This is a genomic window from Limnohabitans sp. (assembly GCF_030158565.1).
In the GTDB taxonomy this organism is placed as follows: domain Bacteria; phylum Pseudomonadota; class Gammaproteobacteria; order Burkholderiales; family Burkholderiaceae_C; genus Limnohabitans_A.
Genome location: NZ_JAOASQ010000070.1, coordinates 55,186 through 110,909, shown reverse-complemented (window position 1 = coordinate 110,909; position 55,724 = coordinate 55,186). Strand labels below are relative to the sequence as shown.

The 55,724-nt window shown below is 58.7% G+C and carries 51 protein-coding genes and 2 tRNA genes (1 of these 53 running past the window's edge); 18 read left to right on the top strand and 35 right to left on the bottom strand.

The features are described 5' to 3' along the window. Positions 1-632: PhoH family protein (locus Q1W40_RS14600; protein ID WP_300713297.1), on the top strand; the 632-nt coding region annotated here is incomplete at its 5' end. Between the two features lie 17 nt (positions 633-649). Here the strand turns inward: Q1W40_RS14600 and dnaB are convergent. The 7 genes from dnaB to ppsA all read right to left on the bottom strand — a co-directional run bounded on the left by dnaB (position 650) and on the right by ppsA (position 8,320). After that, a complete protein-coding gene (gene dnaB, locus Q1W40_RS14595; RefSeq protein ID WP_108322562.1) occupies positions 650-2,074 on the bottom strand; it encodes a replicative DNA helicase in 1,425 nt (474 codons plus the stop codon). Between the two features lie 186 nt (positions 2,075-2,260). Next, on the bottom strand, positions 2,261-2,713 hold the full coding sequence (gene rplI, locus Q1W40_RS14590) for a 50S ribosomal protein L9 (RefSeq protein ID WP_108322561.1): 453 nt from the start codon (positions 2,711-2,713) through the stop codon (positions 2,261-2,263). A gap of 11 nt (positions 2,714-2,724) precedes the next feature. Beyond that, entirely contained in the window at positions 2,725-3,006 is a 282-nt protein-coding gene (rpsR, locus tag Q1W40_RS14585) for a 30S ribosomal protein S18 (RefSeq protein WP_019427495.1), read from the bottom strand. 14 nt (positions 3,007-3,020) lie between these two features. After that, positions 3,021-3,308: a primosomal replication protein N gene (priB, locus tag Q1W40_RS14580; RefSeq protein WP_300713292.1), complete on the bottom strand. Its 288-nt coding sequence runs from the start codon at positions 3,306-3,308 to the stop codon at positions 3,021-3,023. A 17-nt stretch (positions 3,309-3,325) separates the two neighbouring features. After that, complete coding sequence (gene rpsF, locus Q1W40_RS14575) at positions 3,326-3,691, bottom strand: 30S ribosomal protein S6 (RefSeq protein ID WP_108322559.1); 366 nt, start codon at positions 3,689-3,691, stop codon at positions 3,326-3,328. A gap of 95 nt (positions 3,692-3,786) precedes the next feature. Then, positions 3,787-5,910, bottom strand: coding sequence for a VC_2705 family sodium/solute symporter (locus Q1W40_RS14570; protein WP_300713289.1), 2,124 nt, complete (start codon positions 5,908-5,910; stop codon positions 3,787-3,789). Between the two features lie 19 nt (positions 5,911-5,929). Beyond that, the gene (gene ppsA, locus Q1W40_RS14565; RefSeq protein WP_300713287.1) at positions 5,930-8,320 is read right to left on the bottom strand and encodes a phosphoenolpyruvate synthase; all 2,391 of its coding nucleotides are present in this window, start codon (positions 8,318-8,320) and stop codon (positions 5,930-5,932) included. 148 nt (positions 8,321-8,468) lie between these two features. On the opposite strand from ppsA, the gene Q1W40_RS14560 reads away from it, so the two are divergent. Then, complete coding sequence (locus Q1W40_RS14560; RefSeq protein WP_300713285.1) at positions 8,469-9,290, top strand: pyruvate, water dikinase regulatory protein; 822 nt, start codon at positions 8,469-8,471, stop codon at positions 9,288-9,290. A gap of 39 nt (positions 9,291-9,329) precedes the next feature. Here Q1W40_RS14560 and glmM read toward each other — a convergent pair whose 3' ends face one another. The 4 genes from glmM to Q1W40_RS14540 all read right to left on the bottom strand — a co-directional run bounded on the left by glmM (position 9,330) and on the right by Q1W40_RS14540 (position 14,357). Further along, the gene (gene glmM / locus Q1W40_RS14555) at positions 9,330-10,661 is read right to left on the bottom strand and encodes a phosphoglucosamine mutase (RefSeq protein ID WP_300713283.1); all 1,332 of its coding nucleotides are present in this window, start codon (positions 10,659-10,661) and stop codon (positions 9,330-9,332) included. 86 nt (positions 10,662-10,747) lie between these two features. Next, positions 10,748-11,593 carry a dihydropteroate synthase gene (gene folP, locus Q1W40_RS14550; RefSeq protein ID WP_300713317.1) on the bottom strand — a complete coding sequence of 282 codons (846 nt, stop codon included), beginning with the start codon at positions 11,591-11,593 and terminating at the stop codon, positions 10,748-10,750. A gap of 80 nt (positions 11,594-11,673) precedes the next feature. Beyond that, positions 11,674-13,590: an ATP-dependent zinc metalloprotease FtsH gene (gene ftsH / locus Q1W40_RS14545; RefSeq protein ID WP_300713281.1), complete on the bottom strand. Its 1,917-nt coding sequence runs from the start codon at positions 13,588-13,590 to the stop codon at positions 11,674-11,676. A 98-nt stretch (positions 13,591-13,688) separates the two neighbouring features. After that, positions 13,689-14,357, bottom strand: coding sequence for an RlmE family RNA methyltransferase (locus Q1W40_RS14540; RefSeq protein ID WP_300713279.1), 669 nt, complete (start codon positions 14,355-14,357; stop codon positions 13,689-13,691). A 31-nt stretch (positions 14,358-14,388) separates the two neighbouring features. Between Q1W40_RS14540 and Q1W40_RS14535 the strand changes: the two genes are divergently transcribed. Further along, positions 14,389-14,862 (top strand): YhbY family RNA-binding protein, encoded by a 474-nt coding sequence (locus Q1W40_RS14535; RefSeq protein ID WP_300713277.1) that lies wholly within the window; start codon positions 14,389-14,391, stop codon positions 14,860-14,862. Between the two features lie 84 nt (positions 14,863-14,946). On the opposite strand, the gene greA is transcribed toward Q1W40_RS14535, so the two are convergent. From greA to rpsB, 17 genes are all read right to left on the bottom strand, one after another. After that, on the bottom strand, positions 14,947-15,423 hold the full coding sequence (greA, locus tag Q1W40_RS14530) for a transcription elongation factor GreA (RefSeq protein ID WP_108322552.1): 477 nt from the start codon (positions 15,421-15,423) through the stop codon (positions 14,947-14,949). A gap of 90 nt (positions 15,424-15,513) precedes the next feature. Then, entirely contained in the window at positions 15,514-18,774 is a 3,261-nt protein-coding gene (gene carB / locus Q1W40_RS14525; protein ID WP_300713275.1) for a carbamoyl-phosphate synthase large subunit, read from the bottom strand. 1 nt (position 18,775) lies between these two features. Beyond that, positions 18,776-19,939, bottom strand: coding sequence for a glutamine-hydrolyzing carbamoyl-phosphate synthase small subunit (gene carA / locus Q1W40_RS14520; RefSeq protein WP_300713273.1), 1,164 nt, complete (start codon positions 19,937-19,939; stop codon positions 18,776-18,778). Between the two features lie 206 nt (positions 19,940-20,145). Next, positions 20,146-20,913, bottom strand: a complete 768-nt coding sequence (locus Q1W40_RS14515) for an RNA methyltransferase (protein WP_300713271.1) — start codon at positions 20,911-20,913, stop codon at positions 20,146-20,148. Continuing rightward, the gene (rnhB, locus tag Q1W40_RS14510; RefSeq protein WP_300713269.1) at positions 20,910-21,527 is read right to left on the bottom strand and encodes a ribonuclease HII; all 618 of its coding nucleotides are present in this window, start codon (positions 21,525-21,527) and stop codon (positions 20,910-20,912) included. The genes Q1W40_RS14515 and rnhB overlap by 4 nt, the downstream gene beginning before the upstream one ends. Continuing rightward, positions 21,499-22,674, bottom strand: a complete 1,176-nt coding sequence (gene lpxB, locus Q1W40_RS14505) for a lipid-A-disaccharide synthase (RefSeq protein WP_300713267.1) — start codon at positions 22,672-22,674, stop codon at positions 21,499-21,501. Before lpxB ends, rnhB begins: the two co-directional genes overlap by 29 nt. A 6-nt stretch (positions 22,675-22,680) precedes the next feature. Then, the gene (gene lpxA, locus Q1W40_RS14500; protein ID WP_108322548.1) at positions 22,681-23,475 is read right to left on the bottom strand and encodes an acyl-ACP--UDP-N-acetylglucosamine O-acyltransferase; all 795 of its coding nucleotides are present in this window, start codon (positions 23,473-23,475) and stop codon (positions 22,681-22,683) included. Positions 23,476-23,480: 5 nt separating this feature from the next. Further along, a complete protein-coding gene (gene fabZ / locus Q1W40_RS14495) occupies positions 23,481-23,927 on the bottom strand; it encodes a 3-hydroxyacyl-ACP dehydratase FabZ (protein WP_108322547.1) in 447 nt (148 codons plus the stop codon). Positions 23,928-23,929: 2 nt separating this feature from the next. Then, entirely contained in the window at positions 23,930-24,916 is a 987-nt protein-coding gene (gene lpxD, locus Q1W40_RS14490; RefSeq protein ID WP_300713315.1) for a UDP-3-O-(3-hydroxymyristoyl)glucosamine N-acyltransferase, read from the bottom strand. A gap of 23 nt (positions 24,917-24,939) precedes the next feature. Continuing rightward, positions 24,940-25,458: an OmpH family outer membrane protein gene (locus Q1W40_RS14485; RefSeq protein ID WP_300713262.1), complete on the bottom strand. Its 519-nt coding sequence runs from the start codon at positions 25,456-25,458 to the stop codon at positions 24,940-24,942. Further along, the gene (bamA, locus tag Q1W40_RS14480; RefSeq protein ID WP_300713313.1) at positions 25,458-27,728 is read right to left on the bottom strand and encodes an outer membrane protein assembly factor BamA; all 2,271 of its coding nucleotides are present in this window, start codon (positions 27,726-27,728) and stop codon (positions 25,458-25,460) included. The genes Q1W40_RS14485 and bamA overlap by 1 nt, the downstream gene beginning before the upstream one ends. Before the next feature lie 157 nt (positions 27,729-27,885). Then, positions 27,886-29,082: a 1-deoxy-D-xylulose-5-phosphate reductoisomerase gene (gene ispC, locus Q1W40_RS14475; RefSeq protein WP_300713260.1), complete on the bottom strand. Its 1,197-nt coding sequence runs from the start codon at positions 29,080-29,082 to the stop codon at positions 27,886-27,888. A 10-nt stretch (positions 29,083-29,092) separates the two neighbouring features. Next, positions 29,093-29,941 (bottom strand): phosphatidate cytidylyltransferase, encoded by an 849-nt coding sequence (locus tag Q1W40_RS14470; protein WP_300713258.1) that lies wholly within the window; start codon positions 29,939-29,941, stop codon positions 29,093-29,095. Positions 29,942-30,014: 73 nt separating this feature from the next. Next, positions 30,015-30,575 (bottom strand): ribosome recycling factor, encoded by a 561-nt coding sequence (gene frr, locus Q1W40_RS14465; protein ID WP_300713256.1) that lies wholly within the window; start codon positions 30,573-30,575, stop codon positions 30,015-30,017. Positions 30,576-30,599: 24 nt separating this feature from the next. Next, positions 30,600-31,322, bottom strand: coding sequence for a UMP kinase (pyrH, locus tag Q1W40_RS14460; protein WP_300713254.1), 723 nt, complete (start codon positions 31,320-31,322; stop codon positions 30,600-30,602). A 53-nt stretch (positions 31,323-31,375) separates the two neighbouring features. Beyond that, positions 31,376-32,269 (bottom strand): translation elongation factor Ts, encoded by an 894-nt coding sequence (tsf, locus tag Q1W40_RS14455; RefSeq protein ID WP_300713252.1) that lies wholly within the window; start codon positions 32,267-32,269, stop codon positions 31,376-31,378. A gap of 78 nt (positions 32,270-32,347) precedes the next feature. Beyond that, entirely contained in the window at positions 32,348-33,097 is a 750-nt protein-coding gene (gene rpsB, locus Q1W40_RS14450; RefSeq protein ID WP_300713250.1) for a 30S ribosomal protein S2, read from the bottom strand. A 206-nt stretch (positions 33,098-33,303) separates the two neighbouring features. Here rpsB and Q1W40_RS14445 point away from each other — a divergent pair, with 206 nt between their 5' ends. Together Q1W40_RS14445 and Q1W40_RS14440 are read left to right on the top strand one after the other, a co-directional pair. Continuing rightward, positions 33,304-34,659: an amidase gene (locus Q1W40_RS14445; protein ID WP_300713248.1), complete on the top strand. Its 1,356-nt coding sequence runs from the start codon at positions 33,304-33,306 to the stop codon at positions 34,657-34,659. A 5-nt stretch (positions 34,660-34,664) separates the two neighbouring features. Then, a complete protein-coding gene (locus Q1W40_RS14440) occupies positions 34,665-36,158 on the top strand; it encodes an NAD(P)H-hydrate dehydratase (RefSeq protein WP_300713246.1) in 1,494 nt (497 codons plus the stop codon). Between the two features lie 60 nt (positions 36,159-36,218). Here Q1W40_RS14440 and rnr read toward each other — a convergent pair whose 3' ends face one another. Next, positions 36,219-38,501 carry a ribonuclease R gene (rnr, locus tag Q1W40_RS14435; protein ID WP_300713245.1) on the bottom strand — a complete coding sequence of 761 codons (2,283 nt, stop codon included), beginning with the start codon at positions 38,499-38,501 and terminating at the stop codon, positions 36,219-36,221. A gap of 51 nt (positions 38,502-38,552) precedes the next feature. Between rnr and Q1W40_RS14430 the strand changes: the two genes are divergently transcribed. After that, positions 38,553-38,637 (top strand) — tRNA-Leu (locus Q1W40_RS14430). Positions 38,638-38,792: 155 nt separating this feature from the next. Continuing rightward, positions 38,793-38,877 (top strand) — tRNA-Leu (locus Q1W40_RS14425). 156 nt (positions 38,878-39,033) lie between these two features. Here the strand turns inward: Q1W40_RS14425 and rimO are convergent. Both rimO and phaR read right to left on the bottom strand, forming a co-directional pair. Next, complete coding sequence (gene rimO / locus Q1W40_RS14420; protein ID WP_300713243.1) at positions 39,034-40,431, bottom strand: 30S ribosomal protein S12 methylthiotransferase RimO; 1,398 nt, start codon at positions 40,429-40,431, stop codon at positions 39,034-39,036. Positions 40,432-40,485: 54 nt separating this feature from the next. Further along, positions 40,486-41,040: a polyhydroxyalkanoate synthesis repressor PhaR gene (gene phaR, locus Q1W40_RS14415; RefSeq protein ID WP_300713311.1), complete on the bottom strand. Its 555-nt coding sequence runs from the start codon at positions 41,038-41,040 to the stop codon at positions 40,486-40,488. A 211-nt stretch (positions 41,041-41,251) separates the two neighbouring features. Here phaR and Q1W40_RS14410 point away from each other — a divergent pair, with 211 nt between their 5' ends. From Q1W40_RS14410 to tolA, 9 genes are read left to right on the top strand one after another with little or no spacing between them, the layout of a single operon-like run. Beyond that, positions 41,252-41,890, top strand: coding sequence for a riboflavin synthase (locus tag Q1W40_RS14410; RefSeq protein ID WP_300713241.1), 639 nt, complete (start codon positions 41,252-41,254; stop codon positions 41,888-41,890). After that, positions 41,887-43,014 (top strand): bifunctional 3,4-dihydroxy-2-butanone-4-phosphate synthase/GTP cyclohydrolase II, encoded by a 1,128-nt coding sequence (gene ribBA / locus Q1W40_RS14405; protein WP_300713239.1) that lies wholly within the window; start codon positions 41,887-41,889, stop codon positions 43,012-43,014. Before Q1W40_RS14410 ends, ribBA begins: the two co-directional genes overlap by 4 nt. Positions 43,015-43,016: 2 nt before the next feature. Continuing rightward, a complete protein-coding gene (ribH, locus tag Q1W40_RS14400; protein ID WP_300713237.1) occupies positions 43,017-43,523 on the top strand; it encodes a 6,7-dimethyl-8-ribityllumazine synthase in 507 nt (168 codons plus the stop codon). Continuing rightward, positions 43,523-44,044, top strand: coding sequence for a transcription antitermination factor NusB (gene nusB, locus Q1W40_RS14395; protein ID WP_300713235.1), 522 nt, complete (start codon positions 43,523-43,525; stop codon positions 44,042-44,044). The genes ribH and nusB overlap by 1 nt, the downstream gene beginning before the upstream one ends. A gap of 40 nt (positions 44,045-44,084) precedes the next feature. Continuing rightward, positions 44,085-45,272 (top strand): pyridoxal phosphate-dependent aminotransferase, encoded by a 1,188-nt coding sequence (locus Q1W40_RS14390; protein ID WP_300713233.1) that lies wholly within the window; start codon positions 44,085-44,087, stop codon positions 45,270-45,272. A 5-nt stretch (positions 45,273-45,277) separates the two neighbouring features. Then, positions 45,278-45,697 carry a YbgC/FadM family acyl-CoA thioesterase gene (locus Q1W40_RS14385; protein WP_300713309.1) on the top strand — a complete coding sequence of 140 codons (420 nt, stop codon included), beginning with the start codon at positions 45,278-45,280 and terminating at the stop codon, positions 45,695-45,697. After that, on the top strand, positions 45,694-46,398 hold the full coding sequence (gene tolQ, locus Q1W40_RS14380; protein ID WP_300713231.1) for a protein TolQ: 705 nt from the start codon (positions 45,694-45,696) through the stop codon (positions 46,396-46,398). The genes Q1W40_RS14385 and tolQ overlap by 4 nt, the downstream gene beginning before the upstream one ends. Before the next feature lie 12 nt (positions 46,399-46,410). Further along, on the top strand, positions 46,411-46,830 hold the full coding sequence (locus tag Q1W40_RS14375) for an ExbD/TolR family protein (protein WP_300713230.1): 420 nt from the start codon (positions 46,411-46,413) through the stop codon (positions 46,828-46,830). Between the two features lie 22 nt (positions 46,831-46,852). Then, positions 46,853-47,839: a cell envelope integrity protein TolA gene (tolA, locus tag Q1W40_RS14370; RefSeq protein WP_300713228.1), complete on the top strand. Its 987-nt coding sequence runs from the start codon at positions 46,853-46,855 to the stop codon at positions 47,837-47,839. 81 nt (positions 47,840-47,920) lie between these two features. Here the strand turns inward: tolA and dnaE are convergent, their stop codons facing one another. The 4 genes from dnaE to Q1W40_RS14350 form a co-directional block, all read right to left on the bottom strand. Then, complete coding sequence (dnaE, locus tag Q1W40_RS14365; RefSeq protein WP_300713227.1) at positions 47,921-51,487, bottom strand: DNA polymerase III subunit alpha; 3,567 nt, start codon at positions 51,485-51,487, stop codon at positions 47,921-47,923. A 53-nt stretch (positions 51,488-51,540) separates the two neighbouring features. Beyond that, positions 51,541-52,236, bottom strand: a complete 696-nt coding sequence (locus Q1W40_RS14360) for a DUF599 domain-containing protein (RefSeq protein WP_300713225.1) — start codon at positions 52,234-52,236, stop codon at positions 51,541-51,543. Positions 52,237-52,357: 121 nt separating this feature from the next. Continuing rightward, positions 52,358-52,891, bottom strand: coding sequence for a flavodoxin family protein (locus tag Q1W40_RS14355; protein WP_300713224.1), 534 nt, complete (start codon positions 52,889-52,891; stop codon positions 52,358-52,360). Positions 52,892-52,937: 46 nt separating this feature from the next. Beyond that, positions 52,938-53,639, bottom strand: a complete 702-nt coding sequence (locus Q1W40_RS14350) for a pirin family protein (protein ID WP_300713222.1) — start codon at positions 53,637-53,639, stop codon at positions 52,938-52,940. 137 nt (positions 53,640-53,776) lie between these two features. On the opposite strand from Q1W40_RS14350, the gene Q1W40_RS14345 reads away from it, so the two are divergent. Together Q1W40_RS14345 and Q1W40_RS14340 are read left to right on the top strand one after the other, a co-directional pair. Beyond that, the gene (locus Q1W40_RS14345; RefSeq protein WP_300713221.1) at positions 53,777-54,715 is read left to right on the top strand and encodes a LysR substrate-binding domain-containing protein; all 939 of its coding nucleotides are present in this window, start codon (positions 53,777-53,779) and stop codon (positions 54,713-54,715) included. Between the two features lie 10 nt (positions 54,716-54,725). Further along, positions 54,726-55,724 carry the 5' portion of an FAD-dependent oxidoreductase gene (locus tag Q1W40_RS14340; RefSeq protein WP_300713220.1) on the top strand. It continues 48 nt past the right edge of the window, so 999 of the gene's 1,047 nt are visible here — the first part of the coding sequence; the start codon lies at positions 54,726-54,728; its stop codon lies beyond the right edge, outside the window.

Genomic DNA, 55,724 nt, shown 5'->3' with positions numbered 1-55,724 from the left:
GCGAGCAGAACTTCGCCATGAACCTGCTGACCGATCCCGATGTGGACTTTGTGACGCTGGCGGGCACAGCCGGTACCGGCAAAACCTTGATGGCTTTGGCCGCAGGTTTGACACAGGTGTTGGACGATCGCCGCTACACCGAGATCATCATGACCCGCGCCACCGTGAGCGTGGGCGAAGACATCGGCTTCTTGCCAGGCACCGAAGAAGAAAAAATGGGCCCCTGGATGGGCGCACTCGACGACAACCTGGAGTTTCTGGCCAAGGGCGATGGCGGAAATGCGGGCGAATGGGGGCGCGCAGCCACGAACGAACTGATCAAGAGCCGAATCAAGATCAAAAGCATGAACTTCATGCGCGGTCGCACCTTCATGAACAAGTACGTGATCATCGATGAGGCGCAAAACCTGACGCCCAAGCAGATGAAAACCTTGATCACGCGTGCCGGCCCGGGCACCAAGATCATCTGCATGGGCAATTTGGCCCAAATCGACACACCCTACCTGACCGAAGGCTCTTCAGGTCTGACTTATGCCGTGGACCGCTTCAAAGGCTGGGCCCATGGCGGGCACATCACGCTGGCGCGCGGTGAGCGTTCTCGCTTGGCTGACTTCGCCAGCGAAACGCTCTGAGGCCCCTGCAGCGACGATCAGTAATCGTCGCTGCCCAAGCCGCCTGAAGCGAGGCTTTCAAAGCGCGTCAGATTCTTCAGGAATGCCAAACGAACGGTCCCGGTGGGACCGTTTCGTTGTTTGCCGATGATGATTTCAGCCACGCCCGGATCCTTGGAATCCTTGTTGTAGTAATCGTCACGGTAGATGAACATGATGATGTCGGCATCCTGCTCGATCGCTCCCGACTCCCGCAAGTCACTCATCATGGGACGCTTGTCGGTGCGCTGTTCCACGCTTCGGTTGAGCTGAGACAGCGCAATGACCGGACACTGCAGTTCTTTGGCCAGCATCTTCAAGCCACGTGAAATTTCGCCCAGTTCGGTGGCGCGGTTATCGCCGCCAGAGCTTCCCGAGCCACTCATGAGCTGCAAATAGTCCACCACGATGAGCCCCAACTTGCCGCACTGGCGCGCCAAGCGGCGGGCGTTGGCGCGCAACTCAGAAGGGGTCAGGCCCGGCGTTTCATCGATGTGCAAGGACACCGTGCGCAGTTTCTCAATGGCTTCCGTCAGACGAGGCCATTCTTCGTCGGTCAATTTGCCGGTTCGCAAATGCCCCTGGTCGACACGACCGATCGAGCCAACCACACGAACGGCCAACTGGGAGGCGCCCATCTCCATGGAGAACACGGCCACGGGCAGACCTTCGTTGAGTGCCACATGCTCGGCAATGTTGATCGCAAAAGCGGTTTTACCCATGGAGGGACGCGCCGCCAGCACCACCATGTCACCGGGCTGCAGGCCCGAAGTCATGCGGTCGAGGTCATAAAAACCTGTGGGCACACCCGTGATGTCATTGGGGTTGTCGGCCATCTCCTGCACACGGTCCAGCAACTCCACCACCAGGGTATCCATCGACTGGAAACCCTGCTTCATGCGCGAGCCTTCCTCGCCGATGTTGAAAATCTTCTGTTCGGCTTCGTCCAGGATGCGGTCAATGGCCTTGCCCTGCGGGTTGAAGGCATTGGTGGAAATTTCATCACTGGCCGTCACCAGCTTGCGCAAGATCGATCGTTCGCGAACGATCTCGGCATAGCGGCGGATGTTGCTGGCACTGGGCACGTATTGCGCCAAAGAGTTCAGGTAGGTCAAGCCCCCCATTTCTTCGGATTTGCCCTGGTTTTGCAAATACTCGCTGACTGTGATCACATCGGCGGGCTTTGAAGCATTGATCAAGCCGCCAATGGCGCTGTAAATCAGCTTGTGTTCGTGCCGATAGAAGTCGTTGTCGACCAGCAAATCACCGACACGGTCCCAAGCCCCGTTGTCGAGCAAAAGTCCGCCCAAGACACTCGACTCGGCCTCGATCGAGTGCGGTGGCACGCGCAATTTGGCCACCTGGCTGTCGGCTGACAGATCGGCAGGGAATTCGTTCAGGTGGTTTGAAAATACAGCAGACATCAGGACACAACTTAAAAGATCATGGTACTCGGCCCCAGCCAGCCCGTCACGGGATAAGTCTGTGGATAAGCATGGGGAATCCGGTGATCAATGCGGGACAACCTGCACATGAATACCAAAGCGCACAGTGCAATAAAAAAGCCGCCAAGCTTTCGCTGGCGGCTCTTGCCGGGATGAACCGGACGATCAGGCTGTTTCGCCGTAGACCGTCACAGTGACATCCACCACCACATCGGTGTGCAAAGCCACGGACACGGTGGAATCGCTCACCACCTTGATGGGGCCGTGGGGCATGCGGATCTGGGACTTGACCAAGGCGTAACCTTGTTTGTTCAATTCCTCAGCGATGTCGTGGTTGGTCACGGAACCAAACAAACGGCCATCCACACCGGCTTTTTGAGTCAACTTGACCACCAGGCCAGCGAGCTTTTCGCCTTGGGCTTGGGCTTCGGCCAACTTGGCGGCAGCAGCTTTTTCGAGCTCAGCACGGCGCGCTTCGAACTCGGCCTTGTTGGCTTCGGTGGCACGGCGTGCGCGGCCTTGGGGGATCAGGAAGTTACGTGCGTAACCGTCCTTGACTTTGACGATCTCACCCAGATTACCCAGGTTCACAACCTTTTCGAGCAGAATGATTTGCATGGTTGTTCTCCTTAGACTTTGTGCTGGTCGGTGTAGGGCAACATGGCCAAAAAGCGTGCGCGCTTGATGGCTGTGTTGAGCTGACGCTGGAAAATGGCACGGGTGCCAGTCAAGCGTGCAGGAATGATCTTGCCGTTTTCGGCGATGAAGTCACGCAAGGTGTCCACATCTTTGTAGTCGATTTCTTCGACGCCAGTGACGGTGAAGCGGCAGAAACGCTTGCGCTTGAACAGCAGTGACTGGGTGTTGCGCTTGGGGCGCTTGTCTTTGTTGAATTTTTTGAACGTGGCCATGGGGCCTCCTGAAATTAATCTTGCTGAAACTCTTGAATGTGCAACACGACACTTTTGCCTTGTCGAGGGGTGGCCAAAAAGCCTTTGAACGTCCAGACGCTGCCTACCGCTTGCTTGACCAGTCTTTCGGCCATTGACCCAATGGCCAAAGCGCGAAGTTTTAACTGGACTTTTCGCATTTGTCCTGCCTCTTCAACATCAGAGGCATGCTCGAGAATCAAATCCAAAGCGGGCAAACCTGCGGGTGTGTATCGCAAAGCAGCTTGCTCGGCAATACAGGCGGTCAGTTCGGTACGGTTCACTCCTCAACAGGTCAGTATCAAGCGGCGAATTCGGCTTGTTGTGACTTGCGGGCTTCTTCGCGCTCAACAGTCTTCATCATGGACGAAGGAGCGGTGTCGGCCTTTTTCTTTTGCACAGTCAGGTGACGCAAAACGGCATCGTTGAACTTGAACGCGTGTTCCAGTTCAGCCATCACGGCCTGGTCGGCTTCGATGTTCACGCACAGGTAGTGGGCTTTGCCCAGCTTGTTGATCTGGTATGCCAACTGACGGCGACCCCAGTCTTCAACACGGTGGATATTGCCACCGCCGGCAGTGATCATGCCCTTATAACGCTCCAGCATGGCTGGAACTTGTTCGGACTGATCGGGATGGATCAGCAAAATGATTTCGTAATGACGCATTGAGACTCCTTGCGGTTAACCCAAAAGGTTGGAAAAGCTGCCCCCAGCGTCTGTCGGGGTGCAGCAAGGCGAAGCCTCAGATTATAGCGTCAAATTCACAGTCCCGGATAGCGTCCAAGCGAAGGGGGAGCATCCTGCGCTGATGGGACATGGGACTCCGTTGGAGGAGACAAGAGCCAGGTGGCCAAAATCATGGCCGCAAATCCGACGGGAACACCAAAAACCCCCGCAGACAAAGGCTGAATGCCGAACCACAAACCTCCAAGAGGGTCCAAGCCGAGCGCATGTCGCAAGCCTTGGGCGTTCGAAACGAGGTAGTAAACGGTCACGGCCAAACCCGACAACATGCCAGCCACAACGGCTTTGCGGTGTACCCGTTGCCAGACCATGCCCAGCACCATGCCTGGAAAGAACGCTGCTGCGGCCAAAGAAAACGAGGCAGAAACCAACGCAAGAATTTGGGCTGGCTTGAAAGCGGCCACCACCGCTGCCAGCATGGCCACCGCCAGCAAGGCGAATTTGGACAGGATCACACGCCCTTCCGCCGATTTGGGCTTGCGCGCCCTGCCCGGCCCAATGTCGTGCACCAATGCATTGCTGATGGTCAGCAACAGACCATCTGCCGTGGACAAGGCTGCGGCCAAGCCACCGGCCGCCACCAAACCCGAAACAACAAACGGCATCCCGCCCAATTCTGGGGTCGCCAGCATGATCATGTCCGCACCGAGCTTGAGCTCACCCAATTGCAAAACCCGATCGCCATTAACGTCCGAGATTTCCAGCAAGCCTGAATCCACGCGAGCCCATTGCGCTATCCAGCTGGGCAAATCCTCAAAGCTGCTGCCCACCAAGTTGTTCAGCACTTCGAACTTCACCAGCACGGCCAATGCCGGCACGCTCAGGTACAGCAAACCAATGAAAAACAAAGACCACGCCACCGAAGAACGGGTTTCAGCCACCGATGGCAAGGTGTAAAAGCGGGTCAGCAAATGCGGCAAACCCGCTGTCCCCACCATCAAGCAGAAAATCAAGGCCATGAAATTCAACCTGGACTCGTTGAATTGCTTGACCTGCTGGGGATTGCCGTCTGGATGCCCCTGAAAAGCCTGGGCATGCGGCGGCATGCCCCCGAGCGGCAATGACCGCTCCTGGTTGTCCAGCATGGCCTTGGTCCACTGCTCTTTGGCTGCAGCGGGATCTTTGGGCACCGCCAACAATTCACGGCGCGCTTTGGCGATCGACGCAAAGTCGGCCCCCTGTGATTTCAATTCACGGATCTCATCTTCCAGTGATTGGCGAAGGTCGACCATGGCACGGTCTACGTCGACCAATCGGGCCTCAAACACGCGGGCTCGGCGTGCATACTCCTCACGAACTTCGATTTCAGCCGGATCATGGATCAGCCTTTTCTCAATGGCTTCAATGCGAGAAAGCTGCGCTCCATAGGCCAGCGGCGCCACAGGTGAACCCAATTGTTGGTAAGACAGCCAGGACACGGGGATCAAAAAGGCCAAAAGGAGCATGATGTATTGCGCCACCTGAGTCCAAGTGATGGCACGCATGCCACCCAAAAATGAACACAGCAACACGCCACCCAGGCCAAGCAAAATGCCGATCTCGAACTGAACACCCGTCAAGCGCGATGCAATCAGGCCAATGCCATAAATTTGCGCAACCACATAGGTAAACGAACAAAGCACCGAGGCCAGAGCCGCAATGACGCGGGGCCAGCGCCCACCAAAACGGCGGTCAAAATAGTCAGGCAATGTATACAGCTGCATGGCACGCAATTGCGGCGCGATCAAAAAGGCCACCAGGCAAAAGCCTCCCGTCCAGCCCATCACATAGGCCAAACCACCGGGCTGCTGACCACTGCCCGAAAACCCTTGCAAGTAAAGCGCACCGGCCAAGCTGATGAAAGAGGCGGCGCTCATCCAATCAGCGGCGGTGGCCATGCCGTTGTACATGGCCGGTATGCGTCGCCCGGCCACATAGTATTCATCCTGATCGGAGGTGCGCCCCGATATGCCGATCAGGGCGTAAATCATTACCGTGCTGAACAAAAAAATGGGGCCGATCAGGTTGCGTGACAGGCCCCATTGCTCAGCCCAAGCCATCGCCCCCATCAAACTGAGCAAGATGACGATGTAAATGAGGACATTGCGATGAATTCGCCAACGGTAAGCTGAGGTGATATCTGCTTGCGCCAACTTGCTCATCGCATGCCCTGAGAAGAGTTTAAGAACCCAATGACGTCCAAGTCTCGATGACCGTATCAGAGTTCAGCGAAATCGAACTGATGCCACGGTCCATCAACCAGTGCGCAAAGTCAGGATGGTCGCTGGGGCCTTGGCCGCAAATGCCAATGTATTTGCCCTGCGCCAGACACGCCTTGATGGCCTGCTCGATCAAAGCCGTCACGGCAGGATCACGCTCATCGAAGTCCGCCGCCAGCAACTCCATGCCGGAGTCCCGATCCAAGCCCAGCGTGAGCTGGGTCAAATCGTTGGAGCCGATCGAGAAACCATCAAAGAATTCAAGGAAGCGCTCGGCCAGAATGGCGTTGCTGGGCACCTCGCACATCATGATGACCTTCAGACCATTCTCGCCACGGCGCAAACCCTGGCTGGCCAACAGCTTGGTGACCTTCTCTGCCTGACCCAAAGTACGCACAAAAGGCACCATGACCTGCACATTGGTCAAACCCATTTCACCGCGCACCCGCTTGAGGGCTTCGCACTCCATGGCAAAGGCCTCGCCAAAATCTTCGCTGATGTAACGCGCAGCGCCCCGGAAACCCAACATCGGGTTTTCTTCTTCGGGCTCGTAACGGCTGCCGCCGATCAGCTTGCGGTACTCGTTGCTCTTGAAATCCGACAAGCGCACGATCACCGGCTTGGGCCAGAAAGCCGCAGCAATGCTGGCCACACCCTCGGCCACTTTGTCGACATAGAAAGCACGCGGCGAAGCATGACCACGGGCCACAGACTCCACGGCCTTTTTCAAGTCCGCATCGATGGCGGGATAGTCCAGGATCGCCTTGGGGTGCACGCCGATGTTGTTGTTGATGATGAACTCCAGGCGGGCCAGGCCCACGCCCGCGTTGGGCAACTGGGCAAAATCAAATGCCAGCTGGGGGTTGCCCACGTTCATCATGATCTTGGTCTTGATCTCGGGCAGCACGCCGCGCTGGATCTCGCTGATTTCGGTTTCCAGCAGGCCATCGTAAATGTGACCGGTATCGCCCTCAGCACAACTGACGGTGACCAAGGTGCCTTCGGTCAATTGCTCAGTGGCGTTGCCGCAACCCACCACAGCGGGAATGCCCAACTCGCGCGCGATGATGGCGGCGTGGCAGGTGCGCCCGCCTCGGTTGGTGACGATGGCGCTGGCGCGCTTCATCACGGGTTCCCAGTTAGGGTCGGTCATGTCGGTCACCAGCACATCACCGGGCTGAACCTTGTCCATCTCGCTGATGTTGTGCACCAAGCGCACGGGGCCCGTACCGATCTTCTGACCAATGGCACGGCCTTCGGCCAGCACAGCGCTCTTGCCCTTGAGCTTGTAACGCAGTTCTGGCGTGCCCTTGGCTTGGCTCTTCACGGTCTCGGGACGTGCCTGCAAGATGTACAGCTGGCCATCCGTTCCGTCCTTGCCCCATTCGATGTCCATCGGACGGCCATAGTGCTGCTCAATGACAAGCGCATATTTGGCCAATTGCTCGATTTCGGCATCGGTCAGGCTGTAACGGTTGCGCAATTCAGCAGGCACATCAACGGTTTTGACCAACTTGCCCGAAGCGGCTTTTTCTTCGGGACTGGCAAAAACCATCTCGATCAATTTGGAGCCCAGATTGCGGCGAATGACGGCGCGGTTGCCGGCAGCCAGCATGGGCTTGTGCACATAAAACTCGTCAGGGTTCACTGCCCCTTGCACCACGGTTTCACCCAAGCCATAGCTGGACGTGATGAAGACCACATCTTCAAAACCGGACTCGGTGTCAATGGTGAAAATCACACCGGCGGCGCCCAAATCGGAACGCACCATGCGCTGCACACCCGCCGACAAGGCCACATCGGCATGGGCAAAACCTTTGTGCACGCGGTAGCTGATGGCTCGGTCGTTGTACAAGGAGGCAAACACCTCTTTCATCTTGTGCAGCACATCTTCGATGCCCACCACATTGAGGAACGTTTCTTGTTGTCCTGCAAAAGAAGCATCGGGCAAGTCTTCGGCAGTGGCAGAAGAGCGCACGGCGAAAGAAGCTTCCGCATTGCCGCTTTGCAAACGAATGAATTCTTCGCGGATGGCTTTTTCCAGGTCAGCGGGGAAGGGCTGCGCCTCCACCATGGCACGGATCTCGGCACCGACTGCGGCCAAGGCGCGGACATCTTCGGTGTCCAGCGCATCCAGACGCGCATTGATGCGGTCGGTCAGGCCATCGAACTTCAGGAATTCACGGAAAGCATGGGCGGTGGTTGCAAAACCGGTGGGCACGCGGACACCTGAAGGCAGCTGGGAAATCATCTCCCCCAGACTGGCATTTTTGCCCCCAACCGACTCCACATCGGTCATGCGTAACTTTTCAAACGGGACGACCAAAGCGGCCGCATCAAACAAAACAGACATGAGAAGCTCCAAAGTTAAAAACTGGGCTCCATGTGTCAGGCAGGGTCATGTTGTTCTTTGGATGGAACCGCAAACCTGAGGGCCATGGATAATCGCTTCATTTTAGGGGCTTGTCCGCCCCTGCCCTTTGAAATATTTTCTGATCAACATGTCCAAACGCACCGTTTTTTTTGTCTCCGATGGCACCGGCATCACTGCTGAAACTTTTGGAAATGCCATCCTGGCCCAGTTCGACATGAAAACTAGGCATGTTCGTCTGCCCTTCACCGATACCATCGACAAAGCGCATCAGGCGGTACGCCAGATCAACCACACGGCAGAAACCGAAGGCAATAAACCCATTGTGTTCACGACCTTGGTCAACATGGATGTGCTCAAAGTACTCCAAGAACATTGCCAAGGCATGCTCTTGGATATGTTTGGCACTTTTGTGAACCCTTTGGAAAACGAACTGGGCATCAAATCCCACCACCGTGTTGGACGGTTTTCAGATGTGAGCAAAAGCAAGGAATACCACGACCGGATCGAAGCGATCAACTTCTCGCTGGCCCATGACGACGGGCAATCGAACCGGGATTTGGAGTCGGCTGAAGTGATCCTGGTCGGTGTCAGCCGCAGCGGAAAAACCCCCACCAGCCTTTATCTGGCCATGCAGCATGGCCTGAAGGCGGCCAACTACCCCTTGATTCCCGAAGACTTTGAGCGCCGGCAACTGCCACCAGCCCTGGTGCCGCACCGCAAAAAGATTTTTGGCCTGAGCATTCAACCAGAACGCCTGGCCGAAATTCGCTCAGAACGCCGCCCCAACTCACGCTATGCGAGCCTTGAAAACTGCCGCATGGAAGTCTCCGAAGCCGAGGCCATGATGCGCCGCTCGGGCATTCGCTGGCTGTCCACCACGACCAAGTCGATCGAGGAAATCGCCACCACCATCTTGCAGGAAATCCGCCCCGAACGGCTCATTTATTAAGCCACCGATGCCACAAGTGGGCATGACTGGCTGGGCCAATCACTGGGCCAGTGTGGCCGCGATGCGCTCCGCACACTGACGCGCCTGAACAGGATCACGCGCTTCCACCATCACGCGCACCAAAGGCTCTGTACCACTGGCACGGATCAAGACCCGCCCGGCGTCACCCAACTCGGTTTCCGCTGACTTGGTGGCATCCCATAAAGGCCGATGGCCTTGCCAGTCAAAACCCGGCTGCAGGCGCACATTGATCAAGGTTTGCGGAAACAGATCAATACCGTGCAGCAGCTGCGCCATGGTCTGCCCACTGCCCACACAGGCCTGCAAGACCTGCAAGGCGCTGACCAAGCCATCGCCCGTGGTGTGCTTGTCCAGGGCGAGCAAATGGCCCGAACCTTCACCGCCGAGCAACCAGCCTTTGTCATGCAAGACCTCGAGCACGTAGCGATCACCCACCTTGGCCCGCACGAACTGAACGCCCTTCTTTTTGAGAGCCACTTCGACCGCCATATTGGTCATCAAGGTGCCCACGGCCCCCGGCACGGCTTCATCGCGTGCCAAGCGATCGGCCACCATCAAATACAACAACTCATCACCATTGAACAAGCGGCCCGAGGCATCCACCAGTTGCAATCGATCGGCATCACCGTCCAAGGCCACACCGTAATCGGCCTGATGGTCCTTGACCAGTTGAACCAAGGCTTCAGGATGGGTGGCTCCCACGCCCTTGTTGATGTTCAGACCGTCTGGAGAACATCCCATTGAAATGACCTCAGCGCCCAGTTCGTGAAACACCTTGGGGGCGATTTGGTAGGCGGCGCCGTGTGCGGCATCGACCACGATCTTCAAACCCTTGAGGGTCAGATCGTTGGAGAAAGTGCTCTTGCAAAACTCGATGTATCGGCCAGCCGCGTCGTCCAAACGACGTGTTTTGCCCAATGCGGCCGAATCCACCCACACCGGCTCATCCAACAACGCGGCTTCAACAGCCTCTTCCCAAGCGTCGGACAACTTGGTGCCCTGGGCGCTGAAAAACTTGATGCCGTTGTCAGCAAACGGGTTGTGGCTGGCGCTGATGACCACACCCAAGGATGCCCTTTGGGCACGGGTCAAATAGGCGACGGCAGGCGTAGGAACGGGGCCCAGCAAAACCACATCCACACCCGCAGAATTGAAGCCGGACTCCAACGCACTCTCGAGCATGTAGCCCGAAATGCGTGTGTCCTTGCCAATCAACACGATCGGGTGGGCTTCTTGAGCCTTGAGCACCCGCCCCACCGCATGCGCCAGACGCAAAATGAAGTCTGGGGTGATGGGCTTTTGCCCTACCGTGCCGCGAATGCCATCTGTGCCGAAATATTGCCGAGCCATGTCAACAGTCCTGAAATTTGTAATCAATCGCAGATTTTATGTCCGACAAGCATACTCAAAACGTCAATGTTCGCCACTGCACACCATCAAGCATTTTCTTGCATGGCACGCCAGACTTTGAGTGCATCCACAGTGTCTTTCACGTCGTGAACACGCACCACAGCAGCACCCCGCTCTACCGCCAGCAAAGCGGCTGCAACGCTGGCTGTTTGCCGTTGTGAAGGTTCTGGCGGCTGGCCCTCTTGCGCGAGTACCGCACCCAAGGAGGACTTGCGCGACCACCCCGCCAAAACCGGCCGCCCCAGGCGCTGCAGATCAGTCTGCCGCGCAAGCAAACGGAAATTTTGCGCCACCGTTTTGCCAAAACCGATGCCAGGATCCAGAACCACCCGCTGCGCATGCACGCCCAATGCCTGAAGGCTCTGGAGTCGCTGCGCAAGGAACTTTGTGACCACTTCAAGAACATCCCCTTCCATCGTGTGCAATTGCATGCTTTGGGGTTCGCGGTGCATGTGCATCAAGCACACGCCACAGCGGGGATGCGCGGCCACAACAGCCTCGGCGCCGGGTTGACGCAATGCCCAGATGTCGTTGACGATGTCCACGCCCAAATCCAGCACGGCTTGCATCACCTCTGGCTTGTAGGTGTCTACAGAAATTGGCACCTGCCAACGAACCAGCTCTTTCAAAACAGGCGTCAAACGTGCCAACTCTTCCTCGGCCGGTACCACGTCGGCACCGGGACGTGTGGACTCACCGCCCACGTCCAGAATGGCGGCGCCGTCTTTCAGCAATTGCTCGGCATGTTCCAGTGCAGCCCGCGTGTCCTTGTAACGGCCACCATCAGAAAAAGAATCTGGCGTCGCATTCACAATGCCCATCACCCATGGACGGGACAAATCCAGATCAAAACGTGTGGTTTGCCAGCACATGTCCATGAAAAATTCCTTGATTCATTGCTCACCATGCAAAACGGGGCACAAGGCCCCGTTCGCATGCTGTATGTTTTGCGTCAAACAGCTGTGGTCGCAGGTTCAGCTTGAACCGCTGGTGTACCGCCTGCAGAGCCACCGCCCGAAGGCGGGTTGCGAGGCGTCCAGTCCTTGGGCGGCATCGGATCACGACCGGCCATGATGTCGTCAAGCTGCTCTTTGTCGATGGTTTCCCATTCGAGCAAGGCCTTGGCCATGGCATGCATCTGCGCGCTGTGCTCTTCAATCAAGCGGCGAGCCAGTTTGTACTGCGCATCGATGATGCTGCGCACTTCGGCATCCACCTTTTGCATGGTGGATTCGCTCATGTTGGTGGTCTTGGTCACCGAGCGGCCCAAAAACACTTCGCCTTCGTTTTCAGCATAGACCATGGGACCCAGCGCATCGGTCATGCCGTAGCGCATCACCATGTCACGGGCAATCGACGTGGCACGCTCAAAGTCATTGCTGGCGCCAGTCGTCATCTGGTTCATGAAAACTTCTTCGGCAATGCGGCCACCGAACAACATGCTGATCTGGTTCAGCATGAATTCCTTGTCGTAGCTGTAACGGTCTTGCTCGGGCAAGCTCATGGTCACGCCCAAGGCACGGCCACGGGGGATGATGGTGACCTTGTGCACAGGATCACACTTTGGCAACAACTTGCCAATCAAGGCGTGACCGGCTTCGTGGTAGGCCGTGTTGCGGCGCTCGTGTTCGGGCATCACCATGCTCTTGCGCTCTGGGCCCATCAGGATTTTGTCCTTGGCCTTTTCAAAGTCCTGCATTTCAACGACACGTGCGTTACGCCGTGCTGCCATCAAGGCCGCTTCGTTGCACAGGTTGGCCAGATCAGCGCCGCTCATGCCGGGCGTGCCGCGGGCGATCACACCGGCATTCACATCCTGGCCGATGGGCACCTTGCGCATGTGCACATTCAGAATCTGCTCACGACCGCGGATATCGGGCAGCGTCACGTACACCTGACGGTCAAAACGACCTGGACGCAGCAAAGCGGCATCCAGGATGTCGGGGCGGTTGGTGGCAGCCACCACGATCACACCCAGATTGGTTTCAAAACCGTCCATCTCGACCAGCATCTGGTTGAGGGTTTGCTCACGCTCATCGTTGCCACCGCCCAAACCGGCGCCACGCTGGCGACCGACCGCATCGATTTCATCAATGAAGATGATGCAAGGCGCATTCTTTTTGGCGTTTTCGAACATGTCTCTGACGCGGGCTGCGCCTACGCCCACAAACATTTCAACGAAATCAGAACCGGAAATGCTGAAGAATGGCACTTTAGCTTCACCAGCAATGCCCTTGGCCAGCAAAGTCTTGCCCGTGCCGGGCGGACCGACCAGCAACAATCCACGAGGAATGCGGCCACCGAGCTTTTGAAACTTTTGGGGGTCTTTCAGAAAGTCCACGACCTCCTTGACTTCTTCCTTGGCCTCGTCGCAACCGGCCACATCCGCGAAAGTGACCTGGTTGTTGTTTTCATCGAGCATGCGGGCTTTGGACTTGCCAAAGCTGAAAGCTCCACCTTTACCGCCGCCTTGCATCTGGCGCATGAAATACACCCAGACACCGATCAGCAACAACATGGGACCCCAGCTGACGAGCAAGCTCATGAGCAAAGAGCCTTCTTCACGAGGCTTGACATCAAATTTGACGCCGCTGTTGATGAGGTCACCCACAAGACCGCGGTCCAAGTAGGTGGCAGTCGTCTTGATGCGTCGATCGTCGTTGGTGGTCGCAAGGATTTCTGTCCCGCCAGGACCTTCTTGAATGGTCGCGGTCTTGATGCGGTTACCGCGCACTTCTTCCAGAAAGTCCGAATACCCGACGGCATTCGCGCCCGCAACGCCACGGCCGTCAAACTGTTTGAACACAGTAAACAGCACCATGGCAATCACCATCCAAACGGCAATCTTGGAAAACCAGGGGTTATTCAAGCGAGGCTCCAATTAAAAAAAGTACTGTTGTCATTTTAGGCCTGTGCACTGACGTTTCCTTGCGCCAGACGGTGTTTTGCCCCTGTAAAACACGGGAATTACTCTGCACGAGGTGCGATCAGGCCGATACCAACCAAAAAAGTCTCAGATGACTTGTCACGCGATGACTTGGGTTTGATCGGCTTGACCACTTTGAAGGTGGCTTTGAACAGCTTGACCAACTGGCTGTAGCCACTGCCATGGAAGAGTTTGACCACCAGCGCCCCTTGAGGCTTGAGGTGATTTTGTGAAAAGTCCAAAGCCAATTCAATCAAATGGGCGATGCGGGCTGCATCGGTGGAATCGATACCCGACAAATTAGGGGCCATATCGGATACAACCACATCGGCATGACGACCAGCCATGGCCGTCTCCAGCTGCGCCAGAACCTCTTCCTCTCGAAAATCTCCTTGAATGAACTGCACGCCTTCAATCGGGTCCATCGGCAATAAATCCAGCGCCACAATCGTGCCATTGAGCTCGCCAACTGCAGCGCCATCGGGCGACATGCGACGTCGAAGGTACTGACTCCAAGCCCCCGGGGCAGAACCGAGATCCACAACCAGATGCCCCGGACGGATCAAGCCCATGGTCTCATCGATCTCTTTGAGTTTGTAAGCCGCACGCGCCCGATAGCCCTCTTTATGGGCCAACTTCACATACGGATCGTTGACATGGTCATTTAACCAAGCTTTATTGACCTTTTTACTTTGTGTTTTTACTTTCATTCCTGTCCGTCCTTGCGAGGATAATAGCGCTATGCCTCAAATTCAACTCACTCCAGCAGAGCGTAAGGTTTACCGCGCAGATGCACACCACCTTGATCCCGTCGTCATGATCGGCGGCGATGGCCTGTCGGCCGCCGTGATCAAGGAAACCGAAGCGGCGCTCAATGCCCATGGCCTGATCAAGATCCGGGTTCTGGGCGACGATCGCGCTGCCCGCGAAGCCATGTTCATACAGTTGGCAGATCAACTCAATGCGGCCCCCATCCAACACATCGGCAAACTGCTGATCCTGTGGAGACCTCAACCCGAGAAAGCCAAGGAATTTGATGAAGATCGCAAAGCGGGTCCGCGTGACTTCAAAATCCTGAAATACAGCAAGCGCGGTGGCCAACGTCCGGAAGTCAAAACCCTGCGCGTTTTGGGCAACCAGCGCCTGACCGCTGGCGGACAGATCAAACGCGCCAAGCCCAAGCAAAAGTCGGTCAAAAAAGGCCGCCTGGACTGATTGAACTGCAGACAAGCCACCAGGCTTGCCTGAAACCCTCAAGCCTGATTCTGCCTCTGCAGACCCAGGCTTTTTTCATGGCCATCAGATGTAGGAAACACCTACGATCTCGTAACGGCGCACCCCGCCTGGGGCCTGCACTTCGGCCACATCGCCCTCTTCTTTGCCGATCAAGGCACGCGCAATTGGGCTGCTGATGTTGATCAGACCGAGCTTCAAATCGGCCTCATCCTCACCAACAATCTGGTAAGTCACGGCATCGCCCGTACTTTCGTCTTCCAGCTCTACGGTTGTGCCAAAAACCACACGGCCACCAGCATCCACTGTCGCAGGATCAATGATCTGTGCAGCCGACAACTTCCCTTCGATTTCTTGAATTCGACCTTCAATGAAACCTTGCCGGTCTTTAGCAGCATCGTATTCGGCGTTTTCGCTCAAGTCGCCTTGCGCACGTGCCTCAGCAATCGCCTGAATCACGGCAGGACGGTCCGAGGTTTTCAAGCGGTGCAGCTCCTCTTTGAGCTTCTCGGCGCCGCGTTTGGTGATTGGGATGGTCGACATAAGGGGTTCTCCAAAAGCAAACCGCCGAGAGTTGTCTCTCGGCGGTGGTATTTGCCATTATGCCCTGCGATGATTTGCAGGGCTTGGGCATCAAGCCGTCAATCGGGCATGCATTTCCTGAACAGATATCACGTCCAGCTGGTCCATGTACTTCATGCCTTCCACAGCCGCTTCCGCACCTGCGATGGTTGTGAAGGTGGTGACGCGGTTAAGCAAAGCAGAGGTGCGGATGTGGCGTGAATCGGCGATCGCATTGCGGCGTTCTTCGACCGTGTTGATGACCAGCACCACTTCATTGTTCTTGATCATGTCCACGATGTGGGGGCGACCTTCGGTCACCTTGTTCACCGTGGCACAGGCCACGCCAGCGGCATTGATCGCCACCGCCGTGCCTTTGGTCGCGATCAATTCAAAGCCTTGGGCCACCAATTGGCGAGCTACTTCAATGGCGCGGGGCTTGTCGTTGTTTTTGACCGAAATGAACACCTTGCCCGAAGGCGTGCCGTCGGCTTTGGAAGGACGCGGCAACTTGGTACCTGCACCCATTTGGCTTTTCACAAACGCTTCACCAAAGGTCTTGCCCACGCCCATGACTTCGCCGGTCGACTTCATCTCTGGGCCGAGAATGGTGTCCACGCCCGGGAACTTCACGAACGGGAACACCGCCTCTTTCACGCTGAAATAAGGGGGCGTGACTTCTTTCGTGATGCCTTGCGATGCCAAGGTCTGGCCCGCCATGCAACGCGCAGCGACCTTGGCCAGCTGGATGCCTGTAGCTTTGGACACATAAGGCACCGTGCGTGAAGCGCGGGGGTTCACTTCGAGCACATAGATGACGTCTTTGCCGTCCACATGTTGAATCGCGAACTGCACGTTCATCAAACCCACCACATTCAATGCACCGGCCATGGCGGCCGATTGGCGCTTAAGCTCGGTCACTGTTTCGGCCGACAGCGAGTAAGGCGGCAAGGAGCAAGCGGAGTCTCCGCTGTGCACGCCGGCTTGCTCGATGTGTTCCATCACGCCACCGATGAAGGTTTTGCCTTCGGGGTCGCGCAGGCAGTCCACATCGCATTCGATCGCGTCGTTCAGGAAGCGGTCCAGCAACACAGGTGAGTCGTGCGACACCTTGACCGCTTCGCGCATGTAGCGCTCCAGATCGCGTTGCTCGTGCACAATTTCCATGGCGCGGCCACCCAGCACATAGCTGGGGCGCACCACCAAGGGGTAGCCCAGGGCAGCGGCTTTTTCTAGCGCTTCTGGCTCGGTGCGAGCCGTGGCGTTGGGGGGTTGGCGCAGACCGAGGTCTTGCAGCAATTTCTGGAAACGCTCGCGGTCTTCGGCTGCGTCGATCATGTCAGGGCTGGTGCCGATGATGGGCACACCAGCGGCCTCGAGGTCCAGGGCCAACTTCAAAGGCGTTTGACCGCCGTATTGAACGATGACGCCTGTCGGCTTTTCCTTGTCGACAATTTCCAGCACATCTTCCAAAGTGACCGGCTCAAAATACAAGCGGTCCGAGGTGTCGTAATCGGTCGACACGGTCTCAGGGTTGCAGTTGACCATGATGGTTTCGTAACCGTCTTCGCGCATGGCCAAGGCAGCATGCACGCAGCAGTAATCGAACTCAATACCTTGACCAATGCGGTTCGGACCACCACCCAAGACCATGATTTTTTTGTTGGTCGTGGGTTCGGCTTCACATTCACCGTCTCCGTTGCCTTCATAGCAGGAGTACATGTAGGCGGTGTCGGTGGAGAACTCGGCCGCACAGGTGTCCACGCGTTTGTACACGGGACGAATATTCAGGGCATGGCGGCGCGCGCGCACCACGTGCTCGGTCGTTTTGAGCAACTTGGCCAAGCGACGATCCGAGAAGCCTTTTTTCTTGAGCGCACGCAGTTCGTCGGCGGTGATCGCCTCCAGCGTTGTGGTTTCCAGTTCCAGCTCGATCTTCACGATCTCTTCGATCTGCACCAAAAACCAGGGGTCGATCTTGGTCAAGGCAAACACCTCGTCCACGCTCAAGCCCATGGCGAAAGCATCGCCCACATACCAAATGCGCTCGGGGCCGGGCTCGCCCAGTTCCTTCTCGAGCACTTCGCGGTCTTGGGTTTTCTCGTTCATGCCATCCACGCCGACTTCCAGGCCGCGCAGGGCTTTCTGGAACGACTCCTGGAAGGTGCGACCCATGGCCATCACTTCGCCCACCGACTTCATCTGGGTGGTCAGGCGGCTGTCGGCTGTCGGGAATTTTTCAAACGCAAAACGCGGGATCTTGGTGACCACATAGTCGATCGAGGGCTCGAACGATGCTGGCGTGGCACCACCGGTGATTTCGTTGCGCAGCTCATCGAGCGTGTAACCCACAGCCAGCTTGGCCGCGACTTTGGCAATCGGAAAACCCGTGGCTTTGGAGGCCAATGCCGACGAACGCGACACACGTGGGTTCATCTCGATGACCACCATGCGGCCGTCTTTGGGGTTGATGGAGAACTGAACGTTCGAGCCACCCGTGTCCACGCCGATCTCGCGTAGCACCGCCAATGAGGCGTTGCGCAAGACTTGGTACTCCTTGTCCGTCAGGGTTTGCGCAGGAGCCACGGTGATCGAGTCGCCGGTGTGCACACCCATGGGGTCCAGGTTTTCGATCGAGCAGATGATGATGCAGTTGTCCGCCTTGTCGCGCACCACTTCCATCTCGTACTCTTTCCAGCCGAGCAGCGACTCTTCGATCAGCAGCTCGTTGGTGGGCGAGGCTTCCAGGCCGCGCTTGCAGATGGTCTCGAACTCTTCCGGGTTGTAGGCGATGCCGCCACCGGTGCCGCCCAGCGTGAAACTGGGGCGGATGACGCTGGGGAAACCCAGCGTCTTTTGCACACTCCACGCCTCTTCCATGCTGTGGGCAATGCCCGAGCGCGCAGAGCCCAGACCGATCTTGGTCATGGCATCTTTGAACTTCAGGCGGTCTTCGGCTTTGTCGATGGCCTCGGGCGTCGCGCCAATCAGCTCAACCTTGTACTTTTCCAGCACGCCGTTGTGCCACAGGTCCAAAGCGCAATTGAGCGCAGTTTGGCCACCCATGGTGGGCAAGATGGCATCGGGACGCTCTTTGGCAATGATCTTCTCGACCGTCTGCCATGTGATGGGCTCGATGTAAGTGACGTCTGCCGTAGCCGGGTCGGTCATGATCGTCGCAGGATTGCTGTTGATCAGGATGACTTTGTAGCCCTCTTCGCGCAAAGCTTTGCAAGCCTGCACGCCAGAGTAATCGAACTCGCAAGCCTGACCAATGATGATCGGGCCCGCGCCAATGATGAGGATGCTTTTGAGGTCGGTGCGCTTTGGCATGTTATTTCGCCTCCATCAGTTTGATGAAGCGGTCAAAAAGGTAAGCAATGTCGTGTGGGCCGGGCGAGGCCTCCGGGTGTCCCTGGAAGCAGAACGCGGGCTTGTCGGTGCGGGCCAAGCCCTGCAAGGTGCCGTCAAACAAAGACACGTGGGTGGCACGCAAGTTGGCAGGCAATGTTTTTTCATCCACCGCAAAACCGTGGTTCTGGCTGGTGATGGACACGCGACCTGAGTCGAGGTCTTTCACGGGGTGGTTGGCCCCGTGGTGGCCAAACTTCATCTTGAAGGTTTTTGCACCACTGGCCAAAGCCATGATTTGGTGACCCAGGCAAATACCGAAAGTAGGAATGCCGGTTTCGATCAACTCTGCAGCGGCGGCGATCGCGTAGTCGCAAGGCTGTGGATCGCCAGGGCCGTTGGACAAGAAAATGCCGTCAGGGTTGTGCTTGAGCACCTCAGCAGCCGGTGTCTTGGCAGGCACCACGGTGACTTTGCAGCCGCGCTCGGCCAACATGCGCAAGATGTTTTTCTTCACGCCGAAGTCATAGGCGACCACATGGAACTTAGGTGCGGTCAAGTTGCCGTAGCCTTCGCCCAAAGTCCACTCGGTTTGTGTCCACTCATACGACTTGGACACGGTGACTTTTTGCGCCAAATCGAGGCCGGCCATGTTAGGTGCGCCTTTGGCAGCAGCCACCGCTTGGTCGATCACCGCTTGTGTGACTTCCTGGCCTTTGGCCAAGCCCACGATCGCGCCGTTTTGCGCGCCCTTGGTACGCAAGATGCGGGTCAGTTGACGGGTGTCGATGTTGGCAATGGCGACCGTACCGGCATCGGCCAAATAAGCCGAGAGGGTTTGATTGGAGCGGAAATTGCTCGCGATCAAGGGCAGATCTTTGATGATCAAGCCAGCAGCATGGACTTGGTCGGCTTCGATGTCTTCCGTGTTGACGCCATAGTTACCGATGTGCGGGTACGTCAAGGTGACGATCTGCTGGCAGTAGCTGGGGTCGGTGAGGATTTCCTGGTAGCCGGTGAGCGAGGTGTTGAACACCACTTCGCCGACTGTGGAGCCGGTGGCTCCAATCGAGTTGCCGATAAAGACCGTGCCGTCTGCGAGCGCCAAGATGGCGGGCGGGAAGGTTCCCTGAAGAGACAAAAGCACTGGGTTCTCCGGAATAGTTCGGGTACGCCTCAGCGCTCATCAGAGATGCGATCTCTTTTTGGCTGCTTGTTCGAGGAATGGGCCTGGGATGGACTGTGGCGTACAGGTTGATGCGGGAAAGCCTCTCATTATAGCCGAGGACCACCGCAAAAACCCTGACAAGCAGCCACAAGGCAAGCCTGACGGGCAGCACAAAGATTTCAATTTCAGGACGTGGCGCTGGCGTGCAAGCAAATCGCAGCAGCCGTGGCCACGTTGAGCGATTCTTCACCGCCAGGCTGCGCAATGCGCACCTTCTGCCGGGCTTTGGCCAGCAAGGCTTCGGAAACGCCCTGCCCTTCATGCCCCATGAGCCAGGCACACTGCGGCTGCAGACGGCCATTTTTCAAGAGCTCGTGCAAATAATCGCCCTCATGCGAGCTGGTCGTCAGGATCGGCACTGTCAAAGCCGCCACATCCTCGTGCGTGGCGGATTCCACCAGATGCAGTCCGAAATGCGCCCCCATGCCTGCACGCAGCACTTTGGGCGACCACAATGCAGCGGTGCCTTTGATGGCCAGGACCTGCCGGTAACCAAATGCCGAGGCGCACCGCAGGATGGCCCCCACATTCCCGGCATCTTGCAAGCGGTCCAGGATCACTGTGGAAGCGTCCGGCAACACTTGGGCCTGGTCTGACCAAGGCACCACAAAGCCCATGCGGGCGGGTGACTCCAGGCCGCTCAAACTGGCAAACAAAGCATCCGGCATGACGATCAACTGGTCGCTGTGCGGCGCCCATTCGGTGCCTTGCTCTTCCCAGAAAGACTCCGTCAACACCATCTGCAAAGGCCGCACACCACGCTGCACGGCAGCGCGGCACAAGTGATCACCCTCCAGCCAGAATTGCCCGGCCTTGCGGTAAGCCGAGCTGTCTTGCGACAAACGGCGTATGGACTTGACCAAGGGGTTGTCACGCGAGGTGATCAGATTCATCGAACACTCCTGGCCACCGGGGCAAAAGTCAGTCTGTGGCATTCGGCGGGGCCATGGGCTTGCAACGCCGCCAGATGGACGGCCGTGCCATAGCCCTTGTGTTGGTCAAAGCCGTATTGCGGGTAATCGGCATGCATTTGCTCGCAAAGCCGATCACGGTGCACTTTGGCCAAAATGGATGCCGCCGAGATGGCGGGCACCAAGGCATCGCCTTGAACAATCGCTTCTGCGCGGATGTCGATGGGGGGCAGCCGGTTGCCGTCCACCAGAACTTTCACGGGCTTGAGGCGCAGACCTTCCACCGCCCGCTTCATGGCCAGCATGGTGGCTTGCAGGATGTTGATCTCGTCAATCTCCTGGACTGTGGCTTCGGCGATCGAAAAGCACAAGGCCTTGGCTTTGATTTCATCGAACAATTTTTCTCTGCGCTTGGCACTGAGCTTTTTCGAGTCATTGAGACCGGCGATCGGATGCAAGTCATCCAGAATCACGGCAGCAGCCACGACGGGCCCCGCCAAAGGACCACGGCCAGCCTCGTCCACACCAGCCATCAGACCAGGAACGTCAAAATTCAATGGCGCTTGCTCAAGCACCCAGGAATTTTTCGAGCGCATGGGTCGCCAAATATGAGGTATCGCGCTGCAAGGTCTGGTGCAGCAGCTTGAAACGGGTTTGCAACGCTTCCACACGGTCAGCTTGCGCAAGCCATTCGAGTGTGGCCTTTGCCAGGGATTCAGGCGTGCATTGATCTTGGATGAACTCAGGCACCACAAAATCCTGACACAAGATATTGGGCAAGCCTACCCAGGGCTGCAACTGCTTGCGCTTCATGATCTGCCAGCTGAGCCAATTCATGTGGTAACCAATGACCATGGGGCGCTTGAACAAAGCAGCCTCCAGCGTGGCGGTGCCACTGGCGATCAAGGTCACATCACAGGCCGCCAAAGCCTGATGCGATTGACCCTTGAGAACATGCAGTCCGCTCAAACCGCCTTGCGCATTGACCAGGCTTTGAACCGCCGCTTGCAAGCTCGGGATCGCAGGCAACACGAACTGCAGACGGGGCTGCGTCTTTTGCATGATTTGTGCAGCCTGAATGAAACGCGGCACCAAGTGCTCGATCTCGGATTGGCGACTGCCGGGCAACAAGGCGACCACCGGACGATCCTGATCCAGACCCAAGCTTTGGCGTGCGGCAGCACGGTCTGGCGTCATGGGAATGGTTTGCGCCAGAGGATGCCCCACATAAGTGGCATCAATGCCAGCGCGTGCCAGCAACTCGGGTTCAAATGGAAAAATGCACAACATGTGGTCCACACTGCGCCGGATCTTTTCAATGCGCTCGGGTCGCCACGCCCAGATGGAGGGGCACACAAAGTGCACCGTGGGAATGCCTGCAGCTTTGAGATGGGCTTCCAGATCCAGATTGAAATCAGGGGCATCCACCCCGATGAACACGTCGGGCGGGGATGCCAACAGGCGCTGCTTGAGTTGTTCACGAATGGCCACAATCCCACGGTAGTGGCGCAGCACTTCGACATAGCCCCGGACCGCCAGGCGTTCGTGAGGCCACCAGGCATCAAAGCCCAAGGCAGCCATATGTGGGCCACCAATCCCAAAGCCCTGCGCCTGAGGCCACCGTTGTCGCAAACCTTGAATCAGCAGACCCGCCAGCAAATCGCCCGAAGCTTCACCGGCGACCATGCCAAAGGACAAGGCCCCCGAAGGGGCCTGCTGTGCATGAGCGACCAGATCAACCATAAAGGATCAACGCACGATGCCACGTTGAGGTGATGCGGTCGACAGGAAATCCATCATCATCTTCACGTCGTCTGCCGCCTCAGGGGTCTTCTCGGTCAAACCGGCAATGCGTGCCATGGCATCGGCCAAAGACAAGCCATCGCGGTAAAGCGCCTTGTGCATGGCTTTGACCGCACTGATGCGCTCAGGTGTGAACCCACGGCGGCGCAAGCCTTCAAAGTTCATCGAACGCGCTTGGGCAGGTTGCCCTTGCGCCATGACAAAAGGCGGTAGATCCGCGAACAGCAAGGAGTTCATGGCCGTGAAGCTGTGCGCACCGATGCGGCAAAACTGGTGGACCACCGTGAAGCCGCCCAGAATGACCCAATCATCGACCACCACATGGCCTGCCAATTGCGTGTTGTTGGCAAAGATGGTGTGGTTGCCGACCATGCAGTCATGTGCCAGATGCACATACGCCATGATCCAATTGTCATTGCCCACCGACGTCACGGCGCGGTCACCAGGCGAGCCGATGTTGAAGGTGCAAAACTCGCGGATCGTGTTGCGGTCTCCAATGACCAGCTCACATGGCTCGTTGTTGTATTTCTTGTCCTGTGGCACGGCGCCCAATGAGCTGAACTGGAAAATCCGGTTGTCACGGCCGATCGTGGTGTGGCCTTCGATCACACAGTGGCTGGCCACCGTCGTGCCCGCGCCCATGCGCACATGTGGACCGATCACGGTGTAAGGTCCGACAGTCACCGAGCTGTCAAGCTCAGCGCCAGGGCTGATGATGGCCGTTGGATGGATCTTGCTCATGGTGTTCAGGCCTGAGGGATTTTCCGCATGGTGCACATCAACTCGGCTTCTGTGGCGATCTCGTCACCCACCTTGGCGCGCGCCTTGAATTTGAAGATACCGGCCTTCATGCGGTCCAACTCCACTTCCAAAATCAGTTGATCACCGGGTTCCACAGGACGCTTGAAGCGGGCGCCATCGATGCCGGCGAAGTAGTACACCGTCTGGTCATCAGGCGTCTCTCCCAAAGTATCAAAAGCCAGCAAGGCTGCAGCTTGTGCCAAGGCTTCGAGCATCAGCACGCCCGGCATCACGGGACGATGCGGAAAGTGCCCCTGGAAGTGCGGCTCGTTGATGGAGACATTCTTGAGGGCCTTGATGCGCACACCTTTTTCGAGTTCCAGTACACGATCGACCAGCAAGATGGGATAGCGGTGTGGCAACTGTTTGAGAATTTGGTGAATGTCCATCATGATCAATTTTCCTTGTTATCTTGAATACGGGTCTCGATCGCTTTGATGCGATCACGCAATCGGGACAATTGTTTGAGGCTGGCGGCGTTTCTTTCCCAATTGGCATTGGTATCCAGCGGAAACATGCCCGTGTATTGCCCTGGCTGAGCAATCGAGCGCGTGACCACAGAGGCGGCAGAAATGTGCACATGGTCGGCCACCGTCAAATGACCCAACACAATCGCACCACCGCCCACGGTGCAGTGCGCACCAATGTGGGCGCTGCCAGCCACCCCGACACAACCGGCCATGGCCGTGTGTTTGCCAATGTGAACGTTGTGGCCAATCTGAATCAGGTTGTCGAGCTTGACGCCATCTTCGATGACCGTGTCGTCCAATGCCCCGCGATCAATGCAGGTGTTGGCGCCAATTTCCACATCATCGCCAATGCGCACTGCGCCCAGTTGCTCAATTTTTTCCCACTGCCCTTTGTGCAGTGCGAAGCCAAAACCATCCGCACCGATGACCACGCCAGCATGAACAATGCAGCGATCGCCGATGCGGCAGTCCTCACCCAGCGTGACACGTGACTTGAGCACAGACCCCGAGCCAACCCGAGCACCACGCTCGACCACACACAAAGGCCCAATCACAGCATCAGCCGCGACCGAGGCATCAGGATCGATGACGGCACTGGGGTGAATGCGCGGTCCACGGGAAGGGTGCTGTGCGCTCTTCCACAAACGGGTCAAGCGTGCGAAATAAAGGTAGGGATCATCGGTGACGATGGCGGCTTGGCGATCTGCCACCATCGCCTCGAACGCGGGGGCCACAATGACGCAGCCAGCCAAACTGTTGGCCAGCTGGTTTTGATAACGGGGATGGCTCAGAAAGCTGATGTGATCGGCACGCGCCGTTTGCAAAGGTGCTAGGCCGGCGATCTGCAATTCGGCTGACCCCAACAAGCGGCCACCGAGTGCTTCAACGATTGATCCAAGCTTCAATGCCACCATTTCCGACAGGTCAGAACCTGTTATTTGCCAGCAGAGGCGTTGAGTGCCTTGATCACTTTTTCAGTGATGTCGTGCTTGGGGTTGATGTACACGGCTTCCTGGAAGACCACATCGTATTTTTCGGATTCAGCCACTTGCTTGACCGCACGGTTGGCGCGCTCGACCACGACTTGCTGCTCTTCATTTTTGCGAGCATTCAGATCTTCCTGGAACTCACGGCGTTTGCGCTGAAATTCGCGGTCTTGTTCAATCAGCTGTTTTTGACGAGCGGTGCGCTGCGATTCGGCCAAAGTGGGCGCTTCGCGCTCAAACTTCTCCGAAGCTTGTTTCAAGGCGTTGCCCGCATCCACCAACTCTTTCTCGCGGCGCGAGAACTCTTGCTCAAGCTTGGCTTGTGCCTGTTTGGCTGTTGCAGCCTCGCGGAAGATCCGCTCGGTATTCACAAAGCCCAGCTTGAACTCCTGAGCTTGAGCCATGGTAGAAAAAGCGGCGACACCAGCAATCATTGCAAGTGTGAAATGTTGACGAAGCGTTTTCATTAGAAAGAAGTTCCGATTTGGAATTGAAGTTTTTGAATTCTATCGTCAGTCTGTTGACGGACAGGCACAGCATATGAAAAGCGCAATGGGCCCATGGGCGAGATCCAGCTCAAACCGATACCTGCAGATGCCCTGAGCGCACTGAATGAAACATTTTCTGCGTCCTTGAAAGCGTAACCAGCGTCCATGAAGCCGAACATGCGCAATGTTTTATCGTTACCGGCCCCAGGAAATGGCGTGATGAACTCAGCATTGAAGACCATCTTTTTAGCACCGCCAAGATAGACGCCATCAGACTTTGGGCCAAGGGTTGATTGTTCAAAACCACGCACACTGCCCAAGCCACCCACATAGAAGTTTTTGAACAACGGGTACTCCTGACCCTTCAGACCTTGACCCCAACCCAAGTCGGTATTGAAAGCAAAGGTGTATTTTTTACTCAAAGGGATGTATTGCTGGAATTTATAGTTGGATCTGGCGTAGCGCACATCACCGGCAACACTCACATCCGCAGTGAAGCTTTGAAGAGATCCTCTCGTCGGCACCAAAGCACTGTCACGGCCGTCTCGCGCCCAGCCCAACGTCAAAGGTAAGGCTGTGCTGGTTGAACCGAATTTAGCCGCATAGTCTTTATAGGCTGTGGGCAAACCTGTGCCAGCAACAATTTGCGTCTGCTCGAAATTAGCGCCGACGAAAACGCGATCAGTCTCGGTTACAGGTACGCCAAAGCGCAAGCCAATGCCAGAGTTCACCAGGCTGTAGGCATTCAAATCACCCAAATAAGGCCGTGTGGTCCGATGAAACAAATCAATCGAGCGTGAAATACCGTTCTGAGTGAAATACGGGTCGGTTGTGCTCACCACGTAATTGCGGTTGTATTTGCTGGTATTGACCTGCACAGCGAGGTAATTGCCCGACCCAAATGCGTTCTCTTGCTGGATACCGAAAGTCAGGGCCACTTTTTCTGTGGAGGAAAAACCAGCGCCCAAAGACACGCTGCCGGTGGGCTTTTCAGCGACGGTGAACAGCAAATCCACCTGATCTGGAGATCCTGCAATTTCCTGGGTATCCACGTTCACATCGGTGAAATACCCCAAACGGTTCACCCGATCGCGCGACAGATTGATCTTGTCGCCGTCATACCAAGCTGCCTCCAACTGACGGAACTCTCGGCGGATGACTTCATCACGGGTTCGGTTATTGCCAGCCAACAAGATGCGTCGGACATAAGCTCGGCGCGATGGCTCCGCCACCAACACGAACTGCACCCTGTTGTTCTGACGGTCGATGATGGGCTTGGCCTCTACGCGGGCAAAAGCAAAGCCGAATTTGCCGAAATACTCCGTGAATGCCTTGGTGGTTTCAGCCACTGTTTCAGCGTTGTAGGGCTCACCCGAGGCGATCTTCACGAGTGGCTTGAATTCAGACTCCTTGTCCAAATAGTTGCCCTCCAGCTTGACCCCCGAGACCACGAAGCGCTCACCTTCATGGATGTTGATGGTGATGGTCATTTTTTGTTTGTCTGGTGACATGGCCACTTGGGTGGAGTCGATGCGGAACTCCAAGAATCCTCGTGCCAAATAGTAGGAGCGCAAAGCCTCCAGATCACCGTTGAGCTTGGTGCGGGAATACCGATCCGACTTGGTGTACCAGCTCATCCAACCGCCGGTATCCAAATTGAATTGATCGCGCAAGGTGTCTGTTGAAAAAGTCTTGTTCCCGACGATCTCAATGTTGGCAATCTTGGCTGGACCGCCCTCGGTGATGGTGAAAGACAAGTTGACGCGGTTTCGGTCAATCGGCGTGGCGGTGGTGACCACTTCAGCACCATAGAGACTGCGGCTGATGTACTGGCGCTTGAGCTCTTGCTCAGCCTTGTCTGCCAAGGCTTTATCGTAAGGCCGCCCTTCTGCCAGGCCCACCTCCTTGAGTGCCTTGTGCAGAACATCCTTGTCAAACTCTTTCAAGCCAATGAATTCCACCGCAGCCACAGAAGGACGCTCTTCCACGACGACGACCAATACATCGCCCTGCGTCTCAAGGCGAACGTCTTTGAAAAGGCCCAAGGCAAACAAGGCACGAATGCCTGACGCGCCTTTGTCATCGGTGTATTGGTCACCAACACGAAATGGCAAAGACGCAAAGACCGTTCCAGGCTCAATCCGCTGCAGTCCTTCTACGCGAATATCCCGAACTGTAAAAGGGTCGACGGCCCAGGCAGGCGAACAAACGACAGCAGACACCAGCAAACCCAATGCAGTCGGGTTCATGCGCGATGGAAGAAAAGAAAAATTCATGGATGATCCATTGAAAATGGGAATGCAGAACTCAGGGCGGGCAAGCTTGCAACAAGGCTACAAAGATCATATCTCAGACATCTGCACACCCAAGACAAGAAGAGGCGCTATCGGGGTAAAAGACTGTTTGTTAAGCAGCCAATCTCAATACGATGGATCGGGCCATTTCACGACCTTGACGATCAAGCGTCATCAAATCTTGCAAATCCTTCGGCGCAGGACAACTCAGCTCATCCAGCGTCGCCCGGTTCACCACGTGGATCTGATCAAAGCGAATTTGCCGACTCAAAAAAGCATCGACCGCGATTTCATTGGCCGCATTGAGCAAGGCACAGGTGCCAGGTGCGCCATTGAGCGTCTCCCACGCCAGCTGGATGCCTGGAAAACGCCGCGGATGGCCATGCCCGTCCATGGCTTCAAAAGTCATGGCCGCCAAAGCGTGAAAATCCAAAGCTGAGGCGCCTGAGGTCATGCGCTCAGGCCAGCTCAAACCGTAAGCAATGGGCACACGCATGTCTGGCGTGCCCAACTGAGCGACCACCGAATTGTCCTTGTACTGAACCATCGAGTGGATCACGCTCTGGGGATGGATGACCACTTCGAGTTGATCCGGGGACATGCCGAACAAATAACGCGCCTCGATCACCTCCAGCGCCTTGTTCATCATGGTCGCGGAATCCACCGAAATTTTGCGCCCCATGACCCAATTGGGGTGCGCACAAGCCTGTTCGGGCGTCACCTCCCTGAGGGTGGCAGGATCACGTCCACGAAACGGCCCCCCTGAAGCCGTCAGGATGATCTTGTGCACACGACGCTGCCAGGTTGTGGGGTCTTCGGGCAGGGACTGAAAAATGGCCGAATGCTCACTGTCGATGGGCAGCAGCGTTGCCCCACCCTCGCGCACAGCCGACAAGAAGACCTCGCCCCCCACCACCAGGGCTTCTTTGTTGGCCAGCAACAATCGCTTGCCCGCACGTGCTGCAGCCAAACAAGGTGACAAACCTGCTGCGCCCACAATGGCCGCCATCACCGCATCGACTTCAGGCGCACACGACACCTCATCGAGGGCCTGAGCGCCCCACCGCACCTCCACGGGCAAGCCTTCGGCCTTGACCCGATCTGCCAGCAAACGCCCAGCGTCCTCACGGACCATCACGGCGATTTGAGGTTTGAACTGCGCGCACTGAGCCAGCATGAGGTCCACTTGGCTGGAAGCCGTGAGGGCATAGACCGAAAACTGTTCGGGATGACGTGCCAAAACGTCCAGGGTGCTGGTCCCGATGGAACCGGTAGAACCCAAAATGGTGATGCTTTGCTTATTGTTCATCGATCGCCCTTCAAATCCAGGTCACCAACATCATGGCCAATGGCAAGGTGGGCAGCAAAGCATCGACACGGTCCAGCACGCCGCCATGTCCAGGCAACAAACCCGAGCTGTCCTTCATGCCCGCGCTGCGTTTGACCAGCGACTCCACCAGATCACCCACCACACTCATGGCGCACATGAACAGCAGAGCGGGCCAAGCCACCCAGGCGCCTTTGGCAAACAGCAAGGAATAAAAGCTCTGACTGGGAAGCGCCCAACGGCGATCGACTTCGGCCCAAACCAGTGCCACCAGCATCACCCCCAGCATGCCGCCAAACACACCTTCCCAGCTTTTGCCAGGACTGATGCTGGGCGCCAATTTCACGCCCACCAGACGCCCCCCAAAAGCACGCCCAAAGAAATAGGCGAACACATCAGCCGCCCACACCAGGACCAACACCGACAACAAGAAATTCACACCGCGCTGATGGGCTTGCGCCATGGCCAACCAAGCGATGACCAAGAGGCACAAACCAACCACCCAACGCAAGGTCTTCGGCCACAAGGCCCATGCCGCAACACCACGGCCAATCACCCAAGCGCCCAACAAGACCCAACCCGCGCCTGCCAGCAACCAAACCCGCGGAGGACTCGCCTGTACCCAGCCCCAGCGCTGCGCCAGACCACACAAGGCCAGCGCAATGAGCGCCCCCACCCATGACCACAGCGGTCCCATGGCATTCAAGCGGCCCCACTCCCATGCCCCAGCAGCGATCAACACCACCGTCAAAGCCAAGAAGGGCCAGGGATTGACCGCAAACAAGGCGGGCAGCAACAAGGCCAGCAAGACCAGTGCAGTGATGACTCTTTGCTTGAGCATGCGTTCTCCAGAAAAAAAGGCCGCCAAAGGGCGGCCATTCAGACCGTGGATGGCCACGGCATTGTTCGCAAACTCAGACCGCCATGATCTCTTGTTCTTTGGCGGCCACCAACTGATCGATCTCGGTCATGCGCTTGTCGGTCAATTTTTGCACATCGGCTTCGGCACGCTTTTGATCGTCTTCCGAAGCCAGTTTGTCCTTGACCAGCTTCTTGACCGATTCGTTGGCATCGCGGCGCAAATTGCGGATGGCGATCTTGCCGTTCTCGCCTTCGGTGCGGGCCAGTTTGGTCATTTCCTTGCGGCGCTCTTCGCTCATGGGCGGCATTGGCACACGGATCAGATCGCCCATGGAGGCGGGGTTCAAGCCCAATTCGCTTTCGCGGATGGCTTTTTCGATCTTGGCACCCATGCCTTTTTCCCAAGGCTGCACACTGATCGTGCGCGCATCCATCAAGGACACGTTGGCCACTTGTGACAAGGGCACAGGCGATCCGTAGTAATCCACGTGGATCGTGTCCAGCAAAGCCGGATTGGCACGGCCCGTGCGGATTTTGGTCAGGTTGTTCTTGAACGCCGCGATGGACTGCTCCATCTTGGTTTCGGTTGTTTTCTTGATGTCAGCAATCGTCATGGGGTTCTCCTCGTCAGAACAGGATCAAGCATAAACCAGTGTGCCTTCGTCTTCGCCCATCACCACGCGCTTCAAAGCGCCGTTCTTGATGATTGAAAACACCTTGATGGGCAGCTTCTGGTCGCGGCACAAGGCAAACGCGGTGGCATCCATGATGCCCAGGTTGCGCGAAATGGCTTCGTCAAAACTGATTTTGCTGTAACGGGTGGCCGAAGCATCCTTCTTGGGATCGGCGGTGTACACGCCATCGACCTTGGTGGCTTTGAGCACCATTTCGGCCCCGATTTCCGCGCCACGCAAAGCAGCGGCTGTATCGGTCGTGAAGAAAGGGTTGCCGGTACCGGCCGCAAACACCACCACTTTGCCCTCTTCCAGGTACTGCAAAGCTTTGGGTCGCACATAAGGCTCGACCACTTGGTCAATGCCGATGGCCGACATGACACGCGCGGTCAAACCGGCCTTGTCCATGGCATCGGCCAGGGCCAAGGAGTTCATCACCGTGGCCAGCATGCCCATGTAATCGGCTGTGGCACGGTCCATGCCGACAGCACCACCGGCAACGCCGCGAAAAATGTTGCCGCCACCGATCACCACCGCCACCTGAACGCCAAGTCGGGTGACTTCGGCAATTTCTTCGGACATGCGGACGATGGTGGCGCGGTTGATACCGAACGCATCATCCCCCATCAGGGCCTCGCCGGACAGCTTGAGCAAGATGCGCTTAAAGGCTGGCTTGGCTTCGGACATGATGGACTCCTTCAATATGGAAACAAACGATGGGATGACGAGGTGAAAGCAACTTAAGCAGCCGCTTGAGCTGCAGCCACTTGGGCAGCCACTTCAGCAGCGAAGTCGTCGACCTTCTTCTCGATGCCTTCGCCCACAACGTACAAAGTGAAAGCGCTCACTGTGGTGCCGGCCGCTTTGAGCATTTGCTCAACGGTTTGCTTGTCGTTCTTGACGAAAGACTGGTTGAACAAAGACACTTCTTTGAGGTACTTTTGCACCGAGCCTTCGACCATCTTGGTTGCGATGTCGGCAGGCTTGCCCGACTCGACAGCCTTGGCAGCAGCAACTGAGCGCTCTTTTTCGATCAATTCGGCAGGCACTTCGGCGCTGGTCAAAGACACAGGCTTCATGGCGGCCACGTGCATGGCGACGTCTTTGGCAGCGGTTTCGTCACCTTCGTACTCGACCAACACGCCGATGCGGGTGCCGTGCAAATAGTTGGCGATCTTGGCTGCGCCAGCGGCACGCTTGAAGCGGCGGAAGCTCATGTTCTCGCCGATCTTGCCGATCAGGCCCTTGCGCACTTCTTCCAGGGTGGGGCCAAAACCGTCCTGGCTGTAAGGCAGAGCGCCCAAAGCAGCGATGTCGGCAGGGTTGTGCTCAGCCACCAGCTTGGCAGCGGCGTTGGCCAAAGCCAGGAAGCTGTCGTTCTTGGTCACGAAGTCGGTTTCGCAGTTGACTTCGATCATGGCGCCTGTGGTGCCACTCACGAAGCTGGTCACCACGCCTTCGGCGGTCACACGCGAAGCGGCCTTGCCAGCCTTGGTGCCCAGCTTGACGCGCAGCAACTCTTCCGCTTTGGCCATGTCGCCTTCGGCTTCGGTCAGGGCTTTTTTGCACTCCATCATGGGGGCGTCGGTTTTTGCGCGCAGTTCAGCGACCATGCTTGCGGTAATTGCAGCCATTTGATTTCTCCGTATTCAGTCTAAAAGTCAGATTAAAAAAAAGGGGCCACAAAGCCCCTTTCATCGAGTCTTGGGAACTCAGGCAGAAGCGTTGGCTTCTTCGACGAATTCGTCAGCGCCTTCGGTCACGGCCTTGACCACGTCGTTGACCGCATTGGCACGGCCTTCGATGATCGCGTCAGCGATACCACGGGCGTACAAAGCCACGGCCTTGGCCGAGTCGTCGTTGCCGGGGATGATGTAGTCGATGCCTTCGGGCGAGTGGTTGGAGTCCACCACACCGATCAATGGGATGCCCAATTTCTTGGCTTCGGCGATGGCAATCTTGTGGTAGCCCACGTCGATCACGAAGATCGCATCAGGCAAAGTGGCCATGTCCTGGATACCACCGATGTCTTTTTCGAGCTTTTCGATCTCGCGCTTGAACATCAGTTGTTCTTTTTTGCTCAGGCTGTCGAGGCCGACTTCTTGCTGAGCCTTCATGTCCTTCAGACGCTTGATCGAGGTCTTGACGGTTTTGAAGTTGGTCAGCATGCCGCCCAACCAGCGCTGGTCGACGAAAGGCACGCCAGCGCGCTGGGCTTCTGCAGCCACCAGCTCACGGGCTTGGCGCTTGGTGCCCACCATCAAAATGGTGCCGCGGTTGGCAGACAGCTGCTTGGCGAATTTGATCGCGTCCTGGAACATCGGCAGCGATTTTTCCAGGTTGATGATGTGGATTTTGTTGCGGTGGCCGAAGATGAAGGGGGCCATCTTGGGGTTCCAGAAGCGGGTTTGGTGACCGAAGTGGACACCGGCTTCCAGCATTTCGCGCATGGTAACGGACATAAAGTACTCCAAAGGTTGTGTCTTAAATCCAGCCCACTGATCACGCCAACGAGTCGGCGCAACACCTTGATGGGGCGGGTTTGCGGATGTGCTCTGACAACTCGGCCGATCTGCCCTTTGGATAAGCTACCCAAGAGACAGCCATCGCGCTGTACAAAGCCTTAGGATTATAGCATCCTGACACCTCCTGGACACAGCCGCCTTCTATGAAAAAAGACCTGATCGCCACCCGTCAAGCCATTTTGAGTGGCGAAATCCATCCGCAAAGCGTGGCCGAAGCCTGTTTGGACATCGCGCAAGGGGCGCAATGCCGCGACGCCTTCTTGCTGCTGACCCCTGAAACGCTGGAGCAAACGGCCAGTCAGGTCGTCATCCAGACCCGTCCTTTGGCCGGTCTTGCGGTCTCGGTCAAGGACTTGTTTGATGTGCAAGGGCAACTCACCGCCGCCGGATCGGTGGTTTTGCGCGATCAGCCGCTGGCACAAAAGGATGCGCAAGCCGTGGCGCGCTTGCGCGCTGCTGGGGCTGGCTTGATCGGACGCACCAACATGGTCGAATTCGCCTTCTCTGGCGTGGGTATCAACCCGCACCACGGCACCCCTGCTGCCTGGGATGCCTTGACCGACACAGCTGCTGGCGATGCCCAAGACCCGAGGGTGCCAGGCGGCTCCAGCTCTGGCGCAGCCGTTTCCGTGGCCACTGGCGCGGCCTTCATCGGCCTGGGGTCGGATACCGGCGGCTCCATCCGCATTCCGGCGGCACTCAACGGCATCGTGGGTTTCAAGAACACGGCCCGATGGGTCCCCACACAAGGCGCCCTGCCCTTGTCCACCACACTGGACACCGTCTGCGCCATGACACGCACGGTGCGCGACACCATCCTGGCACACGAAATCCTGTCGGGCCGCCGGGTACCCCAAACCGACAAGCCTTTGTCGAGCTACAGGCTTGCGGTGGTTCGAGACTTCATGCAAGACAGCATGGACGCCCCGGTGAGCCGAGCCTTTGAGCGCAGCTTGCAAACACTGCGTGCGGCAGGCGCTCAAATTGAAGAAATCGCTTTACCCGAGCTGCTTGAAATCGGCCCCATGATGCGCACCGGCGGTTTCAGCCCAGCGGAAAGCTACGCTTGGCACCGGCAACACCTGGCCCAAAACGCTGAACTTTACGACCCACGGGTGGCACAACGCATCCGCATTGGCGCAGGCATGATGGCCCACGAATACATCGACCTGCTGCATGCCCGCGCCGATTGGATACAGCGGGTCGAAGCCGCCTTGCGCCAGCACGATGCCGTGCTCTCCCCCACCACCCCCATCGTGGCGCCACTTTTGCGCGATGTAGCACCGGGGCCAGAACGCGATGCCGAATTCTTCCGGGTCAACAGCCTGTTGTTGCGCAACACCGCCGCCGTCAATACGCTGGATGGCTGCGGCATCAGTCTGCCCTGCCACGCCCCGGGTGAACTGCCCGTGGGCCTGATGGCCTGGCACGGTGCCATGCACGACGACACCATCCTTCAACTGGCCTTGCTGCTCGAGCCCCTGCTTCAAAAAACCTGAACACCATGCAACGCTTGGCCCCCACCTCCAACTGGCCTGTTTTTCAGCGCGACCCGCTGAAAACTCTGGAGCGGCAACTTCAGGCCCGCAGTCCTGCGCCCTTGATGCAAGCTGCAGGGCTGTCCGCTGCACAACTGGCCCTTGCCGTGGCCCCGCATGCCCAGCGCATTTGGGTCGCAGCTGGTCCCGGCAACAACGGAGGCGATGGACTGGAGGCGGCCCTGCAATTGCACTTGGCAGGCAAAACGGTGCGGGTCAGCCTGCTGATCGACCGGGACCAACAAGCCGCCGATGCACAAGCGGCACTGGCCAGAGCCCTGCAAGCAGGGCTCACGGTACAAACCGAGATACCCCACGACTGGATCGCAGGCATGTGTCCGCAAGACCTGTGCATCGACGCCTTGTTGGGTTTGGGCGCGTCCCGGCCACTGAGCCCTCAAATCCAGGCCTGGGTCGACGCCATCAACCAGTCCCGGGCACAAGTTCTGGCGCTGGATTTACCGACAGGGTTGGATGCGCAGTCTGGCCAACTTCTGGGCGCTGATGCACAGACACCTTCGCGGGCCGTACGAGCCCATCACACACTGACTTTTGTTGCGGCCAAACCGGGACTGTTCATGGGTCATGGCCGGGATCTGTGCGGAGAGATCTGGCTGGAAAGTCTCGACTCAGCTGCCAAAGAGCCCGTCCGCCTTCGGCCGCAGGCTTGGCTCAACACGCCTGGCGAACAAGGCCACAAGACCCACGCCAGCCACAAGGGCAGTCACGGCGATGTTGCCGTCATCGGCGGCGAACCGATGACCCTGCATGGCATGGGCATGAGCGGCGCGGCTGTATTGGCCGCTACGGCCGCGCTTCACGCAGGCGCTGGCCGCGTGATGCTCAGTCTGCTGGGTGAGTCCACCGTGTCGGTGCCACCGGATCTGATGCAACGCCCCTGGACGCAACTGGACCTGGAAAAACTGCATGTCGTGTGTGGCTGCGGTGGCGGACAAGCCATCCAGCCCCTCCTGGCCGAAGTTCTGGCACGCAGCGCCCAACTGGTGCTGGACGCCGATGGGCTGAACGCTGTGGCACAAGACGAATCACTGGCCAAGGCCTTGCGCGGCCGAGGCCTGCGACAGACCACCGTGATCACGCCGCACCCCCTGGAAGCGGCAAGGCTTTTGAAAACCGATACCGCGAGCATCCAAAACAATCGCCTACAAGCGGCTCGAGATCTAGCGGCATTGTTCGATTGTGTTGTGGTGCTCAAAGGCTCAGGCAGCGTGATCGCAGCACCCGGGCAGACCCCGCGCATCAACACCACCGGCAACGGCAAATTGGCCATCGGTGGCACGGGCGATGTGCTGGCCGGTCTCATTGGCACTCGCATGGCACAAAGCCTGAGCGCCTTTGATGCCGCTTGCGCCGCTGTGCACCAACACGGCCAAGCGGCGGATGACTGGCCTGCAGGCCAGTCGCTCACGGCCAGCCAACTGGCGCAGGCCTTGTACTGAAGCACGCCATGCAAAACGGCCATGCACCCCAGTGCATGGCCGCTTCAGGTCATCATCGGCTCAACGGCGCGATTTGCTGGTCCGAGGGCCCTTCTTCTTGGCGCTGGTTTTCTTGGCAGAAGCTTTTTGGACCGAAGCTTTGAGCGCCTGAATCGGCGAGCGGTTGCGCTCCGCATCGGCCATGCGGCGGTCTGCGGCGCGATCGCCTCGGGCAGGCCCACCCTGCTTTTTGCCATGCACGCCTTCAGGAGAGCTTGGTGCCGACAACCCTTTGTCGCGCATGGCGCGCGGCAGCAAATCATCACCGGGGTGCACCAAACGGAAGTCGATCTTGCGACCATCCAGATCCACCCGACTGACCTGCACCTGCACCCGCGTGCCAATGGCATAGCGGATACCCGTGCGCTCTCCGCGCAGCTCCTGACGCAGCTCGTCAAAGCGGAAATACTCACCGCCCAGCTCAGTGATGTGCACCAGACCCTCCACATACAGGGCGTCCAAGGTCACAAAAATACCGAAGCTGGTCGCAGCAGACACGACACCGCCGTATTCCTCACCCAAATGCTCGCGCATGTATTTGCACTTGAGCCAGGCTTCCACGTCGCGGCTGGCTTCGTCGGCTCGGCGCTCGTTGGCGCTGCAATGCAGACCGGCGGCCTCCCAGGCTTGCTGGTCGGCGGCCGACATGCGCACGCGAGGGGCATTCGCGTCAGAAGCGCCTTTAGCGGCCTTGTTTTTTTCCAGCCGCTTGGTCAGCTTGGCATGCGCCTCGCCTGGCACCGGCAATTGGGGCAACTGGTATTTGCGACCCAACAAGATGGACTTGATGACCCTGTGCACCAGCAAATCCGGATAACGCCGGATCGGGCTGGTGAAGTGGGTGTAGGCCTCGTAGGCCAAGCCAAAGTGACCACTGTTCACCGGCGTATAGATGGCCTGCTGCATGGAGCGCAGCAGCATGGTGTGGATCTGCTGCGCATCCGGGCGGTCCTTGGTCGCTTGCGCGATTTTCTGGAACTCAGCGGTGTGCGGGTCGTCGCTGATGCTCATACCCAACCCCAAGGCCTTGAGGTAATTGCGCAGGATGTCTTTTTTCTCGGCCGTGGGGCCTTCGTGCACGCGGAACAAACCGGGGTGCTTGCCCTGCTGGATGAAGTCGGCGCTGCAGACGTTGGCCGCCAACATGGCTTCCTCAATCAAACGGTGCGCTTCGTTGCGCACGCGCGGCACGATCTTCTCAATGCGGCCACTTTCATCACACACGATTTGCGTTTCGGTGGTTTCAAAGTCTACTGCACCGCGCACTGCACGCGAGGCCAGCAAGGCACGGTACACGTCCTGCAGGTTCATCAGGTCGGTCACGCGCTCCTTGCGTTTGGCCGCTTCCGGTCCGCGGGTGTTGGCCAAAATGGCCGCGACTTCGGTGTAGGTGAAGCGCGCATGGCTGTGCATCACCGCCGGGTAAAACTGGTAGGCATGCACATCGCCCTTGGCGTTGACCAGCATGTCGCAGACCATGCACAAGCGGTCCACATCCGGGTTCAGCGAACACAAGCCGTTGGACAATTTTTCGGGCAGCATCGGGATGACACGACGCGGGAAATACACGCTGGTGGCACGGTCGTAGGCATCGATGTCGATGTCGCTGCCCGTTTGCACATAGTGGCTCACGTCGGCAATCGCCACCAACAAACGCCAGCCCTTGCCGCGACCGACTTTGGCCGGTTCGCAATAGACAGCGTCGTCAAAGTCGCGGGCATCTTCACCATCGATGGTGACCAAGGGCACATCGCGCAGATCCACCCGGTCCTTGCGATCCTTGGCCAGCACTTTGTCGGGCAGCCCCTTGGCCTGCTCCAAACACCCCGCCGAGAATTCATGCGGTACGCTGTATTTGCGCACGGCAATTTCAATCTCCATGCCGGGATCATCGATCTCGCCAAGCACTTCCTTCACACGACCCACTGGCTGCCCGAACAAAGCGGGCGGCTCGGTCAGCTCGACCACCACCACCTGGCCCGGCTTGGCCGTGCCCGTAGCCCCTTTGGGAATCATCACGTCCTGGCCGTAGCGCTTGTCTTCCGGCGCCACCAACCACAAACCACCTTCTTGCAGCAAGCGGCCAATGATGGGCTGCTCTGGACGCTCCGTGATTTCGACGATGCGCCCTTCGGGTCGCCCTTTGCGGTCCTGGCGCACGATGCGCACCTTGACGCGGTCACGGTGCAGCACCGCCCGCATCTCATTGGGCGACAGGTAGATGTCTGACTCGCCGTTGTCACGAATCAGGAAGCCATGGCCGTCGCGGTGCCCTTGCACCTGGCCTTCGATTTCATCCAGCATCCCGCTGGTTGGAGCTACTTTTTTAATATACAATCCTTTGATTCCTGAGATGCCCAGATGGCGGAATTGGTAGACGCACTAGTTTCAGGTACTAGCGAGTAACATCGTGGAGGTTCGAGTCCTCTTCTGGGCACCATCTTAAACAAACACAAACCCATATCTGCCGATGAACGCAAGTCATCGGCTTTTTTGTTTTTGCGTCTGACTGTTGCCGCGATAAATTTGCACTTTTCTTCACGTCCAGCCCGAAGAGACGATGTGGATGCCCTATAATTCAAAGCTTCCTGAGATGCCCAGATGGCGGAATTGGTAGACGCACTAGTTTCAGGTACTAGCGAGTAACATCGTGGAGGTTCGAGTCCTCTTCTGGGCACCAATCTTATCGAATCAGATAAGTTCAAAACACAACAAGCCGTTGATTTCTGATCAACGGCTTTTTTGTTGCTTGAAACACTTGTCTCGGCACTCGAACCGTGCAACGCATGGCGCACGCGGACCGCCCGAAGGCTGGCCAGCGATGCACCGCAGCGCATCAAACCGGCACCCCCACCAGGTCGTGGCCTTCCACGCTGACGATGCGGGCGCGGGTGAATTCGCCCACCTTGAGGGTTTTGCTCATTTTCTCGGGCGGCAACAAACGCACCACACCATCGATTTCGGGCGCATCGCCAAAGCTGCGCCCCACCCCGCCACGACGACCCATGGCCGGGGCGCTGTCCACCAGCACCTGCATGGTCGCGCCCACGCGCTGGTGCAAGCGGGCAATCGACACCTCTTCGGCCACCGCCATGAAGCGGGCGCGGCGCTCTTCGCGCAAAGCCTCGGGCAGCATGCCGGGCAAATCGTTGGCTGTGGCACCCTTGACCGGGCTGTAGGCAAAACACCCCGCGCGGTCAATCTGCGCTTCGCGCAAAAAGCCCAGCAGGTGCTCGAATTCTTCTTCAGTCTCGCCCGGGAAACCGGCAATGAAGGTGCTGCGGATGACCAGCTCGGGGCACAGTTCGCGCCAGCGCTGGATGCGCTCCAGATTTTTCTCGCCGCTGGCCGGGCGTTTCATGCGGCGCAGCACATCGGGGTGGCTGTGCTGAAACGGCACATCCAGATAAGGCAAGACCAGGCCCTCGGCCATCAAGGGGATGATGTCGTCCACGCTGGGGTACGGGTACACATAGTGCAGACGAACCCAGGCATCGTGCTCGCGGGCCATCTCGCCCAAAGCGCGCACCAGCTCCAGCATGCGGGTCTTGATCGGCTTGCCATCCCAAAAACCGGTGCGGTATTTCACGTCCACGCCATAGGCAGAAGTGTCCTGGCTGATGACCAGCAACTCCTTCACACCGCCTTCGAACAAGGCCTTGGCTTCCTTGAGCACATCGCCAATTGGGCGCGAAACCAGGTCGCCCCGCATCGAGGGGATGATGCAGAAGGTGCAGCGGTGGTTACAGCCTTCGCTGATTTTCAAATACGCATAGTGGCGCGGCGTGAGCTTGAGCCCCGCCTCGCCAAAACCGCCGGGCACCAAATCGAGAAACGGATCGTGCGGTTTGGGCAAATGGGTGTGCACCGCGTCCATCACTTCTTGCGTGGCATGTGGGCCGGTCACGGCCAGCACGCTGGGATGCAACTCGCGGACCATGTTGCCGCCGCCCTCGCCCATCTTGGCCCCCAGGCAACCGGTCACGATCACTTTGCCGTTTTCATTCAGGGCTTCGGCAATCGTGTCCAGGCTTTCCTGGATGGCATCGTCGATGAAGCCGCAGGTGTTGACGATGACCAGGTCAGCGCCTTCAAAAGTTTTGGAAGTTTGGTAACCCTCGGCGCTCAATTGCGTCAGGATCAGTTCGGAATCGGTCAGCGCTTTGGGGCAGCCGAGGCTCACAAAACCCACTTTGGGGATCGGGAGGGGGGCAGTTGCAGTCATTTCACTCATGCCCCCATTGTCCCCGCAAAAACGAAGGCTTGTGACACAAGGGCATCCAAGACCTCATGAAGTCCTTAAACCCATAGCGCCCAATAACTGCTCGGTGTTATTCTGAATCTGCTTTTGCATCTGGTCTTGCATCTGGGCCATGACGCTCTGCGACGGATTGGCCAAGCCGGAAAACATGTTTTGCATCAGTGGCGTCTGCCACTGCATGAACTGCGCCCAGACTTCGGGGCTCAAGGCAGGACTGGTCTCACCAAGTTTGCTTTGCCAGTCCATGAAAGACTGGACATGACTTTCCAGATAAGAGCCCATATGCCCCTGCATGGCATGGCCATAAAAACGGATGATGTTGGACAACACCGCTTCGCTGAACATCGGCACCCCTGCCGACTCTTCTTCCAGAATGATCTGCAGCAAGATGGAGCGCGTCAGGTCTTCGCCCGTTTTGGCATCCACCACCACCAAAGGCGAAGCCACCATCACCAGCTTCTTAATCTCCGACAGCGTCACGTAAGTGGAAGTCTGCGTGTCGTACAAGCGGCGATTGGGATACTTTTTGATCTTCCGGACGCTGCCATGATCAGTCGTTGTGCCCGATGGCGCTGACTTGATCGACTTGACTGAGGGCTTGACCGGCAATGAAAACTCCTGATGACTGGCAATGCATTGCAAATCTGCTGCAATGCACCATTTTAGGCACACAGCCAGCAGGCTCAAGCCTTGGTTAACCCTGATCTGGCATAGTCAGTACACCTCCAGCTTCCGTGCGCTTTTTTGTCGCTGCCATCCGTTTCACCTTCATTACCTGCGAAAATACACCGCTATGTTTACCGGAATCATCACCGGCGTGGGGCGAATCGTCGCCATTCACGACCTGGGTCGCTCTTTACACCATGGCAAGCGCCTCACCATCGAGGCCCCCGCCGGGTACCTCGACGATGTGGGCTTGGGCGACAGCATCGCCCTCAACGGCGCTTGCATGACCGTCACCACCTTCCACTCCGAGAGCCGTCAATTCACGATCGACATCTCGGCCGAATCGCTGGACAAGACCAGCGGTCTCGACCAAGAAGGCACCGTCAACCTGGAAAAAGCGCTGCGCGCCCACGACCGTCTGGGCGGACACATCGTGTCCGGTCACGTCGACGGTGTAGGCCAAATCAGCCATTTCGAGCAAATTGGCGAAAGCTGGGAGCTGCGCATCCTGGCGCCTCATGCGCTGGCCAAATACCTCGCCTACAAAGGCTCCATCACGGTCAATGGCGTGAGCCTGACGGTGAACAAAGTGGCCGATTTGGCGCAAGGCTGTGAAATCAGCATCAACCTGATCCCGCACACCGTTGAAAACACCGCCCTCGGTAGCCTCAAAGCAGGCAGCCGGGTCAACCTCGAAATCGACACCGTGGCCAGATATGTTGAGCGCATGCTCAGCGCTGGCCTGATCCAGAAAGACACCACATGAACGCCCCCGCGACACTGACCCCCGTGGCGATCTCGCCCGTCGAAGAGATCGTGGCCGAGATGAAAGCCGGTCGCATCGTGATCCTGGTCGATGAAGAAGACCGCGAAAACGAAGGCGATCTGGTGCTCGCGTCTGACCACGTCACGCCCGAAGCCATCAACTTCATGGCCCGCTTTGGTCGGGGCCTGATTTGCCTGACCCTCACCCGTGAGCGCTGCGAATTTTTGAAGCTCCCGCCCATGGCGGCGCGCAACGGCACCGTCTACAGCACAGCCTTCACCGTCTCCATCGAGGCGGCCGAAGGCGTGACCACCGGCATATCCGCCGCCGACCGCGCCAAGACCGTGCAAGTGGCTGTGGCGCGCAACACCCAGCCCACCGACCTGGTGCAGCCCGGCCACATCTTCCCGCTGCAAGCGGTGGATGGCGGCGTGCTCATGCGCGCAGGGCACACAGAAGCCGGTTGCGACTTGGCCGCCATGGCCGGTTGCAGCGCATCGTCCGTGATCTGCGAGATCATGAAAGACGACGGCACCATGGCCCGTCTGCCTGATCTGCAAATTTTCGCTGCCGAGCACGGCCTCAAAATCGGCACCATCGCCGACCTGATCCAATACCGCAGCCGCAACGAATCGCTGGTCGAGCGCATCGGCAGCCGCACGCTGCAAACTGCCCACGGCGAATTCACCGCCCACGCGTTTCGCGACCAACCCAGCCAGACCGTGCACCTGGCGCTGGTCAAAGGCCAATGGTCCGCAGACGCCGAAGTGCCCGTGCGTGTGCACGAGCCGCTGTCGGTGCTGGACGCCCTTGAAGTCAACCGCTCCATGCACTCCTGGAGCCTGGACACCAGCTTGCAATACCTGAACGCCCAGGGCTGCGGCGTGGCCGTGCTGCTCAACTGCGGCGAATCGGCAGACCAATTGTTGGCCCAATTTGAAGGCCGCGCCCGCTCGGCACAAGCGCCCGAGCGCGGCAAGATGGACCTGCGTACTTATGGCGTGGGCGCGCAAATCTTGCGCGAGTGCGGCGTGCACAAAATGAAACTCATGGGCCAACCCCGCCGCATGCCCAGCATGACCGGCTACGGCCTCGAAATCACCGGCTACATCCCCAAGGAATGAACATGCTCGAAGCGAACAAAGGCACAGAACAAGAACTGGACGGGCAATTCCTGCACATCGGCATCGTGCAAGCCCGTTTCAACGAAGACATCACCAACGCCTTGGCCAAAGCCTGCATCGAAGAACTCGAAACCCTGGGCGTGACCAGCATTGACCACGTCATGGTGCCCGGCGCCCTGGAAGTGCCAGTGGCCCTGCAAGCCATGGCCGAGCGCGCCGAATACGATGCGCTCATCGCTTTGGGTTGCATCATCCGTGGCGAGACCTACCACTTTGAGCTGGTGGCCAACGAATCCGGTGCCGGCGTGAGCCGCGTGTCGCTCGACTACAACCTGCCCATTGCCAACGCGATTTTGACCACCGAAAACCTGGAACAAGCCATCGTGCGCCAGACCGAAAAAGGCCGCGATGCGGCCCGCGTGGCGGTCGAGATGGCCTGCATCATGGACGACCTGTCGGCCGACATGGCCGAGCTGGCCGACGAGTTGGACGACGAAGAGAACACCTGATGACCGAAGCCACCCCCACACCGGGCAACACCGACGCAGGCCAAAAGCCTGCTGCTGGTACGCGCAAATCCTCCGCCAAGCCCGCCCGCAGCCGCTCGCGTGAATTCGCGCTGCAAGCGCTTTACCAACATCTGGTGGGCCGCAACGAAGCGGCTGACATCGATGTCTTCACACGCGACTTGTCGGGTTTTCACAAAGCCGATTCGGCCCATTACGACGCCCTGCTGTACGGCTGTGTCGAACAGGCCCAGGCACTGGACGCCTTGATCGCGCCCAAGCTGGACCGCAGCTTTGCCGAAATCTCCCCCGTCGAGCGGGCCATCATGTGGATCGGCGTCTACGAAATGCAGCACTGCCTCGACGTGCCTTGGCGCGTAGTGCTCAACGAATGCATCGAACTGGCCAAGGACTTTGGCGGCACCGACGGCCACAAATATGTGAACGCCGTGCTGAACGGCCTGGCGCCCGAGCTGCGCAGCGCCGAGGTGCAGGCCGACCGCCAATCCGGCCGCGCCAAATAAACCCCACATCCCAGAAGCAAACCCCAAGACCCCAGACCCCATGCGCATCTCTGAGCGAGCCGAGCGGATCGAGCCCTTTTGGGTGATGGAGGTGGCCAAGGCCGCTTCGCAAAAAGCCCGCGAGGTCGCACACACCGACCGGCCTGTGGTGTTCCTGAACATCGGCGAGCCCGATTTCACCGCCCCGCCCCGGGTGCAACAAGCCGCACAGGCGGTTATCCAATCCGGCCACACCCAATACACCCCCGCACTGGGCCTGGACGCCCTGCGGCAAGCCATCAGCGGCTGGTACGCGCAGCGCTTTGGCGTGCAGGTGCCCGCCAGCCGCATCGTGGTCACCGCAGGCGCATCGGCGGCTTTGCAATTGGCCTGCCTGGCACTGATCGACCGGGGCGATGAAATCCTCATGCCCGACCCGAGCTACCCCTGCAACCGCCACTTCGTGAGCGCGGCTGAGGGCACGGCGGTCTTGCTGCCCACCACGGCCGAAGAGCGCTTTCAGTTGAGCGCCGCCAAAGTGGCCGCTGCATGGGGCCCCAAAACCCGTGGTGTTTTGCTGGCGTCGCCCTCCAATCCCACGGGGACGTCCATTGACCCGGCTGAGCTGGCCCGAATCATCGACGTGGTGCGCAGCCACGGCGGCATCACCCTGATCGACGAGATTTATCTGGGCCTGAGCCACGACGACCAGTTCGGCCAAAGCGCCCTGGCCCTGGGCGACGACGTCATCAGCATCAACAGCTTCAGCAAATACTTCAACATGACCGGCTGGCGCCTGGGCTGGCTGGTGGTGCCCGAGCAGCTCACGCCCGTGCTGGAGCGCCTGGCGCAGAACCTGTTCATCTGTGCCAGCACCGTGGCGCAGCAAGCAGCCCTGGCCTGCTTTGAGCCCGAGAGCCTGGCCGAATACGAACGCCGCCGCGCCGAGTTCAAGGCACGCCGTGACTACTTCATTCCGGCGCTGAACGAGCTGGGGCTGACGGTGCCTGTGGCAGCCGATGGTGCTTTTTATGCCTGGGCCGACTGCTACGCCGCCTGCCAGAAGCTGGGCTTGAAGGACAGCTGGGAATTCGCCTTTGCCGCGCTCGAGCATGCCCATGTGGCCATCACGCCCGGGCGCGACTTTGGCACCGACCAGACGGCACGCTTTGTGCGCTTTTCCACCGCCAATTCGATGGCCGAATTGCAAACAGCCATTGCACGCCTGAAAGCCTGGTTGAAACCATGAGCGACATGACACCCTTTCAGTTCCCGATCCGCATCTATTGGGAAGACACCGATGCCGGCGGCATCGTGTTCTATGCCAATTACCTGAAGTTTTTTGAACGGGCACGCACCGAATGGCTGCGCGCATTGGGCTTTGGTCAACAGGTGCTGCGCGACGAATCGGGCGGCATGTTCGTGGTGAGTGAAACCGCCGTCAAATACCATTCACCCGCCCGGCTGGACGACACCCTGGTGGTCACCGCCGAGCTGCAAGAGGCCGGTCGCGTCAGCCTCACCATTGCCCAGCGTGCGTATCTGCGTACGCCGGGCAAAACTCCAACTAACGACCGACTCCTGGCCGAAGGCACCATCCGCCTGGGCTGGGTGGACAGTAAAACTTTGAAACCGGGCCGCATTCCGGCCCCCGTTCTGGAAGCCCTGAAATGAACCAAGACATGTCCATCGTTTCCTTGTTGCTGCACGCCAGCTTCGTGGTGCAACTGGTGGTTGCCATCTTGCTGACCATCTCGGTCACCAGCTGGGCGGCCATCGCGCGCAAACTGTCCGCGCTCAAGCGCATCAAGAACCTCAACGAAGAATTCGAGCGGGTGTTCTGGTCGGGCACCAGCCTCAATGAACTGTTCAACGCCGCCACACAAAACGCCAAGATGGCCGGCCCCATGGAACGCATTTTTGCCAGCGGCATGCGCGAATACCAAAAACTGCGCGAGCGCCGCATCAGCGATGCAGGCACCTTGCTCGACGGTGCACGCCGCGCCATGCGGGCGAGCTTCCAGCGTGAGATGGATGTGGCCGAAGCCCAGCTGGCTTTCCTGGCCTCGGTCGGTTCGATCTCGCCCTATGTCGGCTTGTTCGGCACGGTGTGGGGCATCATGCACGCCTTCACCGGCTTGGCCAGCTTGCAACAAGTGACCTTGGCCACCGTGGCGCCCGGCATTGCCGAAGCCTTGGTCGCCACCGCCATCGGCCTGTTCGCTGCGATTCCGGCTGTGCTGGCCTACAACCGCTTCTCGCACGATGTGGACCGCATCGCCATCAAGATGGAAACCTTCATCGAAGAGTTCTCCAACATCCTGCAGCGCAGCCTGGGCTCAGCCGGTACCAGCAGCTCGGCGTCTGGCCACTGAAAGGAGCACCGCATGCCCGCCGTTTCATCCCGGGGTCGCGGACGCCGCACCATCGCTGAAATCAACATGGTGCCCTTCATCGACGTGATGCTGGTCTTGCTGATCATCTTCATGGTGACCGCCCCCATGATCACGCCCAGCATGGTGGACCTGCCCAGCGTGGGCAAAGCCGCCAAACAACCCGACAAGGTCATCCAGGTCGTGATTCAGAAAGACGAACGGCTCGAGCTGGTCAGCGAGGGCAAAACCGACAGCGCCACCCTGAGCAGCGTGGCAGCCAGCGTCAAAAACCTGATCGGTCAAGACGGCAACACCGCTGTCGTCATCAGTGCCGACCGCACGGTGAAATACGAAACCGTGGTCAAGGTCATGGACAGCCTGCAACGCGCTGGCGTTGCACGCGTGGGCTTGTCTGTGCAGTTGGCCCCTTGAGGTCTGAATGAGGAATTCGGCTGTGAGCCAACGCCCCGCACCGCACCTGGAGTTTGCACCGCCCGTACCGGAGGGGCGTCAGCGTTCGCTGGTGATCGCGATCGCAGCGCATGCAGCCCTCTTCCTGGCCCTGGCCTTGGCCACCCAGTGGCGCACCCAACCCCAAGTCGTACAAGCTGAAGCCGAGCTGTGGTCGGCCACGCCGCAAGCGGCAGCGCCGCGCTTGCAAGAGCCGCCACCTGCACCGCAACCCGAACCCGAGCCCCCTAAACCTGAACCCAAGCCTGAACCGAAGGCCAAACCCACGCCGCCGCCCGCGCCCGATCCGGAGATCGAGCGCCGCGATGCGCAGATAGCGCTCGAAAAGAAAAAGCAGCTGGAGAAGAAAAAAGAAGCCGAGAAGCTGGAAAAAGAAAAAGCCGAGCTCAAGCGCAAAGAGCGTGAGAAAGAAGAAAAAGCCGCCAAAGAAAAGGCCGAGAAAGAGAAATTGGCCAAGGACAAGGCCGACAAAGAGAAAAAAGCACAGGAAGACAAAGCGCTTGAAAAGAAAAAGGCCGCCGAGAAAGCCGAGGCGGATGCCAAGAAACGCAAGCAAGACGATGCCAAAAAGGCGGCCGATGCCAAAGCCGATGCTGCCCGCATGGACGCCATGCGCAACGAAAACCTCAAGCGCATGCAAGGTCTGGCCGGTGCCTCAGGTGGTGAGAATGCCACCGGCAGCGCGCTCAAATCATCGGGCCCATCTTCCAGTTATGCCGGTCGCCTGGTCGGCCGCATCAAGCCCAACATCAGCTACCCGGGCGATGTGGCAGGCAACCCGCGTGCCGAGGTGGAAGTCAAGGTCAGCCCGGATGGCACCATTTTGAGCCGCCGCATTGTTCAAACGAGCGGTAACCGCGCCTGGGACGATGCTGTGTTGCGCGCGATCGACAAAACCGAAGTTTTCCCCAAGGACACCGATGGCCGCGTGCCCTCGGTCATTGTGTTGGGCTTCAGGCCGCAGGACTGAGCGGAACAACTGCCCGCCCTTGCGGCCGGACTTTTGCAGGCCGGTGGTCTGAACCCCAGCCCGGCCTTGGTCCCCCACGCCTTATGGCGACACCGTCCGCAAAGTCAGGATGGGGTTGTTGTCCTCGTACACGATATGGGCCTGCCCCTGATCGGCCTGCGCCATCCAGCTGGCCAAAGCCGCATCGGACGGGAAGAACTTGGCCTGCTCGCCCAGCGCCAACTCCGCCCGGGCACCCAGCGCTTCATTGCGGCGCTCCAATTGCAAGCGCACCGGCAAACCGCGCACCAGCTCGCCCTGCTCGGTTTGCTCGCGCTGTGCCGGGAACTCTTTGACCAGACGGGCAATGTCCGGCGCGCGGCCATTCACGGCCACACGCAGGTATTTGCCGTATCGGCATCGGGCCTGCCCCAGATCCATGATCTGTTCCATCTTGAGGCGAAAGCCGCCCGAAAACCGGTCGGCTTGCATCTTGGCAGTGACGATGATGAGCTCATCGTCTTTCAGCAGGTGCTTGGCCGAGTTGATCAGGCTTTCGTCAGCGGTGGCCTCCATCACGCCCGACTTGTCATCGAGCTTGAAGATGGCCACTTTGCCGCGCTGGCCGTTGATGATGCGCAGATCGCTCACGATTCCGGCCATCAGCTGTGGCTCGCGGCTGTCGATCAGGTCGTCGATCTTGCGGCGCACGAACTGACGCACTTCCCGCTCCACCGCGTCGAACAGGTGGCCTGAGAGGTAAAAGCCCACGGCGGTTTTTTCCAGCAGCAAGCGCTCCTTGATGCCCCAGGGCAACACATCCACCAGGTCAGGCTCTTGCGTGCTGGAGCCGTGCGAATCGTCGCCCAGCATGTCGAACAAACCGCCTTGGTTGGCGTTGGCCGTGGTGGCGTTCGAAAACTCGAAGGCCCGGTCGATGCTGGCCGACAAGGCGGCACGGTTCATGTGCAGCGAGTCGAAAGCGCCTGCCTTGATGAGCGCGTCCACCGTGCGTTTGTTGATGCGGGTGCGGTCCACGCGCACGGCAAAGTCAAACAGGCTAGTGAAAGGGCCACCTTCGTTGCGAGCCGCCACGATGGCCTCGATCGCCTGCTGGCCGGTGCCCTTGATGGCACCCAGGCCGTAGCGGATCACCTTGTCGGTCACCGGCTCAAAGCGGTAGTGGCCCCGGTTCACATCGGGAGGGTCGAAGGTGATGCCGAACTTCAAGGCGTCTTCGTAGAGCACCTTGAGCTTGTCGGTGTCGTCCATTTCCACCGTCATGTTGGCGCAGAAGAACTCGGCGGTGTAGTGCACCTTGAGCCAGCCCGTGTGGTACGCCAACAAAGAATACGCCGCAGCGTGCGACTTGTTGAAGCCGTAGCCCGCGAACTTTTCCATCAGGTCAAAGACTTCGTCGGCCTTGTCCTGCGGGATGTTGTGGGTGGCCAATGCCCCCGCGCGGAACTTCTCGCGGTGCTCGGCCATCTCTTCGGCCTTTTTCTTGCCCATGGCGCGGCGCAGCAAGTCGGCGCCACCGAGCGAGTAACCGCCCAAAATCTGCGCGGTCTGCATCACCTGCTCTTGGTACACCATGATGCCGTAGGTCTCGCTCAGCATGTCGGCCACGGCCGGGTGCGGGTACTCCACCACCTCGCGACCATGCTTGCGCGCCACAAAACTGGGGATCAGGTCCATGGGGCCCGGGCGGTACAAGGCGTTCAGCGCGATCAGGTCTTCCAGGCGGCTGGGACGCGCATCGCGCAGCATGCCCTGCATGCCGCGGCTTTCAAACTGGAACACGGCTTCGGTCTTGCCATCCGAGAACAATTTGTAGGTCGCCGCATCGTCGATCGGGATGTTCTCGAACGCGAAGTTCTCCTGGCCCTTGTGCCGCTTCATGATGAACTCGCGGGCGATCTCCAAAATCGTCAGCGTGGCCAAGCCCAAGAAGTCGAACTTCACCAAGCCTGCGGCCTCCACGTCGTCCTTGTCGTATTGGCTCACGGCCGACTCGCTGCCGGGCTGTTGGTACAGCGGGCAAAAATCGGTCAGCTTGCCCGGCGCGATCAACACGCCCCCGGCGTGCATGCCGATGTTGCGGGTCATGCCTTCGAGCTTTTGCGCCAGCTCGATCAGGGTCTTCACATCCTCTTCGCGCTCGATGCGCTCGGCCAGGATCGGCTCCATGGCGATCGCGTAGTTGTTTTTGTCGCCCTCTTTGGGCGTGGCCGGCGGGTATTGCAGGGTGACCGACATGCCCGGCTTGTTGGGGATGAGCTTGCTGATGCCGTCACAAAAGGTGTAGCTCATGTCCAGCACACGGCCCACATCGCGGATGGCCGCACGCGCGGCCATGGTGCCAAAGGTGGCGATCTGGCTGACCGCGTCGCGCCCGTACTTTTCCTTGACGTAATCGATGACGCGGTCACGGTTGCCTTGGCAAAAGTCGATGTCGAAGTCGGGCATCGAGACCCGCTCGGGGTTCAAAAAACGCTCGAACAGCAAGCTGTATTGCAGCGGGTCGAGGTCGGTGATCTTGAGCGCATAAGCCACCAGCGAGCCCGCACCCGAACCCCGGCCCGGGCCCACCGGGCAGCCGTTGGCCTTGGCCCACTGGATGAAGTCACCCACGATCAGGAAGTAACCCGGAAAGCCCATCTTCAAGATGGTGCCCAGCTCAAACTCCAGGCGCTCCACATAACGCGGACGCTCGGCGTTGCGCTTGGCCTCATCGGGATACAGGTGGGCCAGGCGCGCCTCCAGGCCTTCAAACGAGACATGGCGGAAATAATCGTCCACCGACATGACCACGCCATTGACCGGCGGGATCGGGAAGTTGGGCAGCTGCGGCTTGCCCAGCACCAAGCTCAGGTTGCAGCGCTTGGCAATTTCGAGCGTGTTGGCAATGGCGCTGGGAACATCGGCGAACAAGGCGCACATTTCCTCGGCCGACTTGAAATACTGCTCGCGCGTGAACTTGCGCACGCGGCGCGGATTGGCCAGGATCTCGCCTTCGGAAATGCACACGCGTGCCTCGTGCGCTTCGTAGTCTTCTGCCGCATGAAACTGCACCGGGTGCGTGGCCACCACCGGCAAATGCAAACGCGCCGCCAGCGCCACGGCACCGGCCACCTGGGTTTCGTCTTCAGGGCGGCCTGCGCGTTGCAGCTCCAGGTAAAAGCGGTGCGGAAACATCGAGCCCAGTTGCAGTGCCACATCAGCGGCCTTGTCGGTGTCCCCCTGCACGATGGCCTGCCCCACCGGCCCGGCCTGTGCGCCCGACAACAGGATCAGGCCTTCGGACAATTCCTTGAGCCAATCGAGCTTGACGACCGCGACGCCTTTGAGGACGTTTTGCGTCCAGGCCCGCGCCAGCAGCTCGCAAATGTTCAGGTAGCCCTGGTGGCTTTGCACCAGCAAGATCACACGGGACAAAGCGCCCGCATCACCGCCCAGGCCTTCGAGGTTGATTTCCGCACCCAGGATCGGCTTGACGCCCTTGCCGCGGCCTTCCTTGTAGAACTTGACCCCGCCAAACAGGTTGTTCAGATCGGTGATGGCCAGGGCGGGCTGCCCGTCCTTGGCGGCCATTTTGACCACATCGTCAATGCGGCAAGTGGAGTCAACGACCGAGAATTCAGTGTGGAGGCGCAGGTGGGCAAACATAGCCCCCATTGTAGGAGGCCAAGGGGCTCCAATTGGCAAATTGGAGGCTGTTTTCAGTCGCGCAGAACCTGCAGCACTTCCGAGTGAAACTCACGCCCATAAAGGATCATGACCACCAAAGCCGTAGCCAGAACCAGCGCCAGCGGCGAGAAAAACCAGGCCATCGCGGCAAAGGAAAAATAATAAGCCCGCAAACCGTCGTTGAAGGTTTCCGCTGCAGCCCCCACCAAGCGCCCGGCCCGCTCGGCCACTTGCTGGCGATCTTGAAGGCCTTCGTCAAAGGTTTCAGGGGGCGGCATGGCGCCAATCACCAGCGCCACAAAGGTGTACTGACGCATCGACCAGGAAAACCGGAAAAAAGCATAAACAAAGATGCCCACCAGCACCAGCACCTTGAACTCGAACACCAGCATGGGCGTGGGTTGTGCAAACGGGATTTCACGCACCAGCTCGGCGGCCTTGTCGGTGGTGCCCAGCAGGGCAAACAGACCGCCGATGATGATGATCGTGGTGGACGAGAAAAACGAAGGCGTGTGCGAGAGGTTCTGGGTGATCAGGCCGTCCAGCATGCGCGGGTCACGGGCCGTGGTCTGCAGCATCCATTTCACGCGGTAGGCGTTGGTCGTGGCGATCAGGCTCTGGTCACGCTGACCGCGCACGCGGGCAAACCAGGCGTAACCCGCCCACAGACCGAAAAAAGACAAGAGCGCCAGCCAGTCGCCCCAAGGCATCATCGAGAAGATTTTCATGCCCTCATCCTAGCAAGCCTCGGGCCATCTGCAATGCGGCACTTCATTTACAAACGAAAAAAGCCAGGGTGATGCTCGATCACCCTGGCTGCATCGTTGGCCTGGCCCACGCCCGCCCTGATCAGCCGCGCAGCTTGGCAGCCACAGCAGCCACGCGCTCGCCGTAGGCTTTGGCGGTGTCCAGGTCGCCCTGGGGGATGTCTTCCGCAGGGCTGGTGGGGCCGACCTGGGCCATCAGGCCGGAGTTGGAGCCGATGCGGTTGATGGTGCCGTCGTTCATCGCGGGCTGGCCCACCCAGATCATGCCGTTTTGCATGGCCAGTGTGATGAAGTACTGGATGGTCGACAGCTTGTCGCCGCTGGGGCTGGCCGAGATGGTGAAGCCGCCGGCGACCTTGTCTTTCCAGGCGCTGGTGAACCAGCGCTTGGAGGTGGCGTCGGCAAACTTCTTGAACTGCCAAGACGCCATGCCCATGTAGGTGGGCGAGCCGAAGATGATCGCGTCAGCGGCGTCCAGCGCGGCCCAGTCGGCTTCGGTGATGTTGCCATCGGCATCAATGGCGATGACTTGAGCGTTGGCGCCTTGGGCCACGAATTGGGCGACGCGCTGGGTGTGGCCGTAGCCAGAGTGGTAAACAACAACCGTTTTAGCCATGAGAAAAGCTCCTTAAAAAAGACAAGTAGAAAGAGAGAGAAAAGAATCAGGCCGCCAGATCAAACACCAGAACTTCCGCGTCCTGGCCAGCCGTCAAGGCCAATGCGGCTTCGCCCTGCAGCATGGCCGCGTCGCCCGCTTGCAAAGTTTGTCCGTTGACCTGCAAAGTGCCACGGATCAAGAACACATAGGCCTTGCGGGCCGCGTCCAGCGCCAGCTGCGCGGCTTCTGCGCCGTTGAACAAGCCCGCGTACATGCGGGCGTCGGCATGGATCTTGACCGTGTGCTCACCCGCCTCGGGTGCGGCCACCAAAGCCAGTTGACCGCGCTTGGCCACTTCAGGAACGGTCTTTTGCTCGTAGCCCGGGTCGATGCCGGTCACGTTGGGCTCGATCCAGATTTGCAAGAAATGGGTTTGCTCGCCCTTGGCGTGATTGAACTCGCTGTGGCGCACACCCGAGCCCGCGCTCATGCGCTGCACATCGCCGGGCGGAATGCCCTTGACGTTGCCCATGCTGTCTTGGTGGGCCAGATTGCCCGACAGCACGTAGCTGATGATTTCCATGTCGCGGTGGCCGTGGGTGCCAAAGCCCATGCCCGGCGCGATGCGGTCTTCGTTGATCACGCGCAGATTGCCCCAGCCCATGTGGGCCGGGTCGAAATAGTTGGCAAACGAAAAGCTGTGGAAGGATTTGAGCCAGCCGTGGTCGGCATAGCCCCGTTCTGCGGATTTGCGGATGGTCAGCATGGCGATCTCCTTGTTGTTCAAGCGCTTGGGGCGTTTTGCCCACCAGCGATGTCTGAACTTTACCCATCACCCCCCACTTGTCCGTTGATCCCGTTTGCTGGCATCATTCAAATTAATTGAATGCTCAACCACCCATCATGCAAACACCTCGCGACTGGCTCACCCCCGAAGCCCTGACCATGCTGCAAACCATCGCCCAAAAAGGCAGCTTTGCCGCTGCCGCCAGGGCGCTCGATCTGGTGCCCAGTGCCCTGACCTACCGGGTGCGCCAACTCGAAGATGCACTGGACGTGCTGCTGTTTGACCGCAGTTCGCGCCAAGCCAAGCCCACAGCCGCTGGACAAGAATTGTTGCGCGAAGCCGCCCGCCTGCTGAGCGACATGGACGCGGTGGCCAACCGGGTCCGCCGTGTGGCCACCGGCTGGGAAGCCGTGCTCACGGTGGCGGTGGACAGTGTGGTCTCGCGCACCGTGGTGATGGACCTGTGCGCCAGCTTTTTGGCATTGGGCGCCACCACACGCTTGAAGCTGCGCTACGAAACCTTGTCGGGCACTTTGGCCGCCCTCACCTCGGGCCAAGCCGACCTGGCCTTGGGCGCGGTGATGGAACACGGCCTGGGCTCTGACATCCACCATGCGGTGCTGGGGCCCATCCCATTTGTCTATGCGGTGGCCAGCCACCATGCGTTGGCGCAAGCCCCCGAGCCTCTGACCGATGAATTGCTGCAACAACACCGCGCCGTGGCCGTGGCCGACTCGGTCAGCAGGGGGACTGGTCTGACCATCGGTTTGTTGGGCGGGCAAGACGTGTTCACCGTGCCCGACATGCAAAGCAAGCTCGAAGCTCAACTGCGTGGCCTGGGTGGCGGCTTTCTGCCGGAAAGTCTCGCCCGGCCTTACATCGAAAGCGGTTTGCTGGTGGTCAAAACCGTGCAAAAGCCGCGCATCAGCACCTGCCACTACGCCTGGCGTGACAGCAAACAAACCCCAGCCGGTCAAGCGCTGCGGTGGTGGCTGTCACAACTGCAACGCGACAGCACACGCAACGCATTGCTGCAACCCGTGCATCGCGTGTAGAGTGTGAGCCATGAACACACAACACATCGCCATCATCGGCGTCGGCATGGCCGGCGTGGTTTGCGCACGGACATTGCGCCAGGCCGGTCACAACGTGACCCTGTTTGAAAAAAGCCGAGGGCTGGGCGGTCGCATGGCCACGCGCGCCAGCGCCTTTGGCAGCTTTGACCACGGCACCCAGTACTTCACGGTGCGTGACCCGCGCTTTGAACTGGCCTTGGGCACGGTGCCCGGCTTGTGCAAACCCTGGAGCGCCAACGCCGTGCGCGTGCTGGACCCCAATGGCCGTGTGATCGAAGCGGGCCTGCCCGGCGGTGAGCGCCATTGGGTGGCCACCCCAGGCATGAACGGCCTGGTCAAAGCCTGGGCCGAGCCGCTGGTGGAAGACAACAATGTGCTGCTGCAAACCCGCGTCACGCACATCAGTGCCGACCCGTTCCAGAAAAACGGCTGGCAGCTGCACACCGAAGCCGATGACGGCGCACAGCATGTGTATGGCGGCTTTGACAAAGTCATCCTGGCGATTCCCCCAGCGCAGGCGAGCGATCTGCTGCGGGCCTCGCAACTGAGCGCCTTGGCCGAGCCTTTGAAGGGTGTGCGGGTTGACCCCTGCTGGACGCTGATGGTGGCCTACCCCCAGGCGGTGCAGCCCGGGCTCATCACGATTGGCCCCCAGTGGAACGCTGCACGCAGCACCCATCACCGCATTGCGTGGATGGCCCGCGAGTCGTCCAAGCCTGGTCGTGAACGCATCGAGCGCTGGACCGTGCAGGCCAGCGCCCCCTGGTCGGCCGAGCACATCAACGACACCCCCGACCGCATCAGCGGCAAGCTGCTCAAGGCCTTTGCCGAGATCAGTGGCATCCGCGCCACCCCGGCCCATGCCGAGGTGCACCGCTGGTTGTACGCCAAAACCGCCGAACCCCTGGGCCAAAGCCACCTGTGGTTCAAAGACCAGGGCATTGGCCTGTGCGGCGACTGGTGCCTGGGCCACCGGGCCGAAGACGCT

Coding starts and splice junctions, on each gene's coding strand:
- dnaB (WP_108322562.1), bottom strand. CDS start 2,074: ATGTCTGCTGTATTTTCAAACCACCTGAACGAATTCCCTGCCGATCTG.
- rplI (WP_108322561.1), bottom strand. CDS start 2,713: ATGCAAATCATTCTGCTCGAAAAGGTTGTGAACCTGGGTAATCTGGGT.
- rpsR (WP_019427495.1), bottom strand. CDS start 3,006: ATGGCCACGTTCAAAAAATTCAACAAAGACAAGCGCCCCAAGCGCAAC.
- rpsF (WP_108322559.1), bottom strand. CDS start 3,691: ATGCGTCATTACGAAATCATTTTGCTGATCCATCCCGATCAGTCCGAA.
- Q1W40_RS14570 (WP_300713289.1), bottom strand. CDS start 5,910: ATGAGCAAGTTGGCGCAAGCAGATATCACCTCAGCTTACCGTTGGCGA.
- ppsA (WP_300713287.1), bottom strand. CDS start 8,320: ATGTCTGTTTTGTTTGATGCGGCCGCTTTGGTCGTCCCGTTTGAAAAG.
- Q1W40_RS14560 (WP_300713285.1), top strand. CDS start 8,469: ATGTCCAAACGCACCGTTTTTTTTGTCTCCGATGGCACCGGCATCACT.
- glmM (WP_300713283.1), bottom strand. CDS start 10,661: ATGGCTCGGCAATATTTCGGCACAGATGGCATTCGCGGCACGGTAGGG.
- folP (WP_300713317.1), bottom strand. CDS start 11,593: ATGTGCTGGCAAACCACACGTTTTGATCTGGATTTGTCCCGTCCATGG.
- Q1W40_RS14540 (WP_300713279.1), bottom strand. CDS start 14,357: ATGAAAGTAAAAACACAAAGTAAAAAGGTCAATAAAGCTTGGTTAAAT.
- Q1W40_RS14535 (WP_300713277.1), top strand. CDS start 14,389: ATGCCTCAAATTCAACTCACTCCAGCAGAGCGTAAGGTTTACCGCGCA.
- greA (WP_108322552.1), bottom strand. CDS start 15,423: ATGTCGACCATCCCAATCACCAAACGCGGCGCCGAGAAGCTCAAAGAG.
- carB (WP_300713275.1), bottom strand. CDS start 18,774: ATGCCAAAGCGCACCGACCTCAAAAGCATCCTCATCATTGGCGCGGGC.
- Q1W40_RS14515 (WP_300713271.1), bottom strand. CDS start 20,913: ATGAATCTGATCACCTCGCGTGACAACCCCTTGGTCAAGTCCATACGC.
- rnhB (WP_300713269.1), bottom strand. CDS start 21,527: ATGCGCTCGAAAAATTCCTGGGTGCTTGAGCAAGCGCCATTGAATTTT.
- lpxB (WP_300713267.1), bottom strand. CDS start 22,674: ATGGTTGATCTGGTCGCTCATGCACAGCAGGCCCCTTCGGGGGCCTTG.
- lpxA (WP_108322548.1), bottom strand. CDS start 23,475: ATGAGCAAGATCCATCCAACGGCCATCATCAGCCCTGGCGCTGAGCTT.
- fabZ (WP_108322547.1), bottom strand. CDS start 23,927: ATGATGGACATTCACCAAATTCTCAAACAGTTGCCACACCGCTATCCC.
- Q1W40_RS14485 (WP_300713262.1), bottom strand. CDS start 25,458: ATGAAAACGCTTCGTCAACATTTCACACTTGCAATGATTGCTGGTGTC.
- bamA (WP_300713313.1), bottom strand. CDS start 27,728: ATGAACCCGACTGCATTGGGTTTGCTGGTGTCTGCTGTCGTTTGTTCG.
- ispC (WP_300713260.1), bottom strand. CDS start 29,082: ATGAACAATAAGCAAAGCATCACCATTTTGGGTTCTACCGGTTCCATC.
- Q1W40_RS14470 (WP_300713258.1), bottom strand. CDS start 29,941: ATGCTCAAGCAAAGAGTCATCACTGCACTGGTCTTGCTGGCCTTGTTG.
- frr (WP_300713256.1), bottom strand. CDS start 30,575: ATGACGATTGCTGACATCAAGAAAACAACCGAAACCAAGATGGAGCAG.
- pyrH (WP_300713254.1), bottom strand. CDS start 31,322: ATGTCCGAAGCCAAGCCAGCCTTTAAGCGCATCTTGCTCAAGCTGTCC.
- tsf (WP_300713252.1), bottom strand. CDS start 32,269: ATGGCTGCAATTACCGCAAGCATGGTCGCTGAACTGCGCGCAAAAACC.
- rpsB (WP_300713250.1), bottom strand. CDS start 33,097: ATGTCCGTTACCATGCGCGAAATGCTGGAAGCCGGTGTCCACTTCGGT.
- Q1W40_RS14445 (WP_300713248.1), top strand. CDS start 33,304: ATGAAAAAAGACCTGATCGCCACCCGTCAAGCCATTTTGAGTGGCGAA.
- Q1W40_RS14440 (WP_300713246.1), top strand. CDS start 34,665: ATGCAACGCTTGGCCCCCACCTCCAACTGGCCTGTTTTTCAGCGCGAC.
- rnr (WP_300713245.1), bottom strand. CDS start 38,501: ATGCTGGATGAAATCGAAGGCCAGGTGCAAGGGCACCGCGACGGCCAT.
- rimO (WP_300713243.1), bottom strand. CDS start 40,431: ATGAGTGAAATGACTGCAACTGCCCCCCTCCCGATCCCCAAAGTGGGT.
- Q1W40_RS14410 (WP_300713241.1), top strand. CDS start 41,252: ATGTTTACCGGAATCATCACCGGCGTGGGGCGAATCGTCGCCATTCAC.
- ribBA (WP_300713239.1), top strand. CDS start 41,887: ATGAACGCCCCCGCGACACTGACCCCCGTGGCGATCTCGCCCGTCGAA.
- ribH (WP_300713237.1), top strand. CDS start 43,017: ATGCTCGAAGCGAACAAAGGCACAGAACAAGAACTGGACGGGCAATTC.
- nusB (WP_300713235.1), top strand. CDS start 43,523: ATGACCGAAGCCACCCCCACACCGGGCAACACCGACGCAGGCCAAAAG.
- Q1W40_RS14390 (WP_300713233.1), top strand. CDS start 44,085: ATGCGCATCTCTGAGCGAGCCGAGCGGATCGAGCCCTTTTGGGTGATG.
- Q1W40_RS14385 (WP_300713309.1), top strand. CDS start 45,278: ATGACACCCTTTCAGTTCCCGATCCGCATCTATTGGGAAGACACCGAT.
- tolQ (WP_300713231.1), top strand. CDS start 45,694: ATGAACCAAGACATGTCCATCGTTTCCTTGTTGCTGCACGCCAGCTTC.
- Q1W40_RS14375 (WP_300713230.1), top strand. CDS start 46,411: ATGCCCGCCGTTTCATCCCGGGGTCGCGGACGCCGCACCATCGCTGAA.
- dnaE (WP_300713227.1), bottom strand. CDS start 51,487: ATGTTTGCCCACCTGCGCCTCCACACTGAATTCTCGGTCGTTGACTCC.
- Q1W40_RS14360 (WP_300713225.1), bottom strand. CDS start 52,236: ATGAAAATCTTCTCGATGATGCCTTGGGGCGACTGGCTGGCGCTCTTG.
- Q1W40_RS14355 (WP_300713224.1), bottom strand. CDS start 52,891: ATGGCTAAAACGGTTGTTGTTTACCACTCTGGCTACGGCCACACCCAG.
- Q1W40_RS14350 (WP_300713222.1), bottom strand. CDS start 53,639: ATGCTGACCATCCGCAAATCCGCAGAACGGGGCTATGCCGACCACGGC.
- Q1W40_RS14345 (WP_300713221.1), top strand. CDS start 53,777: ATGCAAACACCTCGCGACTGGCTCACCCCCGAAGCCCTGACCATGCTG.